At 59.2% G+C, this 49,621-nt stretch carries 62 protein-coding genes, 1 tRNA gene and 1 pseudogene; 19 read left to right on the top strand and 45 right to left on the bottom strand.

Annotation, left to right across the window (positions count from 1 at the left end; genetic code table 11):
• Window positions 1-279: DUF4175 family protein (locus RTX98_RS06770; protein WP_312795500.1), on the top strand; the 279-nt coding region annotated here is incomplete at its 5' end.
• 25 nt (window positions 280-304) lie between these two features.
• Here RTX98_RS06770 and gluQRS read toward each other — a convergent pair.
• A complete protein-coding gene (gene gluQRS, locus RTX98_RS06775) occupies window positions 305-1,189 on the bottom strand; it encodes a tRNA glutamyl-Q(34) synthetase GluQRS (protein WP_312795502.1) in 885 nt (294 codons plus the stop codon).
• Window positions 1,190-1,233: 44 nt separating this feature from the next.
• On the opposite strand from gluQRS, the gene RTX98_RS06780 reads away from it, so the two are divergent.
• Both RTX98_RS06780 and RTX98_RS06785 read left to right on the top strand, forming a co-directional pair.
• Window positions 1,234-1,878 (top strand): DNA-3-methyladenine glycosylase, encoded by a 645-nt coding sequence (locus tag RTX98_RS06780; RefSeq protein ID WP_312795504.1) that lies wholly within the window; start codon window positions 1,234-1,236, stop codon window positions 1,876-1,878.
• Between the two features lie 144 nt (window positions 1,879-2,022).
• Complete coding sequence (locus RTX98_RS06785) at window positions 2,023-2,580, top strand: HNH endonuclease (RefSeq protein WP_189505244.1); 558 nt, start codon at window positions 2,023-2,025, stop codon at window positions 2,578-2,580.
• Window positions 2,581-2,587: 7 nt separating this feature from the next.
• Here the strand turns inward: RTX98_RS06785 and RTX98_RS06790 are convergent, their stop codons facing one another.
• The gene (locus tag RTX98_RS06790) at window positions 2,588-3,112 is read right to left on the bottom strand and encodes a disulfide bond formation protein B (RefSeq protein WP_416223074.1); all 525 of its coding nucleotides are present in this window, start codon (window positions 3,110-3,112) and stop codon (window positions 2,588-2,590) included.
• A 238-nt stretch (window positions 3,113-3,350) separates the two neighbouring features.
• Here RTX98_RS06790 and RTX98_RS06795 point away from each other — a divergent pair.
• A tRNA-Leu gene (locus RTX98_RS06795) sits at window positions 3,351-3,435 on the top strand.
• Window positions 3,436-4,154: 719 nt separating this feature from the next.
• Here the strand turns inward: RTX98_RS06795 and RTX98_RS06800 are convergent.
• A complete protein-coding gene (locus RTX98_RS06800; protein ID WP_312795512.1) occupies window positions 4,155-4,595 on the bottom strand; it encodes a helix-turn-helix domain-containing protein in 441 nt (146 codons plus the stop codon).
• 86 nt (window positions 4,596-4,681) lie between these two features.
• Here RTX98_RS06800 and RTX98_RS06805 point away from each other — a divergent pair, with 86 nt between their 5' ends.
• Window positions 4,682-5,902 carry a hypothetical protein gene (locus RTX98_RS06805; protein WP_312795514.1) on the top strand — a complete coding sequence of 407 codons (1,221 nt, stop codon included), beginning with the start codon at window positions 4,682-4,684 and terminating at the stop codon, window positions 5,900-5,902.
• Window positions 5,903-5,969: 67 nt separating this feature from the next.
• On the opposite strand, the gene RTX98_RS06810 is transcribed toward RTX98_RS06805, so the two are convergent.
• Window positions 5,970-6,551, bottom strand: coding sequence for a hypothetical protein (locus tag RTX98_RS06810; RefSeq protein WP_312795516.1), 582 nt, complete (start codon window positions 6,549-6,551; stop codon window positions 5,970-5,972).
• Window positions 6,552-6,640: 89 nt separating this feature from the next.
• Between RTX98_RS06810 and RTX98_RS06815 the strand changes: the two genes are divergently transcribed.
• The 6 genes from RTX98_RS06815 (at window position 6,641) to RTX98_RS06840 (ending at window position 9,462) form a co-directional block, all read left to right on the top strand.
• Window positions 6,641-7,369 carry an SOS response-associated peptidase gene (locus tag RTX98_RS06815; RefSeq protein WP_312795518.1) on the top strand — a complete coding sequence of 243 codons (729 nt, stop codon included), beginning with the start codon at window positions 6,641-6,643 and terminating at the stop codon, window positions 7,367-7,369.
• A gap of 79 nt (window positions 7,370-7,448) precedes the next feature.
• Window positions 7,449-7,700, top strand: coding sequence for a hypothetical protein (locus RTX98_RS06820; protein ID WP_312795520.1), 252 nt, complete (start codon window positions 7,449-7,451; stop codon window positions 7,698-7,700).
• 62 nt (window positions 7,701-7,762) lie between these two features.
• Window positions 7,763-8,224 carry a thermonuclease family protein gene (locus RTX98_RS06825; RefSeq protein WP_416223075.1) on the top strand — a complete coding sequence of 154 codons (462 nt, stop codon included), beginning with the start codon at window positions 7,763-7,765 and terminating at the stop codon, window positions 8,222-8,224.
• Complete coding sequence (locus RTX98_RS06830) at window positions 8,221-8,550, top strand: hypothetical protein (RefSeq protein ID WP_312795522.1); 330 nt, start codon at window positions 8,221-8,223, stop codon at window positions 8,548-8,550. The genes RTX98_RS06825 and RTX98_RS06830 overlap by 4 nt, the downstream gene beginning before the upstream one ends.
• Window positions 8,547-8,747, top strand: a complete 201-nt coding sequence (locus RTX98_RS06835) for a hypothetical protein (protein WP_312795523.1) — start codon at window positions 8,547-8,549, stop codon at window positions 8,745-8,747. Before RTX98_RS06830 ends, RTX98_RS06835 begins: the two co-directional genes overlap by 4 nt.
• A 52-nt stretch (window positions 8,748-8,799) precedes the next feature.
• Window positions 8,800-9,462, top strand: a complete 663-nt coding sequence (locus tag RTX98_RS06840; RefSeq protein WP_312795524.1) for a DUF3800 domain-containing protein — start codon at window positions 8,800-8,802, stop codon at window positions 9,460-9,462.
• Between the two features lie 166 nt (window positions 9,463-9,628).
• On the opposite strand, the gene RTX98_RS06845 is transcribed toward RTX98_RS06840, so the two are convergent.
• The 3 genes from RTX98_RS06845 to RTX98_RS06855 form a co-directional block, all read right to left on the bottom strand.
• The gene (locus tag RTX98_RS06845; RefSeq protein ID WP_312795526.1) at window positions 9,629-9,916 is read right to left on the bottom strand and encodes a hypothetical protein; all 288 of its coding nucleotides are present in this window, start codon (window positions 9,914-9,916) and stop codon (window positions 9,629-9,631) included.
• Between the two features lie 36 nt (window positions 9,917-9,952).
• Window positions 9,953-10,207, bottom strand: coding sequence for a hypothetical protein (locus RTX98_RS06850; protein WP_312795527.1), 255 nt, complete (start codon window positions 10,205-10,207; stop codon window positions 9,953-9,955).
• Between the two features lie 238 nt (window positions 10,208-10,445).
• A complete protein-coding gene (locus RTX98_RS06855; RefSeq protein ID WP_312795528.1) occupies window positions 10,446-14,399 on the bottom strand; it encodes an Ig-like domain-containing protein in 3,954 nt (1,317 codons plus the stop codon).
• 232 nt (window positions 14,400-14,631) lie between these two features.
• Here RTX98_RS06855 and RTX98_RS06860 point away from each other — a divergent pair.
• Window positions 14,632-14,829: pseudogene (locus RTX98_RS06860) on the top strand (SOS response-associated peptidase family protein); the annotation flags it as partial.
• Between the two features lie 78 nt (window positions 14,830-14,907).
• Here the strand turns inward: RTX98_RS06860 and RTX98_RS06865 are convergent.
• On the bottom strand, window positions 14,908-15,213 hold the full coding sequence (locus RTX98_RS06865; RefSeq protein ID WP_416223073.1) for a succinoglycan biosynthesis protein exoi: 306 nt from the start codon (window positions 15,211-15,213) through the stop codon (window positions 14,908-14,910).
• A 70-nt stretch (window positions 15,214-15,283) separates the two neighbouring features.
• On the opposite strand from RTX98_RS06865, the gene RTX98_RS06870 reads away from it, so the two are divergent.
• Window positions 15,284-15,529, top strand: a complete 246-nt coding sequence (locus RTX98_RS06870; protein ID WP_312795529.1) for a hypothetical protein — start codon at window positions 15,284-15,286, stop codon at window positions 15,527-15,529.
• Window positions 15,530-15,662: 133 nt separating this feature from the next.
• Here RTX98_RS06870 and RTX98_RS06875 read toward each other — a convergent pair whose 3' ends face one another.
• From RTX98_RS06875 to RTX98_RS06885, 3 genes are read right to left on the bottom strand one after another with little or no spacing between them, the layout of a single operon-like run.
• Window positions 15,663-15,962, bottom strand: coding sequence for a hypothetical protein (locus tag RTX98_RS06875; RefSeq protein WP_312795530.1), 300 nt, complete (start codon window positions 15,960-15,962; stop codon window positions 15,663-15,665).
• The gene (locus RTX98_RS06880) at window positions 15,947-16,384 is read right to left on the bottom strand and encodes a hypothetical protein (protein WP_312795531.1); all 438 of its coding nucleotides are present in this window, start codon (window positions 16,382-16,384) and stop codon (window positions 15,947-15,949) included. Before RTX98_RS06880 ends, RTX98_RS06875 begins: the two co-directional genes overlap by 16 nt.
• Window positions 16,381-17,331 (bottom strand): glycoside hydrolase family 19 protein, encoded by a 951-nt coding sequence (locus RTX98_RS06885; RefSeq protein ID WP_312795532.1) that lies wholly within the window; start codon window positions 17,329-17,331, stop codon window positions 16,381-16,383. Before RTX98_RS06885 ends, RTX98_RS06880 begins: the two co-directional genes overlap by 4 nt.
• Before the next feature lie 142 nt (window positions 17,332-17,473).
• Here RTX98_RS06885 and RTX98_RS06890 point away from each other — a divergent pair, with 142 nt between their 5' ends.
• Window positions 17,474-17,695, top strand: a complete 222-nt coding sequence (locus RTX98_RS06890) for a hypothetical protein (protein WP_312795534.1) — start codon at window positions 17,474-17,476, stop codon at window positions 17,693-17,695.
• A 6-nt stretch (window positions 17,696-17,701) separates the two neighbouring features.
• Here RTX98_RS06890 and RTX98_RS06895 read toward each other — a convergent pair whose 3' ends face one another.
• The 20 genes from RTX98_RS06895 to RTX98_RS06990 form a co-directional block, all read right to left on the bottom strand.
• Window positions 17,702-20,305 carry a metallophosphoesterase gene (locus RTX98_RS06895; RefSeq protein ID WP_312795536.1) on the bottom strand — a complete coding sequence of 868 codons (2,604 nt, stop codon included), beginning with the start codon at window positions 20,303-20,305 and terminating at the stop codon, window positions 17,702-17,704.
• Window positions 20,306-20,317: 12 nt separating this feature from the next.
• Window positions 20,318-22,492, bottom strand: a complete 2,175-nt coding sequence (locus RTX98_RS06900; RefSeq protein ID WP_312795538.1) for a hypothetical protein — start codon at window positions 22,490-22,492, stop codon at window positions 20,318-20,320.
• The gene (locus RTX98_RS06905; RefSeq protein ID WP_312795539.1) at window positions 22,489-22,947 is read right to left on the bottom strand and encodes a DUF6950 family protein; all 459 of its coding nucleotides are present in this window, start codon (window positions 22,945-22,947) and stop codon (window positions 22,489-22,491) included. Before RTX98_RS06905 ends, RTX98_RS06900 begins: the two co-directional genes overlap by 4 nt.
• Complete coding sequence (locus tag RTX98_RS06910; protein WP_312795541.1) at window positions 22,932-23,534, bottom strand: hypothetical protein; 603 nt, start codon at window positions 23,532-23,534, stop codon at window positions 22,932-22,934. The genes RTX98_RS06905 and RTX98_RS06910 overlap by 16 nt, the downstream gene beginning before the upstream one ends.
• Window positions 23,534-24,253, bottom strand: a complete 720-nt coding sequence (locus RTX98_RS06915) for a hypothetical protein (RefSeq protein ID WP_312795543.1) — start codon at window positions 24,251-24,253, stop codon at window positions 23,534-23,536. Before RTX98_RS06915 ends, RTX98_RS06910 begins: the two co-directional genes overlap by 1 nt.
• Before the next feature lie 3 nt (window positions 24,254-24,256).
• Window positions 24,257-27,892, bottom strand: a complete 3,636-nt coding sequence (locus RTX98_RS06920) for a phage tail tip lysozyme (protein ID WP_312795544.1) — start codon at window positions 27,890-27,892, stop codon at window positions 24,257-24,259.
• A gap of 23 nt (window positions 27,893-27,915) precedes the next feature.
• Window positions 27,916-28,164, bottom strand: coding sequence for a hypothetical protein (locus RTX98_RS06925; protein ID WP_312795546.1), 249 nt, complete (start codon window positions 28,162-28,164; stop codon window positions 27,916-27,918).
• Between the two features lie 80 nt (window positions 28,165-28,244).
• Entirely contained in the window at window positions 28,245-28,658 is a 414-nt protein-coding gene (locus RTX98_RS06930; RefSeq protein ID WP_312795548.1) for a hypothetical protein, read from the bottom strand.
• A 70-nt stretch (window positions 28,659-28,728) separates the two neighbouring features.
• Window positions 28,729-28,923, bottom strand: a complete 195-nt coding sequence (locus RTX98_RS06935; RefSeq protein WP_312795549.1) for a hypothetical protein — start codon at window positions 28,921-28,923, stop codon at window positions 28,729-28,731.
• Window positions 28,920-29,852: a phage tail tube protein gene (locus RTX98_RS06940; protein ID WP_312795550.1), complete on the bottom strand. Its 933-nt coding sequence runs from the start codon at window positions 29,850-29,852 to the stop codon at window positions 28,920-28,922. Before RTX98_RS06940 ends, RTX98_RS06935 begins: the two co-directional genes overlap by 4 nt.
• Before the next feature lie 29 nt (window positions 29,853-29,881).
• A complete protein-coding gene (locus RTX98_RS06945; RefSeq protein WP_312795551.1) occupies window positions 29,882-30,295 on the bottom strand; it encodes a phage tail terminator-like protein in 414 nt (137 codons plus the stop codon).
• Window positions 30,295-30,936: a hypothetical protein gene (locus RTX98_RS06950; protein WP_312795552.1), complete on the bottom strand. Its 642-nt coding sequence runs from the start codon at window positions 30,934-30,936 to the stop codon at window positions 30,295-30,297. The genes RTX98_RS06945 and RTX98_RS06950 overlap by 1 nt, the downstream gene beginning before the upstream one ends.
• Window positions 30,936-31,247: a hypothetical protein gene (locus RTX98_RS06955; RefSeq protein ID WP_312795554.1), complete on the bottom strand. Its 312-nt coding sequence runs from the start codon at window positions 31,245-31,247 to the stop codon at window positions 30,936-30,938. Before RTX98_RS06955 ends, RTX98_RS06950 begins: the two co-directional genes overlap by 1 nt.
• The gene (locus RTX98_RS06960) at window positions 31,244-31,864 is read right to left on the bottom strand and encodes a hypothetical protein (protein ID WP_312795555.1); all 621 of its coding nucleotides are present in this window, start codon (window positions 31,862-31,864) and stop codon (window positions 31,244-31,246) included. Before RTX98_RS06960 ends, RTX98_RS06955 begins: the two co-directional genes overlap by 4 nt.
• A gap of 8 nt (window positions 31,865-31,872) precedes the next feature.
• Window positions 31,873-32,244: a hypothetical protein gene (locus tag RTX98_RS06965; protein ID WP_312795556.1), complete on the bottom strand. Its 372-nt coding sequence runs from the start codon at window positions 32,242-32,244 to the stop codon at window positions 31,873-31,875.
• A gap of 68 nt (window positions 32,245-32,312) precedes the next feature.
• Window positions 32,313-33,557, bottom strand: coding sequence for a phage major capsid protein (locus tag RTX98_RS06970; protein ID WP_312795557.1), 1,245 nt, complete (start codon window positions 33,555-33,557; stop codon window positions 32,313-32,315).
• Between the two features lie 14 nt (window positions 33,558-33,571).
• Entirely contained in the window at window positions 33,572-34,465 is an 894-nt protein-coding gene (locus tag RTX98_RS06975) for a head maturation protease, ClpP-related (protein WP_312795559.1), read from the bottom strand.
• Entirely contained in the window at window positions 34,452-35,738 is a 1,287-nt protein-coding gene (locus tag RTX98_RS06980) for a phage portal protein (RefSeq protein WP_312795560.1), read from the bottom strand. Before RTX98_RS06980 ends, RTX98_RS06975 begins: the two co-directional genes overlap by 14 nt.
• 5 nt (window positions 35,739-35,743) lie before the next feature.
• Window positions 35,744-37,447, bottom strand: a complete 1,704-nt coding sequence (locus tag RTX98_RS06985) for a terminase large subunit (protein WP_312795561.1) — start codon at window positions 37,445-37,447, stop codon at window positions 35,744-35,746.
• The gene (locus tag RTX98_RS06990) at window positions 37,416-37,829 is read right to left on the bottom strand and encodes a phage terminase small subunit P27 family (protein WP_312795562.1); all 414 of its coding nucleotides are present in this window, start codon (window positions 37,827-37,829) and stop codon (window positions 37,416-37,418) included. The genes RTX98_RS06985 and RTX98_RS06990 overlap by 32 nt, the downstream gene beginning before the upstream one ends.
• A gap of 221 nt (window positions 37,830-38,050) precedes the next feature.
• Here RTX98_RS06990 and RTX98_RS06995 point away from each other — a divergent pair, with 221 nt between their 5' ends.
• From RTX98_RS06995 to RTX98_RS07005, 3 genes are all read left to right on the top strand, one after another.
• Entirely contained in the window at window positions 38,051-38,269 is a 219-nt protein-coding gene (locus tag RTX98_RS06995; protein ID WP_312795563.1) for a hypothetical protein, read from the top strand.
• A gap of 238 nt (window positions 38,270-38,507) precedes the next feature.
• Entirely contained in the window at window positions 38,508-38,957 is a 450-nt protein-coding gene (locus tag RTX98_RS07000; protein WP_312795564.1) for a hypothetical protein, read from the top strand.
• Between the two features lie 393 nt (window positions 38,958-39,350).
• On the top strand, window positions 39,351-39,644 hold the full coding sequence (locus tag RTX98_RS07005) for a hypothetical protein (RefSeq protein ID WP_312795566.1): 294 nt from the start codon (window positions 39,351-39,353) through the stop codon (window positions 39,642-39,644).
• A 103-nt stretch (window positions 39,645-39,747) separates the two neighbouring features.
• On the opposite strand, the gene RTX98_RS07010 is transcribed toward RTX98_RS07005, so the two are convergent.
• From RTX98_RS07010 to RTX98_RS07070, 13 genes are all read right to left on the bottom strand, one after another.
• The gene (locus RTX98_RS07010) at window positions 39,748-40,311 is read right to left on the bottom strand and encodes a hypothetical protein (protein ID WP_312795567.1); all 564 of its coding nucleotides are present in this window, start codon (window positions 40,309-40,311) and stop codon (window positions 39,748-39,750) included.
• Window positions 40,312-40,323: 12 nt separating this feature from the next.
• Complete coding sequence (locus RTX98_RS07015; RefSeq protein WP_312795569.1) at window positions 40,324-41,187, bottom strand: DUF4747 family protein; 864 nt, start codon at window positions 41,185-41,187, stop codon at window positions 40,324-40,326.
• Between the two features lie 227 nt (window positions 41,188-41,414).
• Complete coding sequence (locus RTX98_RS07020) at window positions 41,415-41,633, bottom strand: hypothetical protein (protein ID WP_312795571.1); 219 nt, start codon at window positions 41,631-41,633, stop codon at window positions 41,415-41,417.
• A 36-nt stretch (window positions 41,634-41,669) separates the two neighbouring features.
• Window positions 41,670-42,179, bottom strand: coding sequence for a hypothetical protein (locus tag RTX98_RS07025; protein ID WP_312795572.1), 510 nt, complete (start codon window positions 42,177-42,179; stop codon window positions 41,670-41,672).
• Window positions 42,176-42,514, bottom strand: a complete 339-nt coding sequence (locus RTX98_RS07030) for a hypothetical protein (RefSeq protein WP_312795574.1) — start codon at window positions 42,512-42,514, stop codon at window positions 42,176-42,178. The genes RTX98_RS07025 and RTX98_RS07030 overlap by 4 nt, the downstream gene beginning before the upstream one ends.
• Window positions 42,511-44,259: a bifunctional DNA primase/helicase gene (locus RTX98_RS07035; RefSeq protein WP_312795575.1), complete on the bottom strand. Its 1,749-nt coding sequence runs from the start codon at window positions 44,257-44,259 to the stop codon at window positions 42,511-42,513. Before RTX98_RS07035 ends, RTX98_RS07030 begins: the two co-directional genes overlap by 4 nt.
• Complete coding sequence (locus RTX98_RS07040; RefSeq protein WP_312795577.1) at window positions 44,259-45,014, bottom strand: DnaT-like ssDNA-binding domain-containing protein; 756 nt, start codon at window positions 45,012-45,014, stop codon at window positions 44,259-44,261. Before RTX98_RS07040 ends, RTX98_RS07035 begins: the two co-directional genes overlap by 1 nt.
• A gap of 1 nt (window position 45,015) precedes the next feature.
• Window positions 45,016-45,222 (bottom strand): hypothetical protein, encoded by a 207-nt coding sequence (locus tag RTX98_RS07045; protein ID WP_312795578.1) that lies wholly within the window; start codon window positions 45,220-45,222, stop codon window positions 45,016-45,018.
• Complete coding sequence (locus RTX98_RS07050) at window positions 45,222-45,611, bottom strand: hypothetical protein (protein ID WP_312795579.1); 390 nt, start codon at window positions 45,609-45,611, stop codon at window positions 45,222-45,224. Before RTX98_RS07050 ends, RTX98_RS07045 begins: the two co-directional genes overlap by 1 nt.
• Window positions 45,608-45,811 carry a hypothetical protein gene (locus RTX98_RS07055; protein ID WP_312795581.1) on the bottom strand — a complete coding sequence of 68 codons (204 nt, stop codon included), beginning with the start codon at window positions 45,809-45,811 and terminating at the stop codon, window positions 45,608-45,610. Before RTX98_RS07055 ends, RTX98_RS07050 begins: the two co-directional genes overlap by 4 nt.
• Window positions 45,808-46,011 carry a hypothetical protein gene (locus RTX98_RS07060; RefSeq protein ID WP_312795583.1) on the bottom strand — a complete coding sequence of 68 codons (204 nt, stop codon included), beginning with the start codon at window positions 46,009-46,011 and terminating at the stop codon, window positions 45,808-45,810. The genes RTX98_RS07055 and RTX98_RS07060 overlap by 4 nt, the downstream gene beginning before the upstream one ends.
• The gene (locus tag RTX98_RS07065; RefSeq protein ID WP_312795585.1) at window positions 46,008-46,319 is read right to left on the bottom strand and encodes a hypothetical protein; all 312 of its coding nucleotides are present in this window, start codon (window positions 46,317-46,319) and stop codon (window positions 46,008-46,010) included. The genes RTX98_RS07060 and RTX98_RS07065 overlap by 4 nt, the downstream gene beginning before the upstream one ends.
• An 86-nt stretch (window positions 46,320-46,405) precedes the next feature.
• On the bottom strand, window positions 46,406-46,603 hold the full coding sequence (locus RTX98_RS07070; protein ID WP_312795587.1) for a helix-turn-helix transcriptional regulator: 198 nt from the start codon (window positions 46,601-46,603) through the stop codon (window positions 46,406-46,408).
• 103 nt (window positions 46,604-46,706) lie between these two features.
• Between RTX98_RS07070 and RTX98_RS07075 the strand changes: the two genes are divergently transcribed.
• Window positions 46,707-47,222 (top strand): hypothetical protein, encoded by a 516-nt coding sequence (locus tag RTX98_RS07075; protein ID WP_312795588.1) that lies wholly within the window; start codon window positions 46,707-46,709, stop codon window positions 47,220-47,222.
• On the opposite strand, the gene RTX98_RS07080 is transcribed toward RTX98_RS07075, so the two are convergent.
• A complete protein-coding gene (locus RTX98_RS07080) occupies window positions 47,219-48,388 on the bottom strand; it encodes a tyrosine-type recombinase/integrase (RefSeq protein ID WP_312795589.1) in 1,170 nt (389 codons plus the stop codon). The two genes, RTX98_RS07075 and RTX98_RS07080, sit on opposite strands and share 4 nt — an antisense overlap.
• A 419-nt stretch (window positions 48,389-48,807) precedes the next feature.
• On the opposite strand from RTX98_RS07080, the gene RTX98_RS07085 reads away from it, so the two are divergent.
• The coding region (locus RTX98_RS07085) for a bifunctional enoyl-CoA hydratase/phosphate acetyltransferase (RefSeq protein WP_312795591.1) at window positions 48,808-49,621 on the top strand (814 nt) is incomplete at its 3' end.

Below are 49,621 nucleotides of genomic sequence, written 5' to 3' on the forward strand. Positions count from 1 at the left end.
CAGGACATGATGCAGCAGATGCAGCAAGCGCAGCAGGGCCAGGAAGGGCAAGACGGACAGGGACAGCCGGGCGGGCGTCAGCGCAGCGCCGATCGCGATCCATTGGGCCGCCCACGCGCCACCACCGGTCCGGACTTCGGCAATTCGGTCGAGGTGCCCGATGTCATCGACGCCCAGCGTGCGCGCCAGATCCTCGACGAAATCCGCCGCCGCCTCGGCAATGCGCTCAGCCCGCAGCTCGAACGCGATTATCTCGAGCGCCTGCTCGATCTTCGCTAAAAGACAAGCGCCTGCTCGACCTTCGTTAAAGGCCGAGCATTGTCCGCACGTCCTGCGGTGTCTTACCAGTGGCGCGCAGATCGGCCAGCGACGGACTGCCGGCGCTTTTGGAAAGCTTGCGCCCCTCGTCATCCAGCACCAGCCGGTGATGATGGTAGGTCGGTTCGGGCAGGCCAAGCAGCACCTGCAATAAGCGGTGCACTGATGTGGCATGGAACAGGTCGCGCCCGCGCACGACATGGGTGATCCCCTGCAAGGCATCGTCCACCACCACAGCAAGCGTGTAGCTCGCCGGAAACTCTTTTCGCGCTAGCACTACATCACCCCACGCAGCAGGATCAGCCGCAACTTGCCCGGTTTCGCTTGAAGGGCCTTCGCTGTTTTCCGTCCAGAACAAGGGCCGGCCAACCTGCTCCAGTGCCGCCTGCATGTCCAGCCGCCAGGCGAAAGGCTCGCCACTGTTCATGCGCGCCTGGCGGTCTGCCTCCGGCATTTGCCGCTCGTCGCCCGGATAGAGCGGAACCCCATCTGGATCACGCGGCCACGGCTCACCTGCTGCCTCGGCCTCCGCAATCAACCACCGAACCTCCCCGCGGCTGAGAAAGGCCGGATAGATCAGCCCCATCGCCTTCAGACGCTCCAACGCGCGTCCGTAATCGGCGAAGTGCTCGGACTGCCGCCGCACCGGCTCTTCCCACCGCAAGCCGAGCCAAAGGAGATCGTCATAAATGCCGGCCTCATTCTCTGGCGTGCAGCGGGTGAGGTCCGTGTTTTCAATGCGCAGCAGAAAGCGTCCGGCAACCTCCCGCGCCTCTTCTGCATTCAGGATCGCGGATAAGGCGTGGCCGAGATGCAGCCGCCCGGTCGGGCTTGGTGCAAAGCGGAAGGTGGGGCGGCTGGCAGGCGGCATGGCCGATTGCTAAGCTGCCTCGCCCGAGAAGAAAAGGCTGGCTGATGCGCCACATCGAAACGCTGGAGCATGTCACCGAGGATCTGAACGCACTGGTCGCCGCCGATCCGCGTCTGGCGCCTATTCGCGCGGCAGCCGGCGACATTCCACTGCGGCTCGTGCCGCCCGGTTTCGCCAGCCTGGCCGGCATCATCACCTCGCAACAAGTGTCGCGCGCCAGCGCCGATGCGATCTTTGCCCGCTTCCTGGCATTGGTCGATCCGCTGACGCCTAAAACCCTGCTGGCAGCACCCGAAAGCGTGTTTCGCGAAGCCGGCCAGTCGCGCGCCAAGCAGCGAACCTTGCTGGCACTGGCGCAAGCCTGCCTGGACGGTCGCGTCCAGCTCGACACGATGCGGGAGCGACCGGCGGAAGCGGCGATCGCGGACCTGACTGCCGTATCGGGAATCGGTCCATGGACGGCGGAAGTTTATCTGATGTTCTGCGCCGGCCATCCCGACATCTTTCCCGCGCATGATGTCACGCTGCAAACGGCGGTGGGGCAGGCGCTGAACATCGAGCCGCGGCCATCCGCCAAGGCGCTCTCAAGAATAGCGGACCTGTGGTCGCCCCATCGCTCCGTCGCGGCGCGATTGTTCTGGGCCTATTACGCGGTGATTCGTCGGCGGGATGCGCTTCCTTTGGGGTGAAAACCGGAAGTTCCCGCCCGAAAACCGGCGAAAGCATCCGAATTTTTCCGGCTTTTCCCGGTTTTTTCCCGCTTCACAGCCCTGTCACATCGGGCTTACACTATCGTGGTCAATCGACAGCTTTTCCCAAAGGGAGGTGCGTTAGTGACGATCGCGGTTTCCCCGGACGGGTTGCCAGCGCTGGTGCTCAATGCCGATTATCGGCCTCTGAGCTATTACCCTCTCTCGCTCTGGTCTTGGCAGGATGCGATCAAGGCGGTGTTCCTCGATCGGGTGAACATCGTTGCCGAATATGACCACGAAGTCTCCTCGCCATCCTTCTCGATGCGGCTGCCCAGCGTGGTGTGCCTCAAGAGCTATGTGAAGCCGTCGCGCCATCCCGCTTTTACGCGCTTCAACGTGTTCCTGCGCGATCGCTTCCAGTGCCAATATTGCGGCACGCATGACGATCTGACCTTTGATCACGTCATCCCGCGCCGTTGCGGCGGCACGACGACCTGGGAAAACATCGTCGCGGCCTGTTCTCCCTGCAACTTGAGGAAGGGCGGCATGATGGCGGCGGAGGCAAAGATGTTTCCGCAACAAAAGCCGTTTGCGCCAACCGTGCACGACCTCCATAACAACGGCCGGCTGTTTCCACCCAACTATCTGCACGAAAGCTGGATGGATTACCTTTACTGGGATGTCGAACTGGAGCCTTGAGCTGGCTTCAAGCGCGGCTGCGGGCGAATGCGCCGCGCAGCATGATGATGGCCAGGATCGCGGCGCAAACAGCCTGCCAGCCGGCGAAGGACAGGCCGAGCACCCGCAGCGCGGCCTTGTCGCAAGATGGCGGGATGACGGAATTCAGCGAATCCAGAACGCCGCCCGACGTGCCGGATGTCGCATCCACAGCCACGCCGCAATCGGTCGGGCCGGCCCACCATCCCCATTCCACGCCGGAATGGTAGACGCCGAGATACAGCGCCCAGATCATCAACAGCGCGCCCGCAAGGATCAGCAGCCGTGTCACCAAAGCCGGACCGCGCCGGAACGACAGGATCACGGCGAGCGCCATGATCGGCAGGCCGATATAATAGGGAATGCGCTGCTCGTAGCAGAGCTTGCAGGGGATGTAGCCACCGATCACCTGAAAGCCGACGGCACTGCCGACCGTCACCGCCATGCCCAAAAGACCCACAACGGAGAGCGTCTTCTGGGTGTGTCCAACCGGATCGTTCAGCGCCATGATCATCCTGCCTGTTGGGCGGACTGACACAGCCGCCTGCTCGTTCGCACCCGATTAGGCGCAAAGTTCAGGCCCGGCAATGATCTGCCGCATGGACAGCGCGTCAACAATCATCACCGTTTGCAGGAGTCGGTGATATTTTCTCGTGCTTGCAGGCTCTGGATGATCTGGCTTTTCTCAAAAAGCCGTCGTATAGGAACGCGGCCTTTCCCAAGCCGCTTGTCGCCTCGGGAATCTGCACCGTGCGGGTGTGGTGGAACTGGTAGACGCGCCGGACTCAAAATCCGGTTCCGCAAGGAGTGTCGGTTCGATTCCGACCACCCGCACCACTTTTCCCCGATTTATACAGTAGAAACAGTGGGTTAAGGAAATTCGTCCGTCCGTCACCCGCCATTCTGTCCACCCAGGATGTTTGTTGGCCTAAAGGCGATTATCCACAGCCACAAACGCTAAAAGCCGCCACCAGCCCGAAGGCCAGCAGCGGCTGATATGCGGGTGTCCGGTCAAAGTCTGACTGGCGGTCGTCGTTCAGGCGCAACCTTTTCTGGCACATCCGGGCTGACCCGAACGATCCGGCCTTGCATTTCTACTTCAATGCAAACGCCTTGTTCCTTCGCTATGATCGCCATCCGACGGAGATCTGCCTGTGATATGAGGGCGGTTCTGGTCATCATTCTCGAAAAGGTAAGGTTCCGCTTAAGCGCTTCCTTGCAGCATCATCCGCAACAGGGAAATAGAGCGAATGACGAGGAAACGGATGTTCAGCAAGTCTGAGATAATGGATGCCGCGCGGGCGGCTTCTGAAACCGGCCTGTCAGTGAAGTTGTGCCCGACAGGCGAAATCGTTTTCATGAGGAACGTAGAGGCAGATATGGCAAGGCCGAAATCGCCAGAGGATGTTTTGGCTAACTGGTTGAAGGACCGCCGATAGCCAGAAGCGAGCAGGTAATGACGACGCTACGCCGATAGCCTATTTCCGATATGGAAGCCTCGGAGCAGCTTTCTTACGCAGGGGCTTCGCCGCATCCTCAGCTTCTAGATCGACAGGTTAAGGCATCTGCTTACGACGCCAATCCTCAAATTTCTCGACGTTCTCTGTAAGGACACGAACCAGCTTACCGACGCGGAACGCTGTGACCTGGCCCGACTCAATGAGTTTATGGACATGTCCCACCGAACAGCCCCACCGTTCCGCGAGCTTAGCTGGAGAGTAGACGTGCGGCCGATCCTTTTCGGCCATTCCGTTGGAACTGCCTTGACCAAGCGTTCGGCTCGTTTGATCCGTAACACCTTCGGGAAGGCGTATGAACGCCGCCTCTAGCTCGATCCTGCTCCAAATGTCGCGATCGCCGAGACGTTTTGGCAGCGGCATTCGTCCGGCGGACACGAGCTGCATGAACAACGGAACGTCTACCCCGACATAGCGGGCTGCTTCATCACGGGAAAGGCCGAGCGGCGCATACGGGAACACATCACGATCATAGCTCATGTTGCTTCCTCTCATCGGCGAGGTGTACTTTTCACCCAACGCTTAGATGCTTCTTCCAGTCACGAACCCAGGCTTAGAACAAAGACATGGCCCGAACTTTCTCCCGTAAGGAGTTTTACGAGCTTGTTTGGTCGAAGCCGATGACACAGCTTTCCAAAGAGTTCCTGATCTCCGACGTTGCGCTTCATAAGATCTGTAAGAAGAATGATATCCCCAATCCTCCGCTGGGTTGGTGGGCGAAGAAAGCTGCCGGAAAGCCTGTTGTGCAAACCCCGCTTGCTCCCGGCCAGAGCAGTTCCGACACAATCGTAATTGTTGGAGCTGACAATCAACGCACTACGCCCCTGATTGCAGCGGCGCGCGAACAAGCACGCATCTTAGCATCTCAGGCTAGCGAAGCGGCAGCAGGACTTTCAGATCCAGTCGTAGATGCTACCATCACGAGACTGCGGCAGGGCAAACCCGAGGAAAGCGGCCTTGTGACATGCAGTGGCAAGGGGTTGATAAGCTGCGCTGTTGCTCCCGCCTCTATAGACCGTTTGCACGAGGCTCTACCCCGCATCGTTGCAGCGGCGGCTCAGCAGGGTTTCAAACTGAACGAAACGGCGAAGCCGGTGCACTTTTTAGGTGTAGATGCAACTGTCAGCTTCTCTATCAATGAGGAAGTTAAGCGAGAAGATCACGTTCTAACTGAAGCTGAACAGGCAAAGGATGATGCCTGGCAAGCCAAACTTGAGAAGGCAAGAAAGAAAGGCGATTGGTCGTATGTGCTTGGCAGGCCAGTCTTTCAAAAGTGGGATTATCACCCAAGCGGCGTTCTCTCTTTCGAACTTGAACATGTCTACGTCCGCGAAGGGGCAGCACCTAGGCGAACTTTTCGGGACGCCAAAACGCAGAGACTGGAGACCATGGCGCCGGAGATTGCCGTTGGCCTAGCCGTCCTAGCTGCAGCGAAGAAGGATAAACAAGAGAAAGCTCAGGAAACGGAGAGGCGCCGAAAGAAAGATCAGCAGGAGAAGGAAGAGGCGGCGCGGCTGGAGTATGTCACCAAACGACGCTCCGAAGCGCTAAATAGCATCTTGGAGGACCTGCATGAACTTGATCGACTGAAGCAGTTGCTAAGCACGCTGCAGAAGCAAATCGGCTCATCTGGTACGCGCGTCGCTGCCTTTATGCAGTTTGCTGAGCGATACGTCTTGTCCAGAGAAGAGGAACTTTCCGCTGAAGGCCTCGAGTTGAGGTTTGAAGATGAGGAGATTTTCGGAGATGCGGACGACCGAGATTTTAGCTTGCGCAGGTGGTACTAGTTAACCGGGCTCGATGAGCCGACTTCTTAAAACGCTTGCTCGGTCTTGCAGCTGGTAGCCGAGATGGTCAGCGTTTTGGCGGCAGTTTTGACTGAGGGTGTCGCAGCCAAAGCTCTGGTAGTCCGTCGCGATAGCCGACCGGGCGATGATCCGGGTGAGCGTGGATCGCGAGCTTCTTGCCCGTCCGGCCTTGATTGCGGCACTTGGTGCAGAAGAAGTGAGGAAGGAGGCTCCTGCCGTCAATGGGGAAATTCCATCCCAACACAGCCGCGGTCTTCGCATAGTCGACAGCGATCGAGTGCCCACAGCCGTACGTCTCGCAGTAGATGAAATGGGTGTCGTAGGCTTGCCAGGCGTCTCGCAGGGTCTTCACTGGCCGGATCGGTCGAGCAACCCATCCTTTTCCGTTGTGGTGCAACACCGACAGAGCGGGGTCTAGAGAACCGGACTCCAGCAACATAAGCTTCTGTGGCGGCGGCACGCATTCTTCGCAGGCGATCTGGAGCCTGAGCGGATCGCGTCCGGCGCCGTAGATGTTGGCGAGGCTGGCCGTCTGGTAGTACCGCTGGCGGCGGCAGCTCGTGCACTCCACTCGCAGCACCATCTGGTGCCGGAGAGCTTTGCCGAGGGTGTCGATCGCCTGCGTCATAGCAGAACGAACTAGGAACATGTTTCCGAGTCGGCAAGACGGTTTCTGCACTTGTTGCCAAGCTGTGACAGCTCGGGCACCATCCGCTCATGTGCAACCTCTACAGCATCACCAAAGGCCCGCCGGCCATTCTCGAATTCACGCGGGCGATGCGTGCCGACGTCGGCAATCTCGAACCTGGGAAAGTGTTTCCCGACTATCCGGCGCCGATCGTGCGAACCGGCACCGACGGTGAACGCGAGCTTGTCCGTGCCCGCTGGGGCATGCCGTCTTCACAGAAGGCGCTCATGGACGCTGCAAGCAAGCGCGCTGACAAGCTCCGCGGCAAGGGCAAGGATGTCGATTTCGCGGCTTTGCTGAAGATGGAGCCGGACGCGGGCACCACCAATGTCCGCAACCTGTCATCGGCGCACTGGAAGCGATGGCTTGACCCGGAAAGCCGCTGCCTGGTGCCGGCGACATCCTTCTCCGAATACGGACCGATGCCCGATCCGGTCACCAACAAGAAGCCCCTGCATTGGTTTGCTATCGATGAAAGCGAGCCCTTATTCGTTTTCGCCGGGATCTGGACTCCGTGGACCGGAGTGCGCCGCGCTAAGGAAGGCGAGATCACCACCAACATCTTTGCCTTCCTCACGACAGAGCCAAACAGCGTCGTCGCGCCAATCCATCCGAAGGCTATGCCGGTGATCCTCACGAACGCTGAGGAGATTGAGGTGTGGATGCGCGCGCCATGGAGCGAAGCCAAAGCTCTGCAACGGCCGCTGGCTGACGATAGGCTCCAGATCGTGCTTGGTCCCACGGCAGATATCGCCTGATTGGATCACCACCGCGCCTCGCCGGCTGCCAGCCGGTGCACCATCATGAACACCGTGGTCATCACGATTGAGGATCAGCATGTCATCTGAAGCCAAGCTTCCAAAACTGATTGTCGTTACGGCATTCGACCGCGACGACGAAGGCGAGCTGCAGACTGTGTTCGGCCCTATCGATCAGCAGAGCGAGGAAAGGGCGGTTCGAATTGCTAAGGGTCTCGCCGACAAGCACGCAGGCGTCATTGCCTGGTCGCGCGTGGCTGATGTGGCACTTGGGGAGTATGGCGAGCCGACGGTGCTCTTCACGGCCGGCGCCGTGCCGGATATGGAGTAAGCATGCCACTTCCCAGAATACGGACGATCAGCCGTCAATTTGTCCGCATCGCCCTTGGCGCCATGGTTATGACGGTTTCGAATCCCGCGTCCGCCGCAGATCCTATCGTCGGCCGCGCCTCTGTTGTCGATGGCGATACGATTGACATCGGAACGGTGCGCGTTCGCTTCCATGGCATCGACGCTCCCGAAAGTTGGCAGCGGTGCAAGGACGTTGGCGGACGGGATTACCGGTGCGGCTCGGAGGCGGCTTCTGCTCTGGACGCTTGGCTTGCTAAGTCCCGGCCGACGCGGTGCGAGTTCGTGAACTGGAACCGCGAGCGCATGGTTGGCAAATGCTTCCGTGCCGACGGTGCGTCGGTAGCTTCATGGCTGGTGAAGAACGGGTATGCACTGGACTGGCCTCGCTACAGCAAGGGCGCCTACGCATCCGAACAAGCGGCAGCGAAGCAAGCTCGTGCCGGTGTCTGGCAGGGCGACTTTACCGTCCCATGGGAAGCAAGACAGGCGCGTCGTTCGCGATGACGCAACAGCTTTCCGCGTTCGTTTCTGAATTGAAGAAATCAGCAAGTGACATAAACCTTCTGACGAAGGACGAGCGCGCCGGCTTGATGCAGCGCGCGGCCAACACGATCCGTGACCTTCGCGAGCAGACCAGCATCCTCGGCCCGGTGCCAGCCAATGACAACAGCGATGATCCCTTGGACGTGGTGACAGAGCTGCGTGAGATGGCGAGGCTGGTGTTCGCCTTCAAACCGGAGGAGATCGCGGAGCGGCTGACGAATGCGGCCGAGATCATCGCGATCGGACAGCGGCTTCTTGATGAACGAGCATCCAGGCAGGCGCGATGAAACGTCCAAGCACATCACGCGTGAAGGTCGTAACGCTCAACGAGGATATGGCGCGCGTAGTGGAGCAGACCGCTGCCGAGATGGGCATGACCGAAGAGGAAGCGATCGCGGCGATCATCAGCGATTGGGCAGAGAACCAAGGCTTGATCGTCGACTATGGCCTTGAAGAGGACACGCCAACCCTCGGACAAGCGTGATGGAGTTTGCGAACCTGATCGGGATCAAGGACGAGGTTTTAGGGGGCGAAGGATGACGCTTCGTTTTCTCTTTGCGGATGAGGCCGGAGATTTCGAGTTCCGTACCGGTCCGAACATCAGCAAGTATTTCATCGTCTGCACCATGACAGTCGACGACTGTACGATCGGAAACGACCTACTCGATCTCCGCCGGAAGCTTGCTTGGGAGGGCTTGCCCGTAGCGTCTTATTTCCATGCAACTACTGACAAAACGGTTGTTCGCGAGCGGGTATACGATCTCATTTTAGGGGGCGACTACAAATTTCGCATTCAGGCCACGATCATGGAAAAGAGGAAGGCCCTTCCCCGCATCCGCCCTACGCAGGAGCGCTTCTTTCAATACGGCTGGTTTTACCACTTCAAGAACGCGCTGCTTCCGCTTCTACCGAAGGGCGATGAACTGCTAATCACCACAGCGTCGATAGGCACGAAGAAGGGGCAGGCCGTTTACACAAGTGCTGTAAACGATGTCGTAAGCCAGCATCTGGCGCGGGACCGCTGGAAAACCTTTTTCCCAAAGAGCGAAGCAGACCCATGCCTGCAGATCGTGGACTACTGCACCTGGGCAATTCAAAGAAAGTGGGAGCGCGGACAGACCGAAGCCTATGATCGAATCGCCCCCTATATCGAATATGAGTTCGATCTTTGGAGATATGGCACGAAGTACCACTACTAAGAGTGGTGCCCGCGATAGTCCGACTATCCTCACAGAAGCGCCCAGGGGCTCTTATCATCGGTCGCGAGCAACACTCATATAGCGCGACTTGACTCCAATTCCCATGAAAATCTGATTGTCAAGTTTATGAGGCTGTGGACACCCGCAATTCACACGCAAGCCTCGCTCATCCGGCGGGCTCTTCTGTGCCTGCCGAGCTAGAACGTTGCGCGCCAAGTCTTGCCTGGGCCTTCGCTAAGGCGGCCTGGACCTGAGACACAGCCAGCTCGATTTCTTCGGTGTGTCTCTTTGGATCATCCCTGACGGCATGCGCATTCTGCAAAGCTTCAGCTATCGCCTCCATGACCTCATCTTCCTCGATGTAAGCAGCCACGTTTTCTGCCGCGTCTAGTGCGCTGACGATCGACTCTACGATCTCAACCCGAACTGTTGCCTTGTCTGGCTTTGTTGACATTCTTCCTCTCCTTTATCGCCGCCAAGGGCGGCTCGGTCACCTCCGACGCGGCTTCTTCCGCGTCCCTGCGATCGCACCAGCTATCTTGCCGATCCCGATCTGCTCATACTTATCCATCTGGCTGTAAGAACGGTTAGCCGCCTTTGCTGCCTCTCCTCGTGCCATGTCTATTGCGGTAAGCAAATCCTCCTCCCCAGCATAAGCAGACATGGACCGAGCAGTTTGCAGTAATCTCAAAATATCTTTGAAGAACTCTTTGCGCAGACCGAGAGCCTGCTTAACCGCCTTCATAATGACCTCCCTTGAAGGAGGTCATACTTAGATCGTACAGCAAACAACTAACAGTTCGACTAAAGTTGTACGAACCTCGAAATCCACAGGTTGCAGGCATTTGCTCAAGGAATGGCTTCGGCCTAGTTCTTACTTTGACAACGGTCCTGCGTCGTCAGTGGCAGCCGGACTAGCAAGGTAGAGCAACTGAGAGCCGCCAAGGTGCACTCATGGCAGCTCCCTGAATGTGGCAGGCCGATTAGGCAGCCAGTGACATATCCAAACGAACACCGCCAACGATTTCCACGTCGACACTCTGATGGTTTTCCAAGCTCTCAGAAAACAGCACCAAAGCGTGCTCGCGAGACATACCTTGTTCCAGCATGCTCTGCCAGTAAGCAACACCGGCCGCTTCACCATCGCGGTCAAGCACGTTCTGGTAGAGCAGATCCACCAAGTCAGCATTGGACATCTGCTGCACGTTGCCGAACCGTGCCGTGAACTCTTCCGAAAAGAGGAAGTCCTTAGCTGTTGCGATCAGGTCGCGTTCACCTTCATCTCTCATTCCAACCCAGAACGAAAGTCCCGCCAAATCAGGGTCGCGATCGAAGGCTGCTTCATAAAGACGGTAGATTTGCCTCGCAGGTTCATCGAATGCGAGGATCGTATCGACAAACTGAAGTCGTTCGATGCCTTCCAGGCTGTCTTTTCCGCTTGAGCTGATGACGCTGATTGGCAGGCCGTCTGAGCCGACCTCGATCTGGTAAGATGATTTCGGCAAGGAGAAGACGACACGATCAAGGTCATTTCCGCCGATGAAGCGTTGCGGTCCGGGAGCGTCTTCGAACACGTTGCGTTCCACCGGGTCGCCGCTGACTGGGGTAGGGTCCGGCTGCGGCTGAGGGTTGCTCGGACGTACGGTGTTGATCGTGTAGCTCGGGCCTGTGAGTAAGCCGACGCCCTGCATTCCTCCCACATCTGCAATTCCGGTGAGGTCGAGCAAGACAATTTGCGACGCCAAAACCTGATTGTCGGTTGGTGTAAACTCGGTGGTCCAAATCCGATCGTCCGAGCTGGTGAACGCACCGAGCGTCCCGCCGGGCATGGTCACGTCACCCGCTGTGAGACCGGTTACCATCTCGCTGAAGGTAATTGTCAGAACCGCAGTCTCACCCGATGTGAGCGAGAGGTCGGACAACGCGATAGTGGCTGTCGGAGCCACTGGTGAAGCAGTAACAACCGTCGCGCTGTTGGAGGCCGAAGCTGTCCCATCGCTTGCCGAAAGCGTAAAGGTCGTTGCAATCGGCGCGCCGCTGCTTTGGTTTTCGGTGGGCGTAAAAACAAGGGCACGGAGTGCCGCCTGTACCGCCGCAGCGCTCCCGCTCAGGGTGTAGTTGCCGGCGGAGCCTCCGAGGGCTGAGTGGCCGCTGAGTGTCCCGTTTGCAGATACATAGGAAATGCTAAGGGTGATCGCATCTCCATCAGCCTCAGTGAGGGTGACACCAGCAAAAGGAGTTGTAGTAGCGCGATCGTTTATGACAGGTGCGGCAAACGCCCCGCCTAGAATTGGTGCACTGTTGACGCTGACGGAGAACGTGTGGGCCGATGCATCAGAAGCAACCGCGTTCCCAGCATTATCTTTGACTGAAGCATTGATGGCTACAGTGTAGTTGCCAGCATCAAGGGGATCCCACGAGCCCCCCGGTGCAGCGACGGTGTAGGTAACCATATCTCCGCTGACAGAGTACCCCGTAATGCTGAGTGCAGCACCGTCAGGTCCGGTTACGCTGAGATTGTCCGTTCCAATGGTGGATGAGTCGATGCCTGCGACAGAATCGGCATACGTCACGTCAATGGTGAAGCTACTTCCGGTCGGATCCACCATGTTGGCTCGCAATGGCGTACCGGCTGTGGGAGCATCAGTGTCCAACACGTATGCACGAGTAAATGCTGTTCCAGCGTTGCCGGCCGCATCTACAACGCGTACCTGTATTGTACCATTGCCGCTAAGATGCACGCCCGCAGCCGACCATCCATTCGCACCAACAGTTGCGTTAGCGAATAACCAGCTGGACCCGTTATCTAGAGATATTTCGACGTGCTCATCAGCAGCTAAGGCCGTAGTTAGCGTTCCCGACAGCGTTTCACTGGGCGAATTGAAGATGAAGTCGCCGTTGGTATCATTGCTAAAATGAGCCGTGCTTACTGACACCGTGGGGGCAGTCTGATCGACTTCGTAGGACTTTGATGTGGCTGCGCCGACGTTACCGAGCTGATCTTCCACGCGAAGCTGAATTGTCCCACTGGAAGCCAGCATAACGCCTGACCATCCTAGCGAGGTTCCGCTTACGCGGGACGTGATGTCTGTCCATGAAGCACCGCCATCGAGTGAGCCGAAAACTCTGTCACCTGCAGCTATGGCAGAGCTAAGGGTCGCGCTGATGGTTTGTGAAGCAACGTTGGTAATGAAGTCAGTTGAACTGATGCCGCTGTCGGCGGAAAGAGTGATGTTGCTGAAGGTCGTAGTCGGCGCGGTGTGGTCAAATGTGTAGACCTGCCCACTCTCGAACCCGGCTGTTGAATTTCCACCGGCATCGGTGATGCCGGTACCGAGGCCCTTCAGATCCAGGCGCAGCGTCCCCTCGCCGCCAATGTTCCTTACTGTAACAGTATAGCTAGAGCCGCTGCCGCTGACTGAAACAATGTCTCCCTCGGTAGTGCCGGTCCTCGACAGTTGGAAATCGTTTATGTCAACACCGGAGACATTGCTGTCGAAGGTGACTGTGTACTGGACACTCGTGGCACTTGTTAGAGCGGTTCCAACCCGAGTGATTGACGACACAGCTGGCGCCAATGTGTCGAAAGTCAGAGATGGCGTCGCGCCGGCACCGCCGGGGTTGCCTGCTACATCGGTGTAGGAGCCGGCAGCAACGGTGATGCTGGCTGTTCCGTTGTTGGTGTTGGCATTGGGCGTGAAGGTGGCAGTGCGGATCGTGCCGGAGCTGGACATGGCATCCAGTATACCTCCGCTGACATTCACGTCGCCAGCGCTGCCATTCCAAGTGAAACCTGAGCCAGGATCCTCGCTGAAGGTGAAGGTGATGGTGGCTGTCTCTCCCGCCTTGAGCGTCGAACGGCTGCTGGTAATCGCCAGAACAGGGGGGGTGCGGTCAAGTGTGAATTGAAGACCATCGCTTCGGGGACTTGTTAAATCTCCAACGCTTGAGGTGACCTGAGAGTAGACATTGTAGCTGCCATCGTTGAGGCCTGACACGTCAAGGTTGCTCACGTTCCAGGCGCCATTGTTGACCGTTGCCGTGCGGCTGACGTCTGAGCCTGCGTCGTAGACGCCGTTGCCGTTTCTATCAACGAACACATTGACCGTGCTGCTACTGTCACCAGCCGCGGTAGTGCCACTGAGGGTCAGATTGCTAGCAGCGGTGAGATTGTCGGTGCTAGAGATGCCGGTGTCAGAAGCAGCAGAAAGATCAGGCGCACCTGGCTTCGAGGGGGCAACGTTGACGGTGAAAGTGCGCATGGTTGTAATGCCGCCGTCGCTAACCTGAACGGCGAAGGTATCAGTGCCGGCGAAACCAGCAGCCGGCGTGTAAGTTATAGATCCGCCTGGTGTGATATCGCTGCCACCACTGCTTCCCGTCGCTCCGCTGAAGGACAAGGTTCCGTGTGTGGGAGCGCTGGACGGCGACCATGTGAGCGTCTGTCCGACATCGATATCACTTACGTGCAGCAGGCTTCTAACGTCGACCGCCAACCCATTCTGATTGACATTTATGGGTGAGTTCGAACTGTTAAATGTCGGAGCGTCATTGACCGAAGTCGCGATTACAGTGGTGGTGTTGTTGGTATTCGTCACGGCGCCATCGTTGAGGCTGATCGTAAAGGTCGTTGTTTCCGTTGAACCCGGTGCAACGCGATTGTCGCTGGGGTTATATACCAAGGCCCTTATAGCCGCCTGAATGGCCGCTGGAGATCTAGACGCATGAGTATACGTCAGACCGCCATCAATCGTTGAAAAGCCAGAGGCTGCCAAGGAAGAGGCCGTAAACATCCCTTTAGCGGCTGAATCGAGTGCGATAGTCACACTTACCGACGCACTGTTATCCGGATCTTCGACAACAACGCTCGTAAATGGCAGAATGTTCGCCGTGTCGTATACAGCCTGATTGGAGACAGTGCCGCTTAGAGTTGGCATCGCATCATTTCCCCCGCCTTGTAGAACAATCTCTTTCTCTAGAACCGGATCAAAAGCAACCTTTGGTTGATGGAATAATTCGGTACAACTGTAAGCTTCCGCTTCGTGGCTTGCGAGTGAATGGGTGGCTGATGTTCGTCGTCCTGTGAGGCGGGCTGTAGCTCGTGGCAGCCCAGAAACGCCGAGGGCAGTTTCGCCTATCGCCTTAATGCGGCTAGTTTATACAGGTCCCAACGAAAGCAAGCCGCTGTTCGTGTTCGCTGGTATCTGGATATCCTGGACGGGCGTACGCCGCACCAAGGAGAGCGAAGTCACCGGGGACATGTTTGCGTTTCTCACTACCGAGCCGCACAGCGTCTTCGCACCGATCCATCCCAAAGTCATGCCAGTGATCCTGACGAATGCCGAGGAGATCGAAGTCTGGATGCGGAACGGGCGTAGATGCGGAGGCAGGAGCGCTTACAATCGACCTGGTGGAAGGAGCCCAGTTTGCTACCGGTAAGGGAACTCAGCTCTTCGACTTCCGCCAACCAGCGGCACGCGCCTCAGCCTCACTGCAGAACCAGCGCTCGCCGTATGACGGATTGATCATAGTCTGCTGGTAGTACTTCTGGCCGGGCACATGGAAGATGCGCTCGCCGGTCTCGATGCTGACGTTGCCCTTGACCTTGCAGTCCATGCGCTGGACCGCTGTCGAGATCAGGCCGTGCTCATGAACGTGTGAGGCAATGGCGCCTCCGCCGGCCGCGGCCACAAGCAGCCCGGCCACAGGCCAAGTCACGAACGGCTTGCTAGACTGCTTCTTGCTTCGCATGAGCAGATCATACGCATGCGGTTTGAAGAACGCCTTCAATGGTTGCCTAGACTTTTAACAAACAAAACGTGTGCTTCAGAACACTGTCAACGGTGCTATCGATGCGCTTGCTGACAATGCGACGCTGTTTGATGCTGTGACTGCGGTAGCGAGCGTGACTGCTCTGAACGACTTCTCGACCTTCGAGTTTGGTGGCAACACCTATGTGTACGGCGAGACGGGCGTTGCAGAAGGACTTGATGCTGGTGACACGCTGATCCAGTTGACTGGCGTATCCCTGTCCGATCTGAATACTGCCTCGAACTTCGTGGCATAATCTGCTCGCAAGAGTTTGATTGAAAGAACCTCGCCATTTCGAATGGCGGGGTTTTTCTTCGTTCAGAAATTAGCTTGCCTATGCTAGGTGAAGGGGTCGGTTTGTCTCTTGTAATGTGCAAGACATTTGAGCGTTATCGGCGCTGATCCGGCAAGTGGCTCATCTTCTCCAGCAGCTCGTCCAGCTTGTCATCCATCTCGTGCTGCTTCTTATCGGCGAGGATGTCACCGATGCGGTTGACCGCTGCGATCAGCCGCTCAACCTGTTCCTTGTTTCCAAGCTCCATCCCAATCGCTGCGACGCCGGGAGCCAGCGACGCAGAGGGTGCCGGCCGGTTCCTGCCGTAGATGAACATGACCCCGCCGCCGACAGCGAGAACGATATAGAACAGGTTGCGTGCCCACTCGGGCAGTTCAGCTAGGAGGCTTTCCACTTGGCGCGCTCACGAAATGGGACGCGAGCGTCTTGTGCTGCCGTCCAGATGTTCGAACCCTCGCCAAGCGCGAGGAATGCGTAAGTGATGCTGCCAGTTGAGGCCACGCCGGCGGCCTCAAAGCCATAAGCGAGGGCGATGAAGATCACGCCGCCGAAAATGGCAAAGGCGCCGCGCAGTTCGGGCGAGGGCTTCCAGGCGCCGTTTCGGTAAAGCACCAGCAACCGCAAGAGGCCGACCCAGAACAGCACCGCTCCCCATGTGCCTTCCGAGGCACGCGCAGCCAGCTCAGAGAAGGCCGGTTGTGCGAAGGTGTCAGCCGGATCGAGGAGGCGCAGCCCAAGGCACATGAGGATGCCGGCACATCCCCATTCCAGCCTGCGAACGGGGAAGTGCTCGCGGATCTTGCCGAAGATGATCATGCCGTATCCGCCTTCTTCGGCATGAACCGCAGATCATGCGCCAGATAAGCGCCGATGAAGTTGCCAATGGCCGTCGACAAGGTTCCGGCGACAAGCCCGAGCGCAATCGCCGCCTCGCCGCTTTGCCATGCCTGGGGAAGCCAGCCGGCCGACGACGCAAGCAGTACGATCGCGCCGCCGACGCTAGCAGACGCCGCGCCCGCCTTGGCACCCTGCACGGGCTTGTTCATCTGCTCGATCGGCGTCAGCGGCTTGGACGGCGCTGCCGGCTCCAAGACGGGTCCGCCATTGTGCCCGATTGGCGCCGGCGCTGGCGAGGGCAGGGGCGCAGCCTCAGGCAGAATGATCGACTCCGGAAGCACGATCGGATTGCGGCTCGGCATGCCGCTGTAACCGGCATCGCGCAGCCCGTGTTCGAACACCAGCGCGAGCTTGCCAATTTCAATCTGTTTGTCGGTGCCGTTGACGACGCGACGGGCGTTAGCGAACTCGCGCAGATCCTCGTCGTCGCTTTCATCCACGCCATCGAGATAGTCCGATAGGCTCTTGCCAGTGAACCATCCCTTTTCCATGCCCTCGAACGCTATCTTGACCGCGTTGGCAGGCAGAAGGGCAGCGTCCGGGTTCTTGATCAGGTCCTCGCCGATCGCGGTGCCGGCCTTGCGGTAATTCTCTTCCCAGGTCAGCTGCACGTCGCCGCGACCGTACCAAGGGAAGTACCGCAGATTGGCCTGACGCCAGGCTTCGTTCTTCCAGAACGCTTCTTTGACCGGCTGCATGGTGCGCGCCGTTTCCCAGAAGACGGTGGCGATGATGTATGCCAGCCGATCCAGCGGGGTGCCGCGGCGCTCACCCTCATCAAGGTAGCGCTCGAAGCCGTCGACTTGATCCTGTTTCAAGGCGCCAAGCTTCTCTCGCACGCCCGCGTAGAAGACGCGTCGGTCCATGATCGTTCTCCAATTTTACGAAGTTTTCGCCGCCACAATCAGCGGCAAGGCATGCCCTGGAAGGCAGAAGGAATGCCCGCAGTCATCCGCGTGACATGGAAGGCGCTTAGGTCACACAGGCGTGCAAACGGGATTGCCGGCGATGAATTTGGCAGCAGCAATCAACCACCTGGTTATGATCGTGCTAGGCCTTGATGAAGATCACGAATGGACGCCTGTCGACCTGATCTCGAAGGTGACCTTGATCACGGGCGAAGTTTCAGACGGGCCGCTCATGGCGAGAACCCACAAGGGCTGGCGAGAGTATCGGCGCATGACGCCACAGGAAGAGCGGGCAAGGATGAGCCTGTTACAAGCCCATTAAACGCCTTCACCCATAGCTTTCCTGCTGCCCATACCCGACCACCTTCAGCCGATTGTCATAGACGTCGAAGTGCGAAAACGCGTTCTTGCCCGCGCTCTTTTCGCCTTCGACCATAGCCATCATGCCGTAGAAGGTCGTGCCGTCCTGGGAGACAATGGTGTTCTTGTGCTCGTGACCGGTCACGACGCCGAGAATGTTGGAACGCGATTTCCAAATGACACTCCGAACATCACTGCCGTTTTCGACATCATACGTAGTCGAAGCCGCGCCATCGATGCGGTTGTGACAGAAGATGACGACCGGCATGGCCGTTGTAAGCTCATCTTCCAGCCATCGGAGCTGCGACGTGTTGATAAAGGCTTTGGTGTAGTCGAAGTTGCCGGCGCTGAACTGATCTCCATCTGCGACCGATCGGTAAGTAGAATTCAGAACCAGGAAGCGGACGCCGAAGGCATTGAAGCCGAAATAGCCCTGTGCAGGCATGCCGGTCAGCGCGGTCATCTGCGCCGGCGTCAGCTTGTAGAACTCGTGGTTGCCCTGGTTGTAATAGACGCGGCCGGCAAAAGTCCTGACTACCGCATCGATCGCTGCGAAATCGGTCTGGCTTTGCGCGGCGCTGACACCCTGATCCGTGATGTCGCCATTGATCATCACGAAGGAAGGCGCCGGATCGAGGCTGTTCCACGTCGCCACAGCATCCGTCATCTTCGCAAGGCTCTGGCGATAGGGCCGCGTGCCGCTCGTGTCCTGATCGGCATAGTGGATATCGGTCGCGAAGGCGAAGCGGCCGAGGAAGCGCGAGAACTTGTTCGGGATGCAGGCTTCCATGATTTCGCCGAGCATCAACTCTTCGGCGTCGCTCAGAGCGCGGTCATAAACGGCGATCGCGGTGCATTGACCCACGAAGTGCCGCGTCACCACGGTTGACGCCATGAAGGTCAGATCCGCGCCGGCGTTGCTTGTGAGGGCGCCGGTCGGCAGTGTCGTGTCGGAATAAGTCCTCACGCCGTCTTCAACGATATCGAGCTTGCCGGTCAGCCAGTCGACGCGACCAACCAGGCCGTGCCAGTTGGTGTTAGCCGCACCGGATACGCTGGCCGACACCGCCCCCATCTGGGTTGCGTCGACCTTGAAGCGGCCGGTAGTGCCCCATGACAAGGCGAAACGCGGCTCGTAACTGGCCGTCCTCGGAATGATGAACAATGCGCGGTCGGAACCCTGCGCCACACCGCCGATCGCCGCCGCACCCACCGTGAAACCCTTTGAGCCATTGGCGAGCGAAGCCGATCCGGGGATGGTCATACGGCGGTTTGGAGAGTCGGCATAATAGCCGGGTCGAACGTCGCCGTTGGTGAGGAAGTGGCGCGGAGCTTCGCCGGAGTTCGCCGCCACCCAATGGCGCCCTTGCCCGGTCTGATCATACCGCGCAACGACGAACACGTTGGCGCCTTGCGCCCAACGGGAAACAGCAGCCTTGTCGATCTTGCCATCTGCACGGGCATAGAAGTCTTGTTCAACGAAGTCAGTATTCCGAACAAGTCGGCAAATTGCGCCGGTATAGGACTTCAGCAGTCGCTCTTCGCCAACCAGGCTATAGGGCAACGGCATGTCATCGAACTTGCCGGCAAGGAAATATCCCGCCCGATGCCCTGCCACCGAAGAAGCGATCGAGGCGCGCACGCGCCCTTTCAGCGCGGCGGCAGCGGACGGAAGACGCAAAAGCTCCACCGCGACCCCGGCATTGTTCTTGTAGCGAACGACATCGTCGCCGATCGCGATCTGAAACTGCTGGCCGTTGGCCGTACCGGCGAGACCAAGGGCAGCGCTGGCATAGACATCAGCGTTGCCGAAAGCCGCGCTGCTGGCAGTCTCGGCGCTTGCCCTCGCCATCTGGGCAGCAGCCGTGCTGCGCTCAACGATGCCCGTATTGTCCTTGATCTCATTCGCAGCGGCCTGCGCCGCCGGCGTCAGATCACCCGTATTGCCTTGCGGACCGGGTAGCCCATTGGTTTCCCAGGCACCAACCACCGAAACATCCGTGATGCCGTCGCCGCCGAAGATGCGCACGAAGGCCCGCACATAACGCGTCGTTTCCGACAGCGTCAGTTCTGCGGCCTGATCGCGGCTGAAGGTGACCTGACGAGACACCAGGCCATCAGCGACCGCGACAGGACCTTCGAAGAAAATGCGCTCGGAAACCTTCTGCTTGTTTGCGTTCAGGCAAGCGATGCCGAACTGGACTGCATCACCCAGGGGATCGCTGCTGTTCTTGTTCCGGCGAACGGCAGCGCGCGCCATGTAGGCGACGCCAGGCTCGCAAGCCTGATCGGTGCGGGAAGCGACCACGACTGGATCAGGGCCACTCGCAGCAACACGAAGCACCATGCCATCGGGTCCGGGCACAAGCTCGCCGGTTTGGATCGGCGCTGTTCCTTTGCCCGAGCCTGTCAAGACAGACGTAAACAGAACGGGCGTATCGCCGGGACGCTCCTGCGAACCCGGATAAAGCCCGTCAACGGAAACCGTCAGTTCCTTCGCCGCCCGGATGACGGCATTCGTTTTGGCAAGCGCCTGCGTATCGCCCGTGGAGGCAATTTCTTCCAAAGCCATAGCTGTTACCTGCTAGTTATCGTTGAGGGTGACTTTGACGCTGACGCTCGCGCTGTCGGACTCAAGGTCGGACGCATTGCGAGAGCGCACGAAATAGAACCATGTGCCGTTGCCGGCAGTGTCCTCGAACTTGGCTTCGCCCGAAGGCGGGCCGTAAACAGTGCCGCGAAGCACCGCATTGGCTTCGACATCCGTAGAGCCGCGATAGATCGTGGCAGACCGATAGTTGCCGCTGTTTGGTGCATTGAAGGACAGATAGACTTTGGTGTCCTGCGACTGCGCTTTTAGGTTGGTGACCTTGCCCGGCGGCAGAACATCCGCTGTCGTGGCGACCTCGATCGGCACATCAGGCTTGGGATCGCTGCGGATGCCGCTTGGGTAGCGATACATGACCTGCACTTGCAGCATCGTGTCGGGCGGCACCGGGCCGGACTGAATGACGACATTGCCGCCCTTGGCGATGCTGGGAACGACTTGCTCGACCCAGGCACCGGGAACGCCGCCGCCCTGATCCTTTAGCCGCCACAGCAGTACAGCACCGAGATCGTCGCGGCCGGGATCGGCGATGGTCGCCCGCAGCGTCACAGACCCGTTCTGCGGCACGGGAACGACGCTGACGACATTCGGCACGCTCGCCGCCCCATCGGTCGGCTTCAGCGGAACAGGCGGTTTCTTGCCTTCCATTGCCGGCGTCCATGTGTCGATGTCAGCGGGGTGCCGGACGAAATCGATCTGGAAGCCGCCTTGCAGGATCGAGATCCGCGATCGGCGATTTTCCACCAAGACATTGTTGAGACGCGGCAGCCGCTTCGGCGCTTGCAGCCGCACCCAGCGGTTCCACACCGCGTTGATGCCGGAGATGGCCGAATAGATCTGCCCGCGTTGCTTTTGCCGCACGCGCCGGAACTCACGCCATGACAGCCGGCGGGCTTGGCGCCACTTTGTTACGAAGCGATAATCCGCCTCGTCGGGCATGATGCGGCCGATCGCGTTTTGCGCATCGACATCCTCCCAGAAGTCGGCGTCCTGCGTTGTGTAGCCGGTATCGGGATAGTTGAACTTCGGCGTCAGCCGGTTCACTTCCTCGTCGGGCAGCACATCGTTCTCGATCCGCGCGCCGGTGATATCGGCATCGGTCAGCGTGGTGACATACTTCTCGCGGAACTTGCCGGCGACAACGAGGATCGCGCCGTCGCCGCGCTCGGCCATCCAGCCGTCGAAGCTGGCGAGAATGGCATTGGTGCCGCCCTTCGGCCCGTTCTCTGTCGTGTCCCAGCCTGCGCAGGTATAGCGGCGTTCGGTCGAGCCATCAGCACAGGCGACCAGCTCGTCACAGACGTCAGCCTCTTCCCACCATTGCCCGACCACAGGCAGGATCGCGCGGCGATAATCCTTCCGCTCGCCAAACGGGTTGAAGCAAAGATGCCAGGCGAGGATCAGAACGCTATTGTCGCTCCACCCCCATGTCGCAGGGTTGTTCGGATCTTGCGCCGGGTTGCGAAAGTCCCAGACCAGCGCCCAATCACCTTCGGCCGACACAACCGGCTTTTGGCCTGGGTATGTCTTTTGATAGTCGTCGGAGCCGACCGACTTCGCCTGCCAGGCGAGCGACGTGGTGCCATCGAGCCGATGCGCCGCTGTCCAGACATCGTTCGCAGCTAGAGCCTCGACGAGGAAGGGGTAAGGCACTTCGGGCACATTGCCGATGCGGCTGTGCAGATCCATGACCGGCTTGCCGCTCTTGCCATAGCGGCCATCGGAGCCCGGCAGAACCTTGCCTTGCCCGTCAACCACGACTTCATCGTCGCCGATCCAATAGCGGTTGATGCTGCGCGAGCGATGCCCGACCAGCGCCTGCACGCCGTAGAGATAGGAGCCTTTCGCAGTCCAGAGCATGTAAGCGCCGCCCTGCCGGCAGCGGCCGACCGCCCAACGCGCATTGGGAATGGCCTGCTGCAAAGGTTGCCGACCGTTCTCCGGCTTCGGCGGTTTCGGCGTCATAGCGTACTGGATGCCGGCGACAACAGCTGTCACCGCCAGCGAACCGATGATCGAGGCCGCAGCCGTCGAGAAGCCAACCTTCGTCAGCCCGGCAATGATCAGCCCGCTGATCGGATCATGCACGACATCGCTGTGAAAGCTCGTCGTGCTGCCGAAATGGCGGCGGGAAAGCGATAAACGGCTCACACGTACCCCCACCAAAGAACAGGATCGAGCCGCCAAGCAGCGACGTGCGGCAAGCGCGTGGTGCGAACACCAAACACAGAGCGAACCGACCACATCGGCCCGAACCGCAGCGCTGGCAGTAGCTTCATGCCGCCAGCGGTCGGCGCTTCCACAATGCCGATATCGCCATCAACCGGGTTCTCGACCGCCTCCCAGCCAAGCGGCGTCAGGAAGCGATGCCCCAGCGCAACGATACCGCCATGCGCCGCGATGATCTGGGCACCGCTGTCCGCATCATCATAAGTGCCGCGAATGCCGGCAGCCGGGTCGCGCTTGTAGCCGTCGAGATGACGCGCCCAATCCGCCGCGAACAGCGTGCAGTCGCGCTTGCCCCACTCCCAGGGCTGCTTGCCGGCCCAATCTAGGTAGGCAAGCAGCGCCGATCGCGCGCGTGGATGGATTAGAACCGCGGCCATTCCGGTTCCACTCCGCTCGCCAGCATGGCCGTGTTGTCGCAACCGCGATCACCAGCAAAGCGCGCTTGCTGATGCGAGGATGACCAAAGGATCTGCGCTGGACGCGAGCGCGACATGCTTCCGGCTTCTGTCACCAGGGCAAGGCTCGCAGTCGGATCGGCGTCACCGACAACCGGCGGATAGCTTTCGCTGACATGCGAGGCCGAGGCCGACCAGATCGGGATCGGGTTCGTCAGCGGCTGGAAGTAGTCATCCAGCGTCGTGAAGGCGACCGTCACGTCGACGCCGCGCACAGGCGGGATAGAATCCATCGCCAGCCCAGCTGTTTCCGGATCGATGCCCGACAGCGTGAACTCGCGCGTATCCGCGATATTGTTGATCATCACTTCCAGATCAGGAATGTCGGTCAACCGGCCGCCGCCGTAATAAACCGTGCCGGCAGGATCGAGCCCGTCAATGCCGGCCGGGATGTCGCCGACGCCCATCCACCAATTCAGCGCAGGCGTGGTGCCGACGCGGAAGAACACACCGAGCTGGTGACTGGCCCGCATGGCCTCGATCACAGCGGCCGGCACATAATCCGCCATCAAACAGCTTCCTCGAATTGCAGGGTAGGGGTCGAGCGCCAGAAGCCCGCAACCTTCCGAGGCGCGGTGAAGCCAACCGGGAAGCGAGCGACCATGCGAGGCCGCACCAGCTCGACAGCCTCGCCTGCGGCAACTGACTGCCGTAGCGGCGGGGTAATGGCGAGATCATAGATCCCGTTTGCGCCGCCGCTCAGGTCCCAAGCCTTGTAAGCGCGCCAACCCTTCTGCGCATGGTAAACTGAGAACCAGAGCGTGTGTCGGATCGGCTCGACGGCGCCACGAACAAGGAGACGGACGCGGCCTGCGTTGAGGGGCGCCGCGTCGACAAAGGCGGCGCTGATGGAGGCTCTTTCCCCCGTTGCACCATCGATCATCGAGCCGTCCGGATCGAACAGGCCGCTATACTGAAGCCGTTGCACGCCATTGACCTTCGGCAGCGGCAATAGCCATTCCGACATGACCGGCACGTTCATGAAGCGAAACGAGCCCGACATGCGAGCCGTGACCCATTCAACGTACTGATGCTGTTCCTGCGTCTGCACGACGAGGTTTTCGTAAGCCCACGCCCAACTGCCGCCGGCCGAGAACTCGATTGCCACACTCTGCCCGTTGCCGTCGCGGGGGCCGGTCACCGCCGAGCCCTTCATTTCAGGCGCGACCATGCTGCCCGGCCTCAAGATCGACAGATCGAAGGTCGGAAGGTCTGTGTAGGGTGACACCGATCAGCCTCGCATCGCGGTGTGCCGGCGCTGGGCGTAGCCAAAGCCCGAGCGAGGCATCTCGTCATTGTTTGCTTGAACTGCATTCGATGCCGCTTGGCGTGCGTGCTGCGGCGCTCGCTTGTCGACGACGCGTTCGACGCTCGACTGGAAGCCGCCATCGGCCTCAAAGCGCGAAACGACATGAACCTCGACGGGACCAGAAGCAGGGCCACCGCTTGGACGCGCACCGCTCCGGCGCATGCCTTCCACGACGCCGACACCGCCAGCCCGCGCGATATCGCGCTGGGACCAGACGACTTCGCCCCGGTGAACAACACCAGCCGGATCGAACACCCCACCATCGCCGGTGTAGCCACCTTCCGAGAACAACCCCTTGATCACACCGCCCGCGCCGGAAATGTAGCTGGACGCCATCGGGGAGATCGCGGACATGCTTGCCCTGGTAGCACCGCCACCGAACAGGTTGCTCAACCAGCCACCGACCCCGCCGCCGGGTGCCGCAGGAGCAGCAGGAAAGGCGCCAACGAGATTGTTGCCCAACTGGCCGAGCCCCTTGGTCGCGTCGATCGCACCGGTGGAAACCTTGTCGAGCGCCTTCGAAGCCGCTTCGGTTGTTCCACCAAAGCGGCTAAGCGCCTGCTGCGTCGCATCAAGCCGGCCCAAAAAGTTGTGTCCCCCTTCAGGATTGGCCGCGCTCCAACCTTGCGGACGCTCGAAGCCGATTGCCGCCCTAGTCGCGTCGCGGACATTGGTTGCGGATTGAAGCTTTGCGAGAGTCCCTCGTTCACTCGTTTCCAGTTCGCGCCAGGCATGCTCAAGTTGGCCCTGCACACCTTGGCCGAGCAAGGCACGTCCGCCGCCGCGCGCGGCGTGATGCTGGAAGAGGCCGAAAGCAGCGCCATTGTCGCCGATCGCGTTAGGGTTGAAACCGCTTTCCGCATGGGCTTGCCCCAGCATCGCAGCAGCCCCAACATCCGAGAGCCCCCTGCCCTTGAAGAAGGTCCAGGCTTGTTCGGCGACCGATCCCGACATTGTCCGGGAGTTGACGCTGCTTGGACCGGAAGCCGTATTCTGGTTCGCCGCCCCGCCGCCGAGCATCATGCTGGCAAAGCCGTTGATCGTCGGGGTGAACGCGGTTGCCGCCGCTGGTGCAGTCGGGGCCGGGAAGAAAGCGCGCATCACCGCTTCCATGCCCTGATCCCAAAGCTTGTCAGATACATTGCTCAACGAGCGCACGATGCTCTGCTTGATGGCATCACCGATGCTGTCGCCGCTTGTCAGGCCACTCCGCATGTCATCGAAGAACATCCGCGTGCTGTCGCGCAGTCGGTTGACCCGCTCCATTTCGCGCAGCGTTCCGGCAATCGGATCATCCATGCCGATGCCAGTACCCTGAAGCTGACGAGCAACGGATGCTTCAGTTGGGGAGCGTCCCATCTGTTCGATTTGGAAGCGGACATCGTTGACGACATCGGCACGCAGCTTTGCTTCGCGGAGATCTGACAGCGCCGACACATTGGCGCGGATAGCGCTCGCCTCCTGCCCATAGGCATCAATGCCCATCTTGCGGATGTCTATCTCCGCTTTGGCTGCATCCATCGCTCGCTCACGCGCTGGACCGATTAGGTTCAAGTTCGAAAGCTCGATCCGACCCAACTCGATCTGGTCGCGTTGAGAGTTAATGGTCGACAAGGCTTCCTGCTGAGCAACAGCCATCCCATAAGCAGCCGCTTTCTGGCGTATGGCATCGATCTCGGATTGATCAGCAGAAACACCATTGCGGGCAGCTTCTTCCCGCAAGCGTGCGGTGAGATCGTACTGCATGCGCAATTGAGCAGCTGCCGCTGTAGTCTGCCCGATCAGCGCTACTTCCTGTTGCTGCGCATCAACCGTCGCATTCAAAGAACGCAGCCGATCTTCCTGCGCGAGCTTCAGCTGGTTTTCGGCCTGGGCAAGAGCCATTTTCCCAGCCTGTTCGATCCGCAGGTTGCGAACCTCATAATTCTCGTTTGCAGGATCGACCGGCCGCGCTTCCTCGCGCCGACGTGCCGCAGCTGCAAGATCGGCCGGTGAGCGGGCGCCGATGCTGGCAAACTCAGCGTCAAACTGGCGGCCCATGTAGAACAGGGACTCCCTGTTCATCCGGTTATATTCCTCCTGCCGTCCAGAAGACTCGCCGCGACCCATGCCGAGAAGCTGGCCTTGCGCCTGTTGAAGCTCCCGCGTGAAGCCGATGACCTTCGCCAATTCTTGCCCGAGCAGAATGGCTTCATCCGCCAGTTTTTCGAGGCCAGGCTGCTTACCAATCTGCGCGATCTCATCATTGAAGGCGGCAAGGTCTGGGTTGCCTTCGGCAAGGCCGAGGGAAAGCCGGCTGATTTGATCGCTGAAGGGTGAGAATTTACCGCCGACATCAAACAACTGCCGACCAAGCGCCTTGACGTTCTCGCCATATCCGGCCATGGCGCCAGCGCCGTAATCCCCACTGGCGTTTGCGGCAGCCAATATACTGCGCGTAGCGTCGTTGACGCTTTGATCGAAGCCATCAAAATCAGCTCGACCCTGTCGAACGCTGTCGAGCAGCTTTGTCCACGCAGGCTGAAACCCTGCGAGACCAGCATCGAGCTTCGTCAGCCGCTCCAAGCTAACATCGCTGCCCACATTGCTCCCAAGCCCGGACAGCAGGTCACTGCCTTGTTGCCGCATCAGGGCATCGTTGAGCGCTTTGTTCTGCCGGCCGACAGCAACAAGCAACTCACTGCCGCCCACATCGGCCAAGCTTTGAGCCTCGATCTTCAGGCCCGCATAAGCGCCTTTCATGCCCTCCAACGTTTCACGATGGCGCGCGGCAGCCTTATCCAGCGTTTCGATGCCGTTGGAGCCCGAAGATACCCACTGGATGAAAGCCGCGCTTGCAGCCACCGCACCGATCGTCAGGAGAGAAACCGGCGAGATCACGGAAAGCAGCGCGGCCCCAAGCGTGCGAGCCGCACCCGCAGCGCCTTGATTGCCGAGGACGGCCGACAGCTGCGTTCCCTGCTGCAAAGCGATCTGGAGCGGAGACATCCCCATCGCGGAAGTGACGACGATATCCTGAAACTGCGCAGCAACGTTCGCCGTGTTGAAGCCCTGCGCCGGAGATCCGACATCCGCATTCTGGTTTGCGGGCTGTGGTGCGATCTGCTGCGCCGTTCGTGAGCGATTGGCTGCAATGGCTTGCTCTTCAAGGCGAGCATTTGCCGAAGCTACGGCAGCGGCAAGCTGATGTTGCCCACGTGCGGCATACTCGGAAGCATTTGCGTGTTGGCCGAGACGCTGCGTCATACCGGCTATGAGTAGGGAAGCCTGATCCATACCCATTCGCCCGGTCGCAAGGCCGCGATCGATTTGGGCTAACCCGCGACCGAAACTTTCCTGCGCGGCGAAACCTTCGATGTAACGGCGAGACAGACGTGCCACGGCGTTCTCGGATGAACTGATCGTGGTGTCGGTCTGGACAACGGCATTTTCGACGCGCTTGCCGCTTGCGACCATGGCATCATCAGCCGCCACTTTGCCGGCTGCACCAGCCTGATAGGTGGCGGCGTCCATTTCCGCCTGAACGCGAAGAACGCGCAAAGCCGACACGTCAGTCATGGTGATGGCCTTCGGATATTGCGTCAGGAGGGGTCGGCGGCCTTCGGCCGCTTCAGGTAACTTGCATCCAGAGTGCGGATCAGGCGTCGCAGCTGCATGAACTCGTCAAGCCCATCTATGCCCATCCGGCGGGCATAGGCATCGATGGCGGTGAAAGGGATCGGACCTTCCGAGAAACTCAGCTGCCGATCCGTGGAAAGCTCGAAAAAGGCAGCGAGGATCTGGTGTCCGCCAGGCAGAAGCTCGACGCGGGCAACCAGACCAGGCGGCAACGGCTCGCCGCTCTCTTCGTGGACATCGAGCAGCCAGTCAGCATGCTCGCCCCATTCTAGGCTCCACGAAAGAGCGGTGATCAGTTTCCCGCTAAAGCGTCCTCAACCGAAGCACGCCCGTTCTCTACGATGGATGCTGCATAAATCACAGCGTCGAGGAACGGCTTGTAATCGGGATCGGGCAGCCACTGCATGGCAGTTTCTGCCGAGTAGGGGACATCATTGTCTCCATCCTTCAGGCCCTTCCAATCCAGCAGCAGAGCTTCCGCTGCCGCCTCGCCGGAGATGCGAGCAGCAACATGCGGCTTCAGGGAGTTGTCGCGCTCGCGATCTTCCGGAGGCGCGGCACGTCCAAGGCGAGAGATAGCCGCCTGATAAGCGTCACTGTTGATGCCACGGGTTTTTAGTTCGAGTTTGCCCATACCGGGGATGTCGCGCGTCCACGTGCCGATCTGGCTAAGCGCGCTGTCGCGCTTCAGATTGCGAATGTCCATAATAATCGTTCCTTTTGTCGGAGAGTACGGGGCGGCGCTCCGACACGCCGCCCCGCGTTCGCTAGCGAAATCAGGCGTCGGAGGAAGGGGTTTGCTCTGCCGTCTTGATCGGCCGGATATGGCCTTTCTCGCGCAGCAGCTCGGCATAGTCGGCGGGGATCGGTTCGCTTTCCACGCCTTTGCGGAAAGCCATTTCCTTTCCGTGCGGATAGCCCGTGAAATCCTCGTGCGGGATAACGGTGATGTCGTCGGCTTTCTTGCTCATGCGACAGCCCTCGTGATCTTCATCGTGGCAAGATCCGCAGCGCTGTAGAGCGCCTGGAACGGAACTTCGAGCATCACGGAACGCGCGTTACCGCCAACGGTCGGACCGCCATCGGTGAGCTTCATGCGCGGAAGTTCAATCTTGTATTTGCTGTTCGCAGCAGCGCCGATCGTGAAGGCGAGAGACACGTCCGTATGATCGAGGACCGCCTGATAGAGATCCTTGCTTTCGAAGAAAGCCGTCATCGTGCCGGTCACGACGAACAGCCCGAGCCCGTGACTGTCGACCTCATAGGCGCCAAGCACTTCGTTGGCATAGAGGTTGTTCGTGACGCGGATGCTCAACGCATTGACCTTCACCGGCGAGGGAACCCCGCCGACAGCAAGGTTCGCTACATTGGTTGCGGCATTGAGGATCGGCGTTGTGGTCTGCGCGCCGTATGTGGCGCCGTCGAAGATCGCGATACCCGGGTTTGGGCTCCCGACACCCATGATACCCCACGATCCCGTCACCTTCTGCCGCGCGGCAAGTGTCAGGTCGAGCGTATTGAAGCGGCATCCGCGATAGCGCGTGAAGGTGCCGGGCGCGCCAGTCGCGAAGGTCTTTTCGAAGGCGAACGTCTTGTCGACATTGCCGTTCTTGAGAACATCGTTGTTCCAATCCCCGGCAAGCAGCCCCGCAAGCCATTCATCAAAGGTGCCGTAGGAGATCTCGGTGTTGATCGCACCTTCGACGGCGCGGCCGACATCAGCGATGTCCGTGACGTTGCGATTGCCGGTGATCTCGTCAGACTGCATCGTCTGCTTGGCGAGGCGGATGGTCTCGCTGGTGTAACGCGCCGTCTTGAAGGTCGGCGTAGCGGGGATGACGCCGGGCGCGGTCTCAGCGACATACGCAAGGCGGGTGCTCGACGCGGCGGCAATGCCCATCGTTCTCTCCTGTCTGGGTTGTGGGTAGGTTAGGCGGGGATGTCATCCCGTTCGAACGGGATCACCAGCGAGTAACGCCAATAATTGCCGTCGCCTTCGCCAGGCTCGCCGGCGCCAAGGGACATTTCGGTGATGTCGAATCCTTCCGGTCCGATCTCGCGGAACAACGCAGCCAGGCTGTCAGCAATCACACGTGCTTCCCGGCTTCCGGATGCGCGCTTTGTCATGACGTGCAGCATGATCTGGCCGCGCTCGCGCCAGACGTTATGGCCAGGATCGCCGATCGACTCCTGCGAAAAGCTGTTCCCGAAGACCTCGACATAAACGAAGGCGGCGGCCTGCGCTGGTAGCTGCGACTTGTCGTTCTCGAACACCAGCGGCGTGTCGGTCCAGTTCGCCTCCAGGTAGACCTTCACGGCCTCATAGGTTGCAACAGCTGACATCAGGACACCGGGTTGATCACGAGGGCAGGGTAGGTGAGCAAGCCGTCGCGGCGACTGATTTTGTCCCGGCTCCGTCGACCCTTCAGCCGATATGGCATTAGGGGATGAATGCCGGTCGGCACGTTGACGAACTTGCGCTCGATCCGGAACGCCTTGCCGAACCGTCGCGAAAGCGCCGCGCGAGCAAACTCGAAATGCTGCTCTGGCACGCTCATACGCATCGCACCGACCTCGATCTTCCGGGTGTAGGGCTGCGCGTTGAGGATGATGACCTCGGCGTTCGCGCGGATCTTCGAAAAGTCCGTGACGACGGTTCGCCCGCCGACGATCACCAGGAAAGAGGACTGATACCGGCCGGACCGGCGAGGGCTGCGCGCCTTCAGTTCATCCAATGCGGTGCCGACAACGAGCGGCCAGTTCGAGAACTCGTAAACGATCGGGCCGGGTGCTTGGACACTCTCCTCGGTTGCGCCGATGCGACCGTTGACGATGCGCTCATAGCTCGGCGATGCGCCGGCCGAAAGAACGTCGGCGAGGGAGCGGCGCGCGAAGGCAGCCAGCGCCTTGTTGATCGCTTCCGGCTTCATATCGACTGTCGCAAGCTTTAGCTCACGTTCGAAGGGGGTGACACGGGCCGCCATCAGCCGCGCACCACGAGGTTGATGCGAACCGGCTGGTCATTCAGAAGCACGACATCCGGATCGAACTCGACCATGCAGTCGCGGCCGGCGATGACGACCGTGTCGAGCGCAGCAATCTCCTTTGTCCGACCGGATGGTGAAAGCGTCACCTTTCGATCATTCTGCTTGAGATCACCCGTCAACTCGTCGGGCTTCATGCCTCTAACAAATGCGCGCGCCTCAACATCGCCGCCGGCGAGCTTCAGCGTCACGTTCTGCCCATGCGTGGCGAGCTGCCGCTCAAGCATCTGGATTGCACAGGCGGGCGTCATAGCGAGATCACCCGCAAGCCGTTTAGCAGGCTATCGACGGCGCGCTTCACCAATGCATCGGCCTGGTCGCTGACAACGAAACGCTGCGATCCGACGCCCTCGACCTCTTCGGATGCGACAAACAGGTTCTCGGCTCCCGTCGCTTTCAGGTGCTGTGCCAGCAAAATGACGGCTTGGATGGCTTCCGGCGGGATCTCCCCCGTCTTGCCTTCTCCGTCGCCATTGTAGCCGGCCTCATACCGGATCCGCACAACGCCGGGCCACGCTCCGAGGGCTGGCCGAGAGAAGTTGCAACCGAACCATATCCGGTCGTCACACAGCCGCCAGTTTCCGTCAGCGACGCTTTGTTGACCGCCTTCTCCGTCGAGATAGTTGACGCTGACGATCTTGATCACCGGTCCGCAGGGCAGGCGATGATTTTGCCCGCACCAGCGGTCCATCGACAATTCCAACGTCTGCGGACCGAGACACCGCTTCAACCAGCCGTTAGGCCCGTCGATCGTCCGCGTTGCCGCAGCGATCATGCGCCTGACGGCGCGATCATCAGGCTCGTGACCGCCAAGGATGTCCATCGGCTCCACGATGGGAGCCGGTGGCTTGATGACGCGGAGGTTCATCGTTCGGTTTACTTGTCGGTGCCGTCGGACTTGGGCTTGCTTCCGCCCTTCTTGCCGTCACCATCGTGGTCAAGCGGATCAGCAGGCTTGCCGCCCTCAACCACCTTCGTGGGCACGCCCTGTTCGGTCAGCGCCTTGGCGACGGCTTCCGAGCCCTTGTCAGGACGCGGATCATTGAAGTCGATCTGGTTCTGCTTCACCGTCGTTCCGGCGCGCGGGTCGTTATCGACGGCCGGATGATCGGCATCGATATCCGATGTCTGCGCCGGAGCGCCGGACGGGTTGAAGTCGGTCGCTGGTGCAATGTTCGCCTTCTCACCGGCCTGGTCGCCATCAACGAGGACTTCCGCGCTGCGAATAAGCGTTTCTTTGTCGGCCATCTGGCCCTCCTATGTTCGCGATGAAGTGACAGCGGGCGAATGCCCGCCGCCGTTGCTGGGATTGGCGGTTAGGCGACCTTGAGGGCGCGCATGGGCTCCGGGTTCTGCACGCCACCGCCGACGCGCTTGGTGGTGTAGAAGCCGACGTAAGGCTTGTTCGTCAGGGCATCACGCAGCACGCGAATGCCAACGCGATCGATGACGAGGTACGTCTCTTCCATGTTGCCGTAGAGCGCGGCGATGTTGCCGGCTGCTACGTCAGGCATATCCGGCACCTCGACGATGCTTTCACCGGCCAGGGTAGCTGGCTGACCAGCGGCCATTGTCGGCTGCCACAGGTAGTTTCCCTGTCCATCCTTCAGCTTGCGCATTGCGCCCTGCGACAGCCTGTTGGTGAACAGCTTGGCGCCAGTGCGCAGGCCTGTCGGGACCGAATAGAAAAGGTCGACGAAGCTGTCTGCTGTCAGCTTGCCGGCCGAACCGGTCGACACCACCTTGATCGCACCCCAAGGGTGACGAGCGGCGTTCGCACCGCCCTCGACGTACGTCAGGATGCCATGCGGCTTGTTCACGCCGTCGCCCGCAAGGAACGCGATGTTTTCCTGACGACCGAACTCGCCATCCACTTCGCCGGCCAGCCAGTCTTCCAGGTTGATCGCAGCATCGTCGAGCAGCGTCTGTGTAATCTGCGGAAACGCGTAGATCTCACCGATCGAGAACGGAAGCGGCCCGAACTGCGGCGTGGATGTTGCCGGTCGGGTTGCGGTTTCGCCAACCCAGCCGGAGCCGACGGCGCGGTCGGTGAACAGCTTGGAGAAGGCAGGCCCGGTAATGCTCTGCACCTTGGCATTGGCGCGGATCGGCGATGTTTCCTTCAGCTTGCTCGTGATGGTTCGATCCCACTCCACAGGAGCGAGGTAGCCGCCATCAACAGCGGTGCCGATCGACATGGACGCCTGCACCTCGCCCTTGCGCATGTGCGCCTTGAAGGCAGACACATATTCCGGATTGGCAGGCAGATCGCCGATCACGCCTTCCGCAAGGCCGGCAGCGGCAATCTTGACGCTCATGTCGTCGATCGCCTTCTGCACGTTGGTCTGCAGCTCGCCCACCGAAGCGTTGATGCGCTCGACCTTCTCGTCGAGCACGACATCGGCCTTGCCCTTCTTCAGGTCGTCAAGCTGCTTGGTGTGTTCGGCCTTGAAAGCCTCGAAGCCACGGTTCACGGCCTCGATGGCCGCCTTCATGTCGCTTGGCGTCTCAGCGCGCACAGCGACCAGCCCGCGCTGACGCGGGTTCATATGCTTGCTCATGGCAAACTCCTTGATCAGAGATTGGTATTCGGGGTCAGGGTAGAAGCGAGCACCTGAAGGCTCGCGAGAACGCCAGCGTCTTGCGTGGCGGATGCGGCAGCGTCCTGCATGCCGATTGCGGTAGCGTCCTGCGTACCGCGAATTTCATTGTAGAGGGTGCGCCGCTCGGCTTTTGTGAGCTTTCCACCCTCGGCGAGTTTCTTGTCCCAGCCGCGAAGCGATTGAGGCAGATCGTCGGTTGCATCGGCATACACCGGTGCTTGAGCTTTCGCATCGAGCAAGGCATCAGCCAGCCCCATGTCAATCGCGGCTTGGCCGCGAAGATAGGTGCCGTCACCGCCATTCTTGGCCATCATCCGCAGCATCTCGGCGGGCTCGCGCCCGGCACGCTTGGCGTAGGTTTCTGCCATAGCGTTATCGAGATGCTTCAGCGTGTCGATGGCTGACTTGTGGTCCTCGTCGTTGCCGACGGTGATGCCCCAAGCCTTGTGGATCATGATTTCAGCATTGGCAGGGATCAGGATGCGGTCAGCGGCCATGGCCACCAGCGAGGCGGCCGATGCCGCGATGCCCATGATGTGAACCGTTACCCTGCCGCGATGCCGCGCTAGCATGTTAAAAATGGCCACCCCCTGAAAATAGTCGCCTCCGGGCGAGTTGATTTCCAGCGTGACGTCGGTGTCCGCGCCGATCGTGCGCAGCGCCGCCGCCATGCGGGCATCCGAGAAGCCCTCATCACCGATGAAGTCGAACATGCTGATCGTGGGACTGTCTCCGGCCTCGACGCCCGAGCGAGCGCGAAACGAGCTGGCGAGCGGCTGATCGGGCTCGTACTTGAAGCCCTGCGGCCGGGAGAACGTCTCCTCGATCGCCGGCATCTTTGCGTAGAAGCGACTATGCTGACGCATTGCCAGGTTCCTTGTCGTCGAGGGCCGGTCCGCCATTGTGGCCCATCATCGTGTTTGGCGGCGTGTCTCGTTTCGGCATGTCCATCGTATCGCGCGCCTCATCGGCCCACATCCAGGGCTGATGTCCGCCGGCGCCAAGCGCCTTGGCGAGGTAGTCGGCTTGATCCTTGAGCGAGCCCCGGAGAAGGGCGCCGGCATTAAACTTGACCGCGATCGAACCTTGCTCTTCTTCGGTGAGAAGCGAGCGTTCGGCAGCCTGCTGCCATGCTTCGAACCAAGGGTTGAGCGCGTAAGCGACAAAGAACTGACCGAGCGCCTCGATGCCAGAACCCCAGCTGGTTTCATCAACCATGAGCAGCGGGCGAGGCACGCCCGTGATGCGTGCGATCTCCTCGACTTGAAGCTTCCGCAACTCGACCAACTGGATGTCGCGGGCCGAGCTCGTCCCCGCCTTTGCCCAATCCAGGCCTTCCTCGAAAATCAGCGTCTTGCCGGCGTTCTCTGCACCTTCGTGCTCTGCAAGGCTCTCCTTTAACCGGCGGTGAGCATCATCGCTCATCTTGGTCGGATGCTTCAGCCCGGTCCCGCCGATGACGCCGTTCTTGAATAACCTGCCGGCCGCCAACTCCGCAGCCAAAGCAACGGCAACAGCATCGCGAGCCTGTTTGACCAGCGAGATGCCCCGCAAGCCGTCCATGGACAAACCGCGGAGGTGGAATACCTCGTCGGGACGCAGATGCTGCCGCGCGCCATGCTTAGGCTGGTAGTCATAGCTGACAGTCCAGTCCGCATTCATGATCGGCGTGACTTGGTCCGGGTCCATAGGCACCAGCTGGGTGATCCTTTGGCGACCAGTGCGAACGTCAAGGCTCCGAATGATCCGCGCGTAAGCGTCACCTTTGGTGAGCGCTCGAAGCTGCATGAGCGACTTGAAGTCGAATGCAGATTGCCAGCCGTTGGGTTTGCGGTGCAGGATCCGGAACAGTGGATGCTCCGGCAGCTTCTCCTTGTTCGTTGTGTCGATCACATGTGTGGGCAACATGCCGATGGCATTCGAGATCAGGCTTACTGCTCGAAACATCGACGGATTGCGAAGCGCCCGCTCGACGTTGACGGTCTGGCCGGTAATCGCTTCCTCGCCATAACGTAGGAACTCGATCAGAGCCGGATCATCCAGGGAGTACGCCATCACTTCGGGCGAGCCGGAAGCGACAATAGGCGCTTGCACCTGCTCAGATGGCGATGAAGTGCGGAAGAAGTCTAGAATGCCCATCCGCCTCACACCGTCAGCAGGCCGCGTTTGTCATAGACCGACGACGCGTCTTCGTTGGCCATCCATCGAGCCAGCGCCATCATGTGCGCGATCGGACCGTCAATCTTGTTCTCAGCGCGGTTCTTGCGCGGATAGACGTTGTCTTTCGCATCAGGTTTGGCGACGACATTGGACAGCATCCATGTAAAAACGGGATCGCCGTTGTGCGCGATCTTTCGGGACCGGATCAGCCCGTCCATCTGCTTCATTGCAGGCGAGAAGTTCAGCACCAGCGGCCGCACCTCGATCGTCTGCATGCCTTCATCGCGCAGCTCGGCCATCATCATGTGCGCCTGGTGCGGATCGAACGCGATCTCGTCGACCAGATAGCCATCGTCGCGCAGCTGCAGCAGATCATCGCGAATGGTGACATAGTCGATCATGTCGCCGTCGGTCTGCGTGATCCACTTGGACTCGCGCCAGCCTCGGTAATGCTGGTTTTCCGGTAGTTCTATCGTCGCCTCGGGCAGGTAATAGCGGCCGAAGCGAGCATAGCCGCCTTCATGTTCGAACGTGATTTCGACGGCTGCAATGTCGATCGTTGACGCCAAGTCGATCCCGACCCGGCAACGTTGCCCCTTGAAGTCTTCCAGTTTGAGCGTCGACCGGGCGCTCTCTTTCCACTTCTGGACGTCGAAATAGGCGTCGCGGGCCTGCACCCATTGATTCAAATGCTTCGTTTTAAATACGCCGACCTTGCGGGCGTTCTGTAACGCGTCGCGCTGGCGTGCCCGCAGGAACTCGCCTTTGACCGAAACATCGTAGTTCGGGTTTGCCTTGCGCAGTGCCGCGTCCGACGTCCAGTCGTCCTCGGGATCGCAGGTGTAGATCAGCGCGAAGAACTCATCGTTCTCGATGACGCCTTCCAGCACCTTTTCTGCATCCTGCAGCATCGCGTAGCAAGGCCCGGCCAGGTTGTCGCCAGCCGTGGTGATGATCAGCAGGAGCGGCTGTTCACGCGCACCCATGCCGGTTTCCATTGTGTCGACCATCCGGTCAGTGTCATGCTCGTGGTATTCGTCCACGATCGCGCACGATGGCGAGGCACCATCGCCAGGATCACCAATCAGCGGCTCGAACTTCGACCCGTCGCCCAGGCGGTGGATGTTCTTCGCGTTCACCGAAACGCCGAAGTGAGCCAGCAGCGCCGGCGACTTCTGCGCCATCAACCGCGCCGGCTTGAATACTTCCCACGCCTGCTTTTCAGTAGTCGCGCCGGAATACACCTCGGCGCCGTGTTCGCCGTCGATCGTCAGCATGCCCAAGCCAATGCCGGCCGCCCACGTCGACTTCGCGTTCTTCCGCGGCTCCAGGATCAGCGCCTTGCGATACCGCCGCAGGCCGTCCTGCTTCCGCAGCCAGCCCATAAGGCAGATCGTCTTGAAGCACTGCCACGGCTCAAGCCGCAACGTTTCGCCCTTACGTGCCCACTCGCCTTTCGTGTGGGGCAGAAGCTCGATGAACTTGCACCACTTCTCTGCCGTCTTAGCATCGAACCGGTATGGATAGTCGGCGCGCTTGCTTGCCTCCAGATTGTCCAGGTGACGCTTGCAGGCGAAGATCACCCACTTGCCCGCAGGGACTTTGCCAGCGACTACCTGTCGAGCGTAGCGGTTGCCTGCTTCGACATGCGGGTTCTCAGCCGAGCGCCGCGAAGGGGTTTGCTTCATTCTTCTTGGTCACCGAGACCTTTGACCGCGCCGCCGGCGACAGCCCGAACTCCGAGAGGAGCGACTGCGCGTGGCGCATGGCCTCGCTTCGTTGCGCGACTGCCGGGTGGCCCTTGATCTGCTGAGACACCACGCGGCCGTCATTGTCGTATTCGATGTTGCTGACGAAGGTTCGCCCGCCGTCCTCGATCATCGCCGTGCAGATCTCGACCTCTTCGAGCCTGGAAGCAGCCAGCGCCAGCATCGCGGCGTCGGATGCAGAGCCAATACCCATCGGCGTGATGACGGCGGCGAGCTGGTCGAACAGTTCGGCGCCGCGAGTGGACAACCACTCCGGAGCGTCGGGCAAAGCCTCGTCGGGAACCGGCGCATCCGGGTTCATTCGGTCGGGCCGATCCGTGCCCGCAACCACCTTCAGGTGATCAGGCGTCTTCTTGCGTCCAACCATCGGAAAATGTCTTTCATTTTGACGGCGTGGAAGTTTCACCCCCAGCCGGTCTAGGCCCTCAGATCTCTGGACTTTCGACCCCCCCCTGCCTGACTGTGGTATGGTGGAGGGCAGCAGTTAGAATGCCTATCTATGATCCTTGGAGAGACCACCTGATGAGGCAATCGGCCGATCGCGTGGTGATGACCTTCGATGAACTGGCTGATCTGGTAGCGTCCATGCCTTCGTCTGCTCGGATCTACGCCGCATGGTGGAACAACGAGGATGTGGACACGACAAATCACGTCCAGTGCAAAGCGTGGCAGGCAGCCGGCTACCTTGCCGATGCCGACCTGAAGCACGGAGTGGTTACCTTCCGTCGTGGAAAGCGCTAACAGCCTCCTGCCGCTGCTTCTCGCTGGAATGGCACCGCCATGGTGCTTGGTCGCATAGGGATTGCAGCTTCTGCCGCCAGAACAGGTCGTAGTCCCCTCTATGGGGTATTGGATGATCGGCAATCGATGCTGCCGTGATCCTGCCTGCTGCCTTGCAGATCGCGCACAGGGGTTCGGCGGCTAGTTGTTCGGCTCGACGCCTTTGCCATGCCGCTGTCTTGTACCATGCGCGCCAGTCTTGCTGGTCGCGGGCACGGTCGTATTTGCGACGCTGCTGTTGCCGGTCACCCTGACCGGGCGGACGGTGGACGGGAGGTCGCTGCGGCATACTCGCCTTTGGTCTCGATTGCCGCCACGCGCCACCTTTCATTACCTTGCTTGTTTTCAACATCGAGGAGGAAAAACTTTGACGATCTTCACTCTTACATACGATCTCAACAAGGAAGAGACTTCGGCTGACTACAAACCTCTCATTGATGAATTGAAGAGGCTGAAAGCGCACAAATACCAATACTCGGCTTGGTTGGTGAATTTGGACAACACAGCCAAACAGGTCCATGATCATTTCAGGGGCTTCATGGACAACAATGACGCGCTGTGGGTCAGCGAGCTTACCAAGGTCCATCACTTCTCTGGCGCCAAGTCCGGTACCAACGACTGGCTGAAGTCCAACCCGCCTGCTCGCTGAAATTTGCCATCGTGTAGTCCGCGATCACGTACGCTACAGAAGCGGAATGGCTCGGCTGCCGCTTAAAGCTGGCCGGGCCGATTGTCGATCTAACCACAAACTTCGACACCGAGACAGCCAGCCAACTCGGCTTCAACCGTTCGGTCATAGCGGTTGTTGGCGCCAACTGTTGGCGTGAGATGGTGGCTCTACGTAAATGAGGGCCACGATCATGACGGATTTTCTAATTCAAACCGCCGCTTTGCTCACCATCATCAGCGCCGTATGGGAGTGCGGTGTCCACTACGGCTGGTGGCGTTAGGCTGCCGCAATCTCGGTCGGTCATCGACCTTGGTTCTTGATCGTGATGCCGAATGCGTAGAACTTCACGGAAGCAACGACGGGAGCAAAGCCGTGACCGACACCGACAGCATGCACGATCCACTTCATGAGAGGATCCACCATTTCATTGAAGCCGGGTACTTCGAGGAAGGCACGCCGTCTTACGGCGTAGCGCTGCAGGTGGCTGATCGGGGTGTCGGTTCGCTGATAGGTGGGCAGGTCGCCGTTTGGCAGAACCACATCCTGCCGGTTTTGAGCAAGCCGATGAACGACGAAGAGCGATTTCAGTGTGCGCTTGAGCAAGACCGTGAAGACGAAGCTAGGTTCGGTCTCGACCAGCCTGCCAAACAAAAACCCGCCGGGTGAGGGCGGGTTCATGACGCAGTTCTGCGCGTAACGATCTGATACGAGGTTTCGCGTTGAAGGTCAAATGGTTTCGTAGGCGAAACGGAAGGATCTTGGATCTGAGCTAACGATCTTGGCTTTCGGCTGGATCACGTAAAAGCGCCAAACGGTAGATCACCAAAGAAGCGCTGATCACCAGCACCAGCGAGTAGACAAGCAATAAGTACCCGGCCCCGAGACCGATCAGGCGCAAGGTTCGAAAGACGCCAACGTTCCAGGAGAATTGCTGCCCAATGAAATACGATAGCTGGTAGATCCCGTCTCCTGTAGCCAGCAACGACCAGAGTAGCGCTATGACCTGGACGAAAATAAAGTGGAAGAAGGTCGCGTTTATGACTTCAAGGTAAGCGTAGCCATGACCGGCCTTTGTCGTCCGTAAAGCTCCCTTTAGTCGGGCGCTAATGATGCTGAACAGGATCGCATACGTCCCCAAGGAAAAGCCAAGAAGCGAGGGGATGATCGACTGAGCGAGTGCTACCCAGCTTCTATCTGACCAGTTCGGAAAGTTCAGGCCGGTGACTAGAACGGCTACAATGAAGAGCGGGGAGCCAAACACTGCACCCCACCCACCATACGCCTTGAAATATTTGCGTAGGAAGCGGACGAAAGTGCGAAGCTGGTTCAGCATGGTTCGCCCATTCTACCCTAGGAACATATTCCGTAAAAGAGCAAAGAAGGCATTACGCTCGGTTGTTGCGTCGGGATCGTATGTCGTCTGCTTTACCAGAGGAAATTGTTCCGTTGATTTCTGAACCGCACCCGTTTCATCGCGGCCTTTAACTTCAACCTTTCCGATTTCGATAGCCGCCGTTCCAGCGCGACGAATCTCTTCAGTGGCAACCAGGGACTGGCCGGGCTCGGCATTGTAGATCAACGTTAAAGAGCGACTGTGCGACGCGGCGAGGTTAGCCTCGATTTTATCCTCGAAGTCATCGTCTAGGATGTCAGGGTTTGGCCGAAGCAGCGTGATCTTGATCTCGGTCAGTTTCGGCAACGAGAGGATGCGATCTAAGGCCTCTGTTTCTTGAACGATTGAAATCTTCGGCGATCCCACCTCCAGGAAGACCGTGATATCGTCGGCGAAACCGCTAAAAAGGCGTGCTGCTGAAGCTGCCGTGATCCAGCGTCCCTTCGAGTAGTTCTGGTAGTAGAGTCGATGTTTTTTAAGGTCAAACTCGAAGTAGTATGTCGCCGAGTTGGCTTTCAAGTTTGGCGGAATGTTGATCTGTGAAACCTGATCTGCGGTGGCGGTATTCAGACTTTTGGTGTCGAACCAATCGCCATCGGCTTCGATTTGAACGAACGTGGTCACTATCCCTGACACACGTCCCGAGTCCTTTTCTCGCTCATCAAGAAGTGAGATCATCCCATAGCGATCGCCAGAGAGCTTAGCCACAACGCGGTTATCGAATATCGTACGAAGGAACTTCGCATAAAGTTCTGGAGAATGCGGGTGCAGCGCTATGTTGAGCACTCCCACCGACATCTTAATCTTTCTAGCCATCTGCGTCTTATCTCCCGGCCGCAGAAAAGAAGTAAAACGGGCTAGGAGTCGAGACCGCAAACGAGACGATAGACAAGAAAATTGTGGAGCCGGTGCGAAAGAACTGCAAAGACCTTGCAATTGCGGTTTCGAGCCGGCCCTAAAACAAAAACCCGCGGCTCGAGGGCGGGTTCCGGCGCAGTGCTCGAACGAGAAATAGGTAAGGGCGCGTGTTGGAGGTCAACGCGCTATCGGCCAGCGTCAGGTCCAATCCATTGGCGCAGCCGCATCTTCATATAGGGGATAAATTCTTGGGACCCCGGACCATCGTCCACGAGAGCGGTGATCGGGTGCATAAGCGCTTCGGTAGCCTCGGCCATCCGGTCATCTGCAATGCCAGCCCGTTGCAAGACTTTTTGTACATACAAGTCGAGGTGTTCGTAGTCTTCTTTGCTGACCTTTGACATTCGCTTTCTTTCTCATCGTTGCAGCCTTGAGGCGTTTCACAAGAACCTAAAGTGCGATGCACAGTCACGCAGATCCTGGTGTAAAACCGGGGCCATATCGCGATCCTTGGTGCTATTCTTTTGCGCGATTTCGGTCGAGGTCAAGCCAATCACGCAATAGTCGATCAACCGTTCCGAAGCCTTTATGCCCATAGCCGCGCGGAAGCCTTCGAGCTTGTCGAGCGCTGCTACGCGGCCATCACCAATGCCGGTGGCGTAGCCGGACGATGTACCGCGAAGGAAGTCGGCCGATGATGCGATGGCGATGCCAGCACGCTCCCATAGTTGGGCAAGGTGGCTGCCGGCGTGGAAGAGGGCGTCCTGCTTTTGACGGCCATATCGCCATTCGAAAGTGCCAGGCTTTGCGCGCATGATCTGCTTACCCGATCGCCCGCCGGACAACTTTGTTCGAACTACGGTGGCGCGCGCACCTTCCTTGCCGCCGTCATGAGCGACCAACTTGCGAACGCGCCGATCTTCTTCGGCTCTTTGTTTCGCGGTGCTCATGCGCGGTCTCCCGAGGTCCGACGGCAAGTGTAGCCATGCCCCCGAAGCACATCGACCAGTGCATCTAGGTCTGACTGCCTTGCAGCGAAGTCTGCGTAGATCCGCCGGCCAGCATGTTCAGTTACGACATAAACCTGCTTCGCTTCGCTCACGTCCTTGCCGACGATCCAAGAAACCGTAGCGGCATAGGAAGTGTACGTTGTGAAAGGTTGCGGATCAGCCGGCCTTCCACGCAATTCGCGCGCAGCTTCGTGGAGCTTCTGTCCAAAGGTCGGATAGGTGCGGGCATTATGGATGCTGTTTGCGTGCAGCACCGCGACGAAGGTCTCGCTCATTTGCTTCCACTCCCGAGTGGCTGATAGCTGTCTGGAATAGCTTGAAAACGGCGATCAGCACCGACAAACTCGAGCTTCACCGTGCCTGGACGCCCGCAAATGGGCTGTCGCCTGATCTTCTTGGAGATGACGAAGGTGCAGTCCTTGTCGTAGTCGCGATAAACGACGATCCCGGCATCCGCCTTGTTCCGCCAATGGGCGCTGCCAGCCAGATCGTAGAGGCCGGGAACCGGGTCCTTGCCGTCTTCAGACGCGCGCAACTTGATCGGATGGATGATCATCCAGACCGTGCAGCCGTGGTGCTTGGCGAACTTCTTGCACTTCGAAATCAGCTGCGAAACGAACTCAGTTTCTGTCTGCTTGTCTGGTCTGGACGCTTCGAGCTCGTTGTACGGATCGATGACGATGTTCGTGACGCCGTAGCGGATGACCGCGGCGCGGGCTCGCTCCAGAAGCCAGTCGATCGACGGCGTATGCTCGACGGCGCCCAGGAAGTAGATGCGCTGGTTGAGCCACGCCATGGCTGCCGACACGTCTTGGCTCGACATGCGCAGGTTAGGGCCATCAAAGAACGGGGCACCAACCCAGATCTCGCACAGGTCGGCGATGTGGTTGCCTTCACCGGTTTCAGGCGAGAACATCGCCCACTTTTCGTCCCGGAGGCGTGCGGTCTGCACCATGACCTGATCGAGCCACCGGGACTTGCCGTGGTTCGGAATACCGGTGACCGCAATGAACTGGCCGGGGATGTAGCGAAACGATTTATCGATCTCCAAGAAGCCAGTTGAAAGTGGCTGCGGACCTTTGCCCTCGTAGAGATCCATGACTTCCATCGCGAAGTCTTCGACCTCGTGGAGGCCGTCGATTGGCCATGGCTCGGCAAGCTGGACGCACTCGCGAAGAACATCCGCGCCGTGGTCGATCAGGCACTCGTTGGCGTCTTTGGACTGAACATCGTTCTGCCTCGGGAACTTCACTCGAAAGCATCGATCCTTGCCAACGCGGCGCGCGATCTCCTGCGCTAGCATCTCGCCAGGTGCATCCATGTCGGTGGCGATCAAGACACGCCGAACCTTCATGATCGCATCCCAATGGGTGCCGAAAGGCTCATAGCGCTTATCGCTTGTTTCAGGGCCTGAGGGCGCACCATTCGGCAGCGAGACGACACGCTCGAACCCGGCCTGCGCCATCGCCATGACGTCGATTTCGCCTTCGCAGATGATCAGGTCTTGATCCGCGGCGATGCTGTCGGCATTGAAAAACACGGGTTCCGGGTCCTTTTCCTGCCGGAAGTTCTTGTCGGCCGTGCGATACTTCACGTTCCGCAACTCACCGTCCCATTCATACGGGAACGCGATGCAATCCTCTTCGCGGTCGGTCTGGGGAAACCACTGCCGGGTTTTGTAGATGCCGAACTTCTCGACAACAGCTTGAGAGATCGCGCGCTTCGCAAACCATGCCGCCAGCGTCTCGGGCCGAGGTGTCTCATTTGGACGGGTTGGCTTTCGATAAGTCCGACGCTCAATCGCTGGCCGATATCCTTCGCCGCCGGTCGAGCCGGACCAAGCGCAATGATGGCAGTTCCAGACTGCGCGCCTGTCGGCTTCGATGGTCACCGACAGGCACGGGTCGTTCTTCTTGCGCCTAGTGCTGGAGCAGTTCGGGCACGTCGTCTTGTGGCTGCCCGTCCGATCGTCACGGAGACGGATGCCATGTTCGGCAAGAGCGCTGCGCGTGTCGTGCATTAGCCCCTCGCAAACATGAAATCGTTGGTGAGATCGCCGGACGCGTCACGGTCGGCTCGCTTGCCACGAGGCTTACGCCCATCGACCGAGTTGCGAATCCAGTTTTGGAATGCCTTGTCCCAATCCAGCTTGGCCGCGTTCCTGCCGCTGGACGAATGCCAATGATCGCGGAACTTGTCCGCCTCTCGTCTGACCTCGCCAGCGGGAAGGTTTTCACCCTGAGCCCATTCGATCAGCTTGGCGCTGGGGGTCCAATCATCCGAAAGGCGAGAGGCGCGCTTTTTGGAAGCACCGCTTGGTGCTTCTTTTTCTATGTTGGTGGTTGGTGGTTGATAGTTGGTAGTTAGTGATAGTTTTTCGTCAGGAGAACCGCCCGCTTTGGGATTTTGTTGATTTGATTGCGTTTTCCGGTTTGGCCGTCCACCGTTCGAACCGTTTTCGGATGCGGTCGAGATACGCTTTAGAGACTTTTCGACCTCACTTAATGCGCGCTTCTGTGACAGTTTACCGTCACTTGACCGACAGAGTTTCCCCATTTCAACGAGGCGATCGACAAGCTTTCTGATCTCCGCAGGACGTACCAGGCAGAGGCCCGCGAACCTACGATCGTTCTGAGTGACAGCCCCTCCCTCCGACATGATCAGAGAGCAGATCATCCAATAGACGCCCTGTTCGGCAGCGTTCAAAACGCCGCCGACACCGGCAATGTATTCATCCGGAGAGTAATCTATCCGGCGAGCCTTTGCAGAGGGCATGTTAAGCTGCGCCTCCGATGTTTGTGTTCGGCCGGCGAAGCGGAATAACGTTCGTTCCAGGGCAATGCTCATCCAAGATGTGCAGGAAGCGCCAGTACGCACGCTTGGCGACCATCGCGTCTTCGAACTTCATCGTCACATCGAGCTTAGCTTTCGCCTCCTTGTAGGTTTCGAACGCATCGCGGTTGGCTTGTTCCAGATCGACCATCAACCAGCGCTCCTGATGGCTAGAATGCGCTGCAACTCAGCGACGGCTTCATCAAGCGTGGCACCAGAGGCAACAAGACCGGTGCAGGGACACCGCGCTAACCATGTCCCGTCTTGGGTGCAGGTCGTGACGATCGGTGTCAGAGCATGGATCAGGCGGGCTGCCGGAAAATCGTCCCAATCGCAGAAGCTGCGAGTTGTCGCCATGTAGGCCGCCTTTTCAGCGACCTCGGCTAGAGTCATCGGACGATGAAGGAGCAAAGCATCACGGGTCAGGTCTATGACCCTGCCGAGGGCAACATCCTGTTGGTCCCACTCGTCGTCAGGGATCGCATCCCATGCGGCAATGGCTGCCGTATGGGCTTGGAAAAGGGCTTGCAGGGAGCTCATGCTTGAAGCTCCCGAAGTCCGGCGACAGCGAGCTTTGTCTCTTCGATTTGCTCCATCAGCAGAGCAACACCGTGAGCAAACGCGTTCATTTCCTCGCGCACAGATAGGCCGTGACTAGCTAGGAAAAGAAGCTCGGCCTTCTGCTTGGCCTCATCGAGCATGTCTTCGATGTCGAGAACGTCAGGTTTGTTCTCGCTCATGACGCGGCCTCGAACCCATGAGCATCGAGGTGATGCATGACGCCCTTAGACATTTCGCGGGCGACCCAGAGGAGGCTGTCCACACGGCGGTCGGCTTCACCTATAGCCAGATCAAACTGGATCTCGCAGATCACTTCGAGAAGCGCGTTCAGGCGGTTCAGATCAGCGTCGAGATCGCCAACTTTCCACTGGGCGCTCATGACGCTTGCCTTTCCAGAAAGCCGAGTGCCGCCTTAATCATCGACGGGATAACCGGTGTGTCGCCGATGGCGTACTGTTCCAGGGCCAAGCTTAGAGCCATAATAGCCTCGACATGATCGGCGGCTGGCCTTGTCCAGTCTTCAAGAACTAGGCGGGATGCGTGCGGGTAGGGCATCCCATTATCTTCATCCCAGCTGGCGACGAGGTAAGTGTACCAGTCTGCCTTTGCTTGGATGATCGCTCGTTGGAGGGAAGCATCGATGTGTGCGGTTGCCGGATCGGCCGGCGCTGTGCTATGCGTCTGCATGTTCTGGTTTCCTGTAGTGGGGTTTCTGGATACAGGGCCTGGAAGCGCGCCAACGCTTGCCGGGCCTTTCTTTTGTGGCGAGGACATCAGACAGTCCTTCTCTCGCCGGCTGCTTTCACCGCAGCTATGATCTCCGACTGAGGCCAACGAGCTACGGCACCGAGCTTGACCGGCTTTGGCAAAGACCCATCGGCCATGCGCCTGTAGATTGTGGGAATGCTGACTTTAAGCAGATCAGCGACTTCTTGCGCTCGAAGAAGCGGGTCAGCGATTTGAGAATGCATGTAACCTCCTGTTCACCAATTTAGTGATAAGCGGTAGCATGCACCAAATTAGTGCGCAATGAGGCAGCTGTAGTTTTTCACCATTTTAGTGCAAAGTGCATCCATGGCTAAGCAAGATGATTATGTCCGATACACGATCCGGGTACCGTCGGACCTTTATGCCCGTGTCCAAGAAGCTGCTGGCGAAAAGTCGCTGAACGCGGAAATCGTAGAGCGACTGGAAAGCAGTTTTGAGGAAATTGAGGGGTATAAGGAGCTCTCGGAGCTTTTCATGGAAACCATGAAAGATAACTTGGCAAGGTCGCAGCGTGAGGTGGAGGAATACCGGCAGTTAGCTCATACAATCAGTCTCATGAGGCACACCATTGAACGCTTTCGAGACGTTGTGGGAGAAGACTTGCCGGATGATCTCAAAACACTGCTATTGATGCTAAACCCAGATTCGACAGCCAAAACAATGGATCCAAACAAGCTGATAGAGAGCTTGGTTTCCTCGTGGGAGCGTCTCGAAGAAATGACAAAGGAAGACCGAAAGGGGGAAGAGGATCGGAAGAAACGAATTCTTGATCTGAGTGAAAGGTTGAAGCGACGCCTTGATAAACCTCTGAAACTGACTTAGTCGCGCACATCGCCTGCCATTAGCGTAGCCCACCGCTCGATCAACTTTCTGCGTTGTTCCAGGTAGTCAGTTCGCCGATAGGCGCGCTCTACGGATCCGCCAACAATATGTCCGAGCATCGTTTCGGCGACTTCGTAAGGCGCCTCTGTCTCTTCGGCCAGCCAGTCGCGCAGGCTTGAACGAAAGCCGTGTGGCCGGGCTTCCATCTTCCGGCGCTGCATGAACATGCCCATCGTCATGTCGGAGATGACGCCTTTGCGAACGCTCGGGAATAGGTAGCCCTCACGTGCATGCGCACGCGCAAGGTCGATGACCTTCAGCGCTTCGGTGGACAGCGGAATGCGAAACTCGTTGGTCTTGTCTTTCGCCCCTTTCATCGCCTCGGCTGGGATCGTCCAGACATCGCCGTCGATCTGATCCTCGCGAATGTTGCGCAGCGGTCCAGATCGGGCGCCTGTCAAGATCAGCAAACGAAGCGCCAGGTGCGTCACCGAACCCTCGTCAAGTGAGCGGTAGAAGGCAGGAACCTCTTTCCAGTGCAGCGCAGGGATGTTCTTGGCCTTATGCCGCTGTTGCCCGAGCAGCGCGCGCGCCTTGTCGACGGCCTGAAGATCCACGTCTAGGCCGAGAGCCGCCGCATGCTGCAGAACTATCCGCAGGCGCTGCATCGCCTTCATCGCCGTGTCAGCCTTGGTGTGCCAGATCGGTGTCATGACATCGCGCACGTCGCGCTGGTTGATCTCCGTTACTGGCATCTTGCCGAGTTTCGGAAGGACATGCTGCTCGATCGGCGAGAACCACCGGCCCGCCATCCCGTCACCCTTCAACTGCGCTTTGCGAGCCTCGAAGGCATCGGCAGCGATGTCCTTAAGAAGGTTTCGATTGTGGTCGGCTTCGCGTCGGATGCGTTCGCGCTCCTTGATTGGATCCTTGTTGGCTCGGACTTGGGCACGGTATTCCGTAGCGGCCTCGCGCGCTTCTTTCAGGGTCACTTCAAGCGATGAGCCCAGGCCCATCTCCCGCCGTCGCCCGTGGATCGTGTAGCGAAGAAACCATTGCCCGCCTCCGTCCTCTCGCTTATGCAACCAGAGGCCGGCGCCATCGGCGTACTTGCCGAACCCAAGCGTAGCGACTGCCCTTGCACTTAGGCGGTTCATGGCCGGCATCTCTGTCCACCTTTTTCTCACGATGATCTAACCCACCCGCTAAACCACCTTCCGGCGCGCGGTTGGACGCTATTCGGTGAGAAACCGTGAAACAGAACGAAACAGGAAGATCAAGAGCCTTCACGGGGTCTGATACGAATTGATAACCGGTGAAACATGCTGCAATTACAATAAGATGCAGACCACCCGCACCACTTTTCCTTCCGATAGTCTGCAAGACAACGTGCGTTCGTCTCTGCGCTGGGATGCCTCGTTGTGCGAGAACGGGCGCTTGAGCCATGATGCGGACGATTTGTCATCATCGTTGCACCGCCCTTCGCCTTTATAGGGTTGCCTGGAAGGTAAAGCTGCTGCTGCATGAGCGCGGTTGGCGGGAGCCTTTTGTGATGACGGACTTCTTGAAGAGAATTGGCGGACGGATGCGGAATTTTGACAATGAGGCGCTTTATGGCCAGCCCGGCGAGCATGATCGTTTTCGCCGTTTGATCGAAGCGACGCGCGGCGGCGAGCCGGTGTTGACGGCGATTGCCCATCCCTGCAGCGCCGCCGCCATCAATGCCGCGGTTGAAGCTGTCGACGAGGGCTTGATCCTGCCGATCCTGGTTGGTCCGCGCGATCGTATCGAGGCTGCGGCGCAGGAAGCCGGGCGCGACGTTTCCGCCTTTCCTCTGGTGGACGCGCTTCACAGCCATGATTCCGCAACCAAGGCGGTGGAACTGGTGCGGGCGGGCAAGGCCGGCCTGTTGATGAAGGGCTCGCTGCATACGGACGAACTGCTCGGCGCCGTCGTGCCATCGGCCACCGGTTTGCGCACCGAGCGGCGCATCAGCCACGCCTATATCATGGATGTGGTGGGCTATCCGACGCCGCTGATCATTACCGATGCGGCCATCAATATCGAGCCGGATCTGGCGGTGAAAGCCGACATCATCCGCAACGCGATCGACCTTGCGCGTGTGCTCGGCTTGGAGCTGCCCAAGGTCGCGATCCTGTCGGCCGTTGAGGTCGTCAACCCTGCTATGCGTTCGACGCTGGATGCGGCAGCGCTGTGCAAGATGGCCGATCGCGGCCAGATCGAAGGCGGATTGCTCGACGGGCCGCTCGCCTTCGACAATGCCGTCAGCGAAGCGGCAGCGGCGGAAAAGGGCATCATCTCGCCGGTGGCGGGCCGCGCCGAAATCCTGGTCGTGCCCAACATCGAGGCCGGCAACATGCTGGCGAAACAGTTGACCT

The sequence above is a fragment of the Tianweitania sp. genome (genome assembly GCF_032053605.1).
In the GTDB taxonomy this organism is placed as follows: Bacteria; Pseudomonadota; Alphaproteobacteria; order Rhizobiales; family Rhizobiaceae; genus Tianweitania.

What these genes read in the sequence shown, in the direction of transcription:
- RTX98_RS07035 (WP_312795575.1), bottom strand. Translation starts at nt 44,259, where the DNA reads ATGCACGACACGCGCAGCGCTCTTGCCGAACATGGCATCCGTCTCCGT.
- RTX98_RS06865 (WP_416223073.1), bottom strand. Translation starts at nt 15,213, where the DNA reads ATGCGAAGCAAGAAGCAGTCTAGCAAGCCGTTCGTGACTTGGCCTGTG.
- RTX98_RS06810 (WP_312795516.1), bottom strand. Translation starts at nt 6,551, where the DNA reads ATGACGCAGGCGATCGACACCCTCGGCAAAGCTCTCCGGCACCAGATG.
- RTX98_RS06935 (WP_312795549.1), bottom strand. Translation starts at nt 28,923, where the DNA reads ATGAGCAAGAAAGCCGACGACATCACCGTTATCCCGCACGAGGATTTC.
- RTX98_RS07065 (WP_312795585.1), bottom strand. Translation starts at nt 46,319, where the DNA reads ATGCAGACGCATAGCACAGCGCCGGCCGATCCGGCAACCGCACACATC.
- RTX98_RS07010 (WP_312795567.1), bottom strand. Translation starts at nt 40,311, where the DNA reads ATGCTGAACCAGCTTCGCACTTTCGTCCGCTTCCTACGCAAATATTTC.
- RTX98_RS06990 (WP_312795562.1), bottom strand. Translation starts at nt 37,829, where the DNA reads ATGAACCCGGATGCGCCGGTTCCCGACGAGGCTTTGCCCGACGCTCCG.
- RTX98_RS06850 (WP_312795527.1), bottom strand. Translation starts at nt 10,207, where the DNA reads ATGAAGGCGGTTAAGCAGGCTCTCGGTCTGCGCAAAGAGTTCTTCAAA.
- RTX98_RS06825 (WP_416223075.1), top strand. Translation starts at nt 7,763, where the DNA reads ATGGTTATGACGGTTTCGAATCCCGCGTCCGCCGCAGATCCTATCGTC.
- RTX98_RS06840 (WP_312795524.1), top strand. Translation starts at nt 8,800, where the DNA reads ATGACGCTTCGTTTTCTCTTTGCGGATGAGGCCGGAGATTTCGAGTTC.
- RTX98_RS07030 (WP_312795574.1), bottom strand. Translation starts at nt 42,514, where the DNA reads ATGAGCGAGACCTTCGTCGCGGTGCTGCACGCAAACAGCATCCATAAT.
- RTX98_RS06940 (WP_312795550.1), bottom strand. Translation starts at nt 29,852, where the DNA reads ATGGGCATTGCCGCCGCGTCGAGCACCCGCCTTGCGTATGTCGCTGAG.
- RTX98_RS07075 (WP_312795588.1), top strand. Translation starts at nt 46,707, where the DNA reads ATGGCTAAGCAAGATGATTATGTCCGATACACGATCCGGGTACCGTCG.
- RTX98_RS06975 (WP_312795559.1), bottom strand. Translation starts at nt 34,465, where the DNA reads ATGCGTCAGCATAGTCGCTTCTACGCAAAGATGCCGGCGATCGAGGAG.
- RTX98_RS06890 (WP_312795534.1), top strand. Translation starts at nt 17,474, where the DNA reads ATGAATTTGGCAGCAGCAATCAACCACCTGGTTATGATCGTGCTAGGC.
- RTX98_RS06830 (WP_312795522.1), top strand. Translation starts at nt 8,221, where the DNA reads ATGACGCAACAGCTTTCCGCGTTCGTTTCTGAATTGAAGAAATCAGCA.
- RTX98_RS06920 (WP_312795544.1), bottom strand. Translation starts at nt 27,892, where the DNA reads ATGACTGACGTGTCGGCTTTGCGCGTTCTTCGCGTTCAGGCGGAAATG.
- gluQRS (WP_312795502.1), bottom strand. Translation starts at nt 1,189, where the DNA reads ATGCCGCCTGCCAGCCGCCCCACCTTCCGCTTTGCACCAAGCCCGACC.
- RTX98_RS07060 (WP_312795583.1), bottom strand. Translation starts at nt 46,011, where the DNA reads ATGAGCGCCCAGTGGAAAGTTGGCGATCTCGACGCTGATCTGAACCGC.
- RTX98_RS07040 (WP_312795577.1), bottom strand. Translation starts at nt 45,014, where the DNA reads ATGCCCTCTGCAAAGGCTCGCCGGATAGATTACTCTCCGGATGAATAC.
- RTX98_RS06955 (WP_312795554.1), bottom strand. Translation starts at nt 31,247, where the DNA reads ATGACGCCCGCCTGTGCAATCCAGATGCTTGAGCGGCAGCTCGCCACG.
- RTX98_RS07020 (WP_312795571.1), bottom strand. Translation starts at nt 41,633, where the DNA reads ATGTCAAAGGTCAGCAAAGAAGACTACGAACACCTCGACTTGTATGTA.
- RTX98_RS06780 (WP_312795504.1), top strand. Translation starts at nt 1,234, where the DNA reads ATGCGCCACATCGAAACGCTGGAGCATGTCACCGAGGATCTGAACGCA.
- RTX98_RS07055 (WP_312795581.1), bottom strand. Translation starts at nt 45,811, where the DNA reads ATGAGCGAGAACAAACCTGACGTTCTCGACATCGAAGACATGCTCGAT.
- RTX98_RS06805 (WP_312795514.1), top strand. Translation starts at nt 4,682, where the DNA reads ATGGCCCGAACTTTCTCCCGTAAGGAGTTTTACGAGCTTGTTTGGTCG.
- RTX98_RS07070 (WP_312795587.1), bottom strand. Translation starts at nt 46,603, where the DNA reads ATGCATTCTCAAATCGCTGACCCGCTTCTTCGAGCGCAAGAAGTCGCT.
- RTX98_RS06880 (WP_312795531.1), bottom strand. Translation starts at nt 16,384, where the DNA reads ATGATCATCTTCGGCAAGATCCGCGAGCACTTCCCCGTTCGCAGGCTG.
- RTX98_RS07015 (WP_312795569.1), bottom strand. Translation starts at nt 41,187, where the DNA reads ATGGCTAGAAAGATTAAGATGTCGGTGGGAGTGCTCAACATAGCGCTG.
- RTX98_RS06835 (WP_312795523.1), top strand. Translation starts at nt 8,547, where the DNA reads ATGAAACGTCCAAGCACATCACGCGTGAAGGTCGTAACGCTCAACGAG.
- RTX98_RS06895 (WP_312795536.1), bottom strand. Translation starts at nt 20,305, where the DNA reads ATGGCTTTGGAAGAAATTGCCTCCACGGGCGATACGCAGGCGCTTGCC.
- RTX98_RS06985 (WP_312795561.1), bottom strand. Translation starts at nt 37,447, where the DNA reads ATGAAGCAAACCCCTTCGCGGCGCTCGGCTGAGAACCCGCATGTCGAA.
- RTX98_RS06905 (WP_312795539.1), bottom strand. Translation starts at nt 22,947, where the DNA reads ATGGCCGCGGTTCTAATCCATCCACGCGCGCGATCGGCGCTGCTTGCC.
- RTX98_RS06980 (WP_312795560.1), bottom strand. Translation starts at nt 35,738, where the DNA reads ATGGGCATTCTAGACTTCTTCCGCACTTCATCGCCATCTGAGCAGGTG.
- RTX98_RS06815 (WP_312795518.1), top strand. Translation starts at nt 6,641, where the DNA reads ATGTGCAACCTCTACAGCATCACCAAAGGCCCGCCGGCCATTCTCGAA.
- RTX98_RS06965 (WP_312795556.1), bottom strand. Translation starts at nt 32,244, where the DNA reads ATGGCCGACAAAGAAACGCTTATTCGCAGCGCGGAAGTCCTCGTTGAT.
- RTX98_RS07050 (WP_312795579.1), bottom strand. Translation starts at nt 45,611, where the DNA reads ATGAGCTCCCTGCAAGCCCTTTTCCAAGCCCATACGGCAGCCATTGCC.
- RTX98_RS06945 (WP_312795551.1), bottom strand. Translation starts at nt 30,295, where the DNA reads ATGTCAGCTGTTGCAACCTATGAGGCCGTGAAGGTCTACCTGGAGGCG.
- RTX98_RS06995 (WP_312795563.1), top strand. Translation starts at nt 38,051, where the DNA reads ATGAGGCAATCGGCCGATCGCGTGGTGATGACCTTCGATGAACTGGCT.
- RTX98_RS07045 (WP_312795578.1), bottom strand. Translation starts at nt 45,222, where the DNA reads ATGGTCGATCTGGAACAAGCCAACCGCGATGCGTTCGAAACCTACAAG.
- RTX98_RS07025 (WP_312795572.1), bottom strand. Translation starts at nt 42,179, where the DNA reads ATGAGCACCGCGAAACAAAGAGCCGAAGAAGATCGGCGCGTTCGCAAG.
- RTX98_RS06820 (WP_312795520.1), top strand. Translation starts at nt 7,449, where the DNA reads ATGTCATCTGAAGCCAAGCTTCCAAAACTGATTGTCGTTACGGCATTC.
- RTX98_RS06885 (WP_312795532.1), bottom strand. Translation starts at nt 17,331, where the DNA reads ATGGACCGACGCGTCTTCTACGCGGGCGTGCGAGAGAAGCTTGGCGCC.
- RTX98_RS06930 (WP_312795548.1), bottom strand. Translation starts at nt 28,658, where the DNA reads ATGGACATTCGCAATCTGAAGCGCGACAGCGCGCTTAGCCAGATCGGC.
- RTX98_RS06960 (WP_312795555.1), bottom strand. Translation starts at nt 31,864, where the DNA reads ATGAACCTCCGCGTCATCAAGCCACCGGCTCCCATCGTGGAGCCGATG.
- RTX98_RS06800 (WP_312795512.1), bottom strand. Translation starts at nt 4,595, where the DNA reads ATGAGCTATGATCGTGATGTGTTCCCGTATGCGCCGCTCGGCCTTTCC.
- RTX98_RS06950 (WP_312795552.1), bottom strand. Translation starts at nt 30,936, where the DNA reads ATGGCGGCCCGTGTCACCCCCTTCGAACGTGAGCTAAAGCTTGCGACA.
- RTX98_RS07080 (WP_312795589.1), bottom strand. Translation starts at nt 48,388, where the DNA reads ATGCCGGCCATGAACCGCCTAAGTGCAAGGGCAGTCGCTACGCTTGGG.
- RTX98_RS06855 (WP_312795528.1), bottom strand. Translation starts at nt 14,399, where the DNA reads ATGCCAACTCTAAGCGGCACTGTCTCCAATCAGGCTGTATACGACACG.
- RTX98_RS06970 (WP_312795557.1), bottom strand. Translation starts at nt 33,557, where the DNA reads ATGAGCAAGCATATGAACCCGCGTCAGCGCGGGCTGGTCGCTGTGCGC.
- RTX98_RS06910 (WP_312795541.1), bottom strand. Translation starts at nt 23,534, where the DNA reads ATGGCGGATTATGTGCCGGCCGCTGTGATCGAGGCCATGCGGGCCAGT.
- RTX98_RS06790 (WP_416223074.1), bottom strand. Translation starts at nt 3,112, where the DNA reads ATGATCATGGCGCTGAACGATCCGGTTGGACACACCCAGAAGACGCTC.
- RTX98_RS06845 (WP_312795526.1), bottom strand. Translation starts at nt 9,916, where the DNA reads ATGTCAACAAAGCCAGACAAGGCAACAGTTCGGGTTGAGATCGTAGAG.